Raw genomic sequence first — 57,671 nt, forward strand, 5'->3', positions numbered from 1 at the left:
ATCTGCGAAGGCAGCAGCTATAGCATTGATGCAACAGTAACCGATGCAGCCACCATCACCTGGACATCAAGCGGAACAGGTTCATTCAGCAATGCCACCATTGAAGATCCGACCTACACACCAAGTGCAGCCGATATCCTGAACGGAACAGTAACACTCACACTCACCGTGACCAGTGCTACTGGATGTGTTGATGCCACTGACTTTATGGTATTGACGATCAACCCGCAGGCCATTGTCAGCGCCGGCGATGATGCCACCATCTGTGAAGGTTCCACCTACACCCTGAGCACCGCCACCGCTACCGATTACACCAGCCTGCTCTGGACTTCAAGCGGCACGGGCACATTTGACGATGCTACCATCCTTGCTGCCACCTACACCCCGAGTGCTGCGGATATTGCTGCCGGAAGCGTCACCCTGACGCTGACTGCCCAGTCTGCTGCCCCATGTGTATCTGCAACCGATGCCATGGTACTGACGATCAGCCTGCAGGCCACGGCCGATGCAGGAACCGATGCAACCATCTGCGAAGGATCATCTTACACACTGACAACTGCCTCCGCCACCAATGCTACACTGGTCAACTGGAGCAGCAATGGTACCGGTTCATTCGACAATGTGAACCTGGTTAATGCTACCTATACCCCAAGTGCAGCCGATATCCTGAACGGATCAGTGATCCTGACCATGACGGTCACTTCAGCATCACCGTGTGTTGGCGATACAGACCAGATGACCCTGACGATCAACCCGCAGGCCTTAGTAAGCGCCGGAACCGATGCGACCATTTGTGAAGGATCAACTTATACCCTAAGCACCGCCACCGCTACCGATTACACCAGCCTGCTCTGGACCAGCAGCGGCACAGGTACCTTTGACGATGCTAGCATCCTTGCTGCGACCTACACCCCAAGTGCTGCGGATATTGCCGCCGGAAGCGTCATCCTGACGCTGACTGCCCAGTCTGCCGCCCCGTGTGTATCTGCAACGGATGATATAGTACTGACGATCAGCCTGCAGGCCACGGCCGATGCAGGAATCGATGCAACCATCTGTGAATCAGATGGCAGCTACTTTATTTCAGATGCAACGACAACAAATGCAGCATCAATCCTTTGGATCACAAGTGGTACCGGTTCATTCAGCAATCCAACAGCTCAGAACCCGATTTATACACCAAGTCAAAATGATATTGATGACGGATTTGTATACCTGACCATGACTGCCAATAGTGTTGCCCCTTGTGCAAATGCTATTGACCAGATGACCCTGTTTATCAGCAGAAATGTAGTAGTTAATGCTGGAAGTAATGCAAATATTTGTGAAGGGAATTCTTACATTCTGGAGAACGCAACTGCTCAATATGCTTCAAGCATAATGTGGACCACGAGCGGAACAGGATATTACACAGATCCCACAATCCTGAATGCTGAATACAATCCTTCAGCGGATGATATTGCTTCAGGCACAGTAATTCTCACTTTAACAGGAACTCCATCAGCTCCTTGTTTGCCAGGCTCTGACTTTATGGTACTTACCATTGACCGTCAGGCTGTTGCAAATGCAGGTCCCGATGCCACCATCTGTGGTGCAACGCCTTACCATTTATCAGGAGCAACTGCAATTAACCATACCTCGGTGATTTGGTCAACTTCTGGTACCGGAAGCTTCAATAGTCCTTTCAGCACTAATCCGGTGTACACACCAAGTCAAAACGATATTGATGATGGTTCTGTAGTACTTACAATGACTGCAATATCAACGGGTGTTTGTGCAACAGATACGGATGATATGACCCTGACAATTCTGGCACCGGTAACTGTAAATGCAGGAGAGGATGCATTGATTTGCGAAGGTTCTGTTTATCAGGTTACTACAGCCTCAGCAGTTAATACTACCGGAATCCTCTGGACAACAGATGGTACTGGTACATTTGATGATGCTACCATTATAAATCCTGTTTATACTCCAAGTATGGATGACATTGCGTCTGGAATAGTTACTCTAACCCTCACCGGAATTGCAAATGCCCCTTGTACTGATGTAACGGATCAAATGGTTATCAACATCAGCAGGCAGACTATTGTTACAGCCGGTGACGATGCAACTATCTGCGAAGGCTCGTCTTATGAACTTAACGGAGCCACCGCAATTTATCAACAATCTGTCCTGTGGACAAGTAGTGGGTCTGGTTTCTTCAGCAACGCCGGAGCAGTAAATCCGAGTTATACACCAAGTATTTCTGATATCATTAATGGTTCAGTTATCTTAACCATAACAGGAACATCAAATTCACCATGTGCTATAGATCAGGATCAGATGCTGCTTACCATCAGCCGACAGGCTTACGTAAACGCAGGACCTGATGCTGCAACATGCGGGACTGAGCCTTATGCCATTGCCGGGGCAACGGCAGGAAACTTTATCAGTTTGCTGTGGACCACTTCAGGTACCGGTTCTTTTAATGATGCTACTCTGCTTAACCCGGTTTACACACCAGGAGCCGGTGATCTTGCATTAGGCACAGTAACTCTTACTTTAACTGCACAGTCTGATTCACCATGCGTAACATCAACCGATAGTATGGTGCTTAATGTAATTCTCGCCGCAACTGCTTCTGCCGGAGATGATGCAACAATTTGTGAGGGTAATCCTTACACATTAAATACTGCTGTTGTATCAAATGCTACAACTGTTCTCTGGACTACCAGTGGTACAGGTTTCTTTGCAGATCCCACTGTGGTGAATGCTACCTATACACCAAGTGCATCGGATATTCTGAACGGCATAGTGGTTCTTACTGTTAATGCCTATTCTGCAGCGCCTTGTACAGGAGATTCTGATTCCATGACGCTCTTTATCAATGACCAGGCAACTGTTAGCGCAGGGCCTGATGCCTCAAGTTGCGGAGCAACTCCATATCTGCTGTCAGGTGCTACGGCTTCAGATTATACGAGTCTGAGCTGGACTACCAGTGGAACCGGTACATTCAGTGATGCAACAGCACTCAATCCTGTTTACACACCGAGTGCAGCCGATGTAGCTTCGGGCTCAGTAGTTCTTACACTTACAGCTACTTCAACAGCACCTTGCGCAACAGTAAGCGATGCTATGACACTGACTCTGCCGCAGCAGGCTTCTGCCAATGCCGGCGAAGATGCAACGATTTGCGAAGGTTCAACCTACACCCTGAGCACAGCAGTGGCCAGCAATGCCACCGGTGTACTCTGGACAACCAGCGGAACTGGAAGTTATAATAATGCTACCCTTCAGAATCCGACCTACACGCCAAGTGCCAGCGATATCCTGAACGGTTCGGTAACTCTTACCATGACAGTAACATCTGCAGCCCCATGCGGCAACTCCAGCGACCAGATGGTACTTTCCATCAGTCAGCAGGCAGTTGTAAACGCAGGACCAGATGCTTCTATCTGTGAAGGAGAAACTCATACCTTAAGCGGGGCAACTGCAACTAATGTAATTGGTGTTCTCTGGACAACCAGCGGTACCGGTACTTTCAGCGACCCGACTGCTATTAATCCGGTTTACACACCAAGTCTTACCGATCTTAATAATGGATCTGTTGTACTTACAATTACCGGAACTTCAGCGGCACCTTGCGGCAATGTTTCTGACTTTATGGTTCTGACGCTGAGCCGCCAGGCCATCGCCAACGCCGGCCCTGATGCAACCATTTGTGCAGGAGGCAGCTATACCCTGTCAGGAGCATCGGCATTGTTCGAAACATCAGTATTCTGGACTACATCAGGTACTGGAACTTTCAGCAGCCAGTATATGGAAAATCCGACCTATTATCCAAGTCAGAACGATATTGATGATGGTCAGGTTATTCTTTCGATGACTGCTTACTCTGATGGTACATGTCCGTCCTCTACTGATCAGATGATTCTTACAATCAGCAATACGGTTACAGTTAATGCAGGATCAGATGTTACCATTTGCGAAGGTTCAGTCCACTTGTTGCTTGATGCATCAGCTACCAATACAACCTCGTTGTTATGGACAACATCAGGAACTGGAACCTTTGATGATCCCACAATACTGAATGCTGTTTATACTCCAAGTCTGACAGATATAGTAAACGGAATAGTTGTTCTTACTCTCACAGGTCAGGCTCCGGAACCATGTCAGCCGGTATCTGATGAAATGGTACTTACCATCTACAGGCAAACTAATGTAAATGCCGGTGATGATGCAGCCATCTGCGAAGGATCAGTCCACACGCTTAGCGGTGCTTCCGCAGCATTCGCTCAATCGGTACTGTGGACTACCAACGGTTCAGGAACATTCAGCAATGCAGGGTTGGTAAATACTGTTTATACTCCAAGTGCTGCTGATATACTGAATGGATCCGTTGTACTTACAATTACAGGCTATGCTCAGGCTCCTTGCCAGAATTCGCAGGATGCCATGGTTCTTACCATCACGAAACAAGCAATTGTTGATGCCGGAGAGAATGCAAGAATTTGTGAAAACGAAACTCTTACATTGTCAGATGCAACTGCAGGCAATGCTGTTTCACTCCTGTGGACAAGCAATGGAGACGGCAGTTTCGACGATGCAACACTCCTGAATGCCATTTACACACCTGGCACCAACGACATCATCACCGGATCAGTAATGCTTACGCTTACGGCTCAGTCAGCTGGTAATTGTGTGCCGGTATCTGATCAGATGATTCTTTGGATCAGTCGTCAGGCAATTGTTACAGCAGGTGATGATGCAAACATCTGCGAAGGAGGTTCATTCACACTCACAGGGGGTTCTGCTCAGTACCATTCTTCAGTATACTGGACAACTTCCGGAACCGGAATATTCAATAATCCGAATATTCAGAATCCGGTTTACACTCCAAGTGTGAGCGATATTGCCAATGGACAGGTGGTTCTTACCATCACTGCTGAATCTGCACAAGGTTGTGCCCCGGCTGTTGATCAGATGGTACTTACCTTCAGCAGGTTGCCTTATGCAACTGCAGGCCCGGATATGGCAATATGTCAGAATGAACAGTTCACAATCCTGATGGCCACAGCTACTAATTACTCAGAAGTGTTGTGGACAACTACAGGTAGCGGAACATTGCTCAATGCAAACACACTCAATCCTACATACATACCTGGTATTAATGAAACGGGATTGGTTGAGTTTACCCTGACAGCAATTGGCGAAGGAGGGTGCAGTAGTTTGAATTCAACTGACAAGATGCTGCTTACCATTTACGAAAGTGTAGTTGTTGATGCAGGTGAAGATCAGACCATTGCTTTCAATACAAACACCATGCTTGAAGTGGTGGCAACGGGTGGTTCGGGAGCATACGCCTTTAACTGGCAGCCTTCATCACTGCTCTATTATGCCAACACCAGCAATCCTGTTACACGTAACCTTACCGACCACACCCGGTTCTATATTTTGGTTACCGATCTTGTAACCGGATGTCAGTCAACAGACTCGGTAATGGTATTCCTTGAGGGCATCAATTATCCACCTGTTGCAATTGATGATTACGACACTACTGCATTTGAAAAACCAATCACGATCAACATTCTGGCAAATGATTCTGATCCTGAAAACGGAGCTTTAAGTGTCGGTATCTGTGCAAATCCGGTTAACGGTCTGGTAGTTGTAAATTCAAACGGCACCATTACCTATACACCTTATGCAGGATACAGCGGTGCCGATTCAATATGCTACCGTATCTGCGATAAGGGTGAGCCGATGCAGTGTGCCGAAGCTATGGTTTACATTCAGGTAATGCCCGAACCTCAGATTGAAGATCTGGTTATTTACAACGGAGTTTCGCCCAATGGCGACGGAATGAACGATACCTGGAAGATTAAGGGTATAGAAGGGTTCCCCGACAATGAGGTGAAGATATTCAACCGCTGGGGTACCAAAATCTGGGAAAGCAGAAATTACGACAACGACGGAGTTGCCTGGGATGCCACCAACAAACGTGGCGACAGGGTACCCGATGGCACTTACTATTACATTCTCGAAATCAAGGATGTGAAAACATTCACAGGATGGATTTATGTAAGGAGCGAAGACTGATTCTGAAAAATGAAAAAACAAAGTACTATGAAAAAGTTAACCGGTCTAATTTTCCTGTTCTTCAGTATCACGGCATTCGCCCAACAGGATCCGCTTTTCAGCCAGTATATGTTTAACAAGCTGGCACTGAACCCGGCTTATGCAGGTAGTCATGAAATGCTCACCATTGATATGCTTAACCGCTATCAATGGGTGGGCATTGATGGTGCGCCGCGCACATTTACAGTAGGAGCACATATGCCCACCCGAAACTTTAAAGTCGGACTGGGTATATACGCTTATCAGGATGTGCTGGGGCCAACCAAAAACCAGGGGTTGATGGCCACTTATGCTTATCGCCTGCTCATGGGTAAAAGTATTTTGTCTTTCGGGCTGCAGGCCGGATTCAAATATTTTGATTTTGACTGGCGGCAGATCAATGTTGAAGACCCTGATTTTACTTTTACTCCTGAGGAATTTCAGCGGTTTACCCCTGATGCCAATTTCGGAATTTATTATCAGAATAACCGGTTTTTTGCCGGAGTATCTTCAAAACAATTGTTTCAGAATGAATACGGTATGGTGCAGGTGGATGGAAAAACCACCTACACCAAACTGCTTCGCCACTTTTATGGCCTGGCAGGCGGGGCTATACCAATAGACGAAAAAATTGTTTTCAGGCCCTCTGTATTGGCTAAATTTGTAAAAAATGCCCCTCTGCAGGTTGATGTTAATGCCAGTGTGCTTTTTGATAATATCTTCTGGATCGGAATGTCATACAGAACTGAAAAGGCACTGGTTTTCATGACAGAGTTCAGAATTTCGGAAAAGTTCAGGGTAGGATATTCCTATGATTATTATCTGAATGAGATTCTTCCACATAACAAAGGTTCGCATGAATTCAGACTCGGCTTCGACCTCGACATTTACAAAGAGAGAATGCTTACGCCACGTTTCTTTTTTTGATTCTGTAACAATATTTCAGAGTGAACCAGACCGGATATCAGCGCTTAATTAAAGGTAAGATGAAGAAAATAACAATTCTGCTTTCGGTAATTCTGCTGGCAACAGCCTCAGAAAGCTTTGCCCAGATAAAAAAGGCCAACCGTAACTTTAACCTTTATAAATACTCCAAGGCAATTCCTTTGTATCAAAAGGCAACAAGGAGTAAAAAAGATGAAGTGAGGAAAGAGGCAACCCTCAGGCTGGCCGATTGTTACCGGTTTGTCAATAATGCCGAAGAGGCCAGATCCTGGTATCTGAGAGCTACCGAATTCAGCAACATCGACCCGGTCAATTACTTCTATCTTGGACAAGCATACCGGACCTTACAGGAGTACGCACTTGCGCAGGAGGCTTTTCTTAAATATGCTTCCCTTCAACCCGATGATCCCCGTGGTGAGGCATATGCCAGGTTTTGCGGATTGATGGAAGAATGGCAGCAATTCCCGCCAACTTCCGAGATCAGAAATGTTAAAAACCTTAACTCCAGGTACTCAGATTTTGGACCTGCCTTCTTCGAAAACGGATTGGTTTATACCTCGGATAGAAACCCTAGCTTACTCGAAAATAAAAGATACGGCTGGACCAACTTCAATTATTTGAATCTTTACCAGGCAGAACCTAAATTCTTCAAAGATTATTGGCGCGACATGAACGAGCCGGTTTCCATGTCGTCAAAGTTTAATCAAACGTTTCACGATGGACCAGCTTTCTTTACACCCGACAACAAATCAATCTACCTTACCCGAACCAAAGTAGAAAAAGTAAGAAAGGAAGGTAATAGTGTACTCACGTACATGCTCAAGATTTATTATTCATCTCTTGAAGACAAGATTGATTATAAAGCTTTTCCGCACAACAGCGATGGTTACTCAACCGGACATCCAACCGCGAGCAAAGACGGTAAAACAATGATTTTTGCCTCTGATATGCCCGGAGGGAAAGGCGGATCAGACTTATACTTGTCTGAACTAACAGGCGGATCATGGTCAACCCCGGTAAGTCTGGGTAAACAAATCAACACTTTTGGCAATGAAGTTTTTCCGACTCTGGTAAATGACACGTTACTTTATTTTGCTTCTGACGGCTTGCCCGGATATGGTGGCCTTGACCTCTATGTTTGCCGGTTTGCTGATGGTCAGTGGTCGGAACCCGAAAACCTTCACACCCCAATAAATTCATCTTACGACGACTTTTCCATTGCAGTTGCACCTGATATGAAATCGGGGTTCTTCAGTTCGAACCGCCCCGGGGGAGAAGGAAACGATGATATTTACGCTTTCAGGAATACACGGCCTCCTGTTAAAACAACTCCTGTTAAACCAGTTGTAAAGCCGGTTATGCTGGCCATGAAAGGAATGGTAAAAGACAAAACAACAGGAAAGCCATCTGAAAAAGCCAAAGTTTTTGTACTCAACACCAAAACCAACAAAGTCAAAGTTCTTGAAACCGATCCCGAAGGGCAGTTTACCATGCCTGCCGAAAAGAATATACTTTATATAGCCAAGGCTGTTAAGCCCGGATATATTGACGATTGCCTGAATTTCAGGATTGAAAACAGCGATACAGCCGGCCTTTATGAGGTACCCAGAGCTCTTATGCTCGACAAGCTTGAGGTGAATAAATCATTCAGGGTTGAAAATATTTATTATGATCTCGACAAATGGTTCATTCGCGAAGATGCCAGACCTGCACTGGATAACCTGGTTGAAATCATGAAAAAATACCCGATTACTGCTGAACTTTCATCGCATACCGACAGCCGGGCCAGCCAGGCCTATAATGATGAGCTATCACAAAAACGTGCTGAAGCTGCAGTCCGTTACATTGTGCTTCAGGGTGTGGATCCTTCAAGGATTATTGCCAAAGGATACGGAGAAAACAGACTGGTAAACGGATGCTCTGACGGGGTAAGCTGCACCGAGGAAGAACATCAGGCAAACCGCCGCACAGAATTTAAAATCTTAAGTATTCAGCCTCAGATTTCAGACGATGGCTTTAACCCCGATACATTTACATCCGGCGATGAGGTTGATGTTTATCTTTTCGATCCTGAATTCTTCCGTAAGTGTTTTAGCACCCAGCCTTCGCTTCGGACAAGTGTTTCGAATACAGTAAAAGAGGTAGAAACTGCCGTTCAGGTGGCTTCTTTAACAGCACTTACACAAGAAGATATTGAGGCTTGTTATGGTATACAACTGGCTGAAGTAGGCAATATCTTGCCGGTAAATGACCCCTGGTTTAAAGGGATAAGTGACATTAAAATTTACAAATCGGGCAGACTGAATAAATATGTTGCCGGATGTTATCCTGATCGTGCAACTGCTTTAAAAACAATGAGCGAAATAGTATCAATGGGATTTAAGGATGCTTATATTGTCAGGATCGAAAAAGGTAAAGTAATCATAGATTAGTATTTAATAAAAGTGAAAGTTATAAACACAAACAGGTTTTCCATTTATGCACTGTATTGATATAGGCATGATCTGCAGATTCAATGGAAGGTAGAACTTTTTTCTGAATTGTCGCATTGAAATAGACAATTCAGTACAGGTTGGATTCCGGAGATGGCAGTTTTTTGTAAATTTATCTGTTCCCGGATGCTATAAAGATTACGGCTGAATCTCAGCGTTCTCAGCACTTTCTTCCACCGCTGCCGTTTCGGATTTTTCAGCGGTATGGAAGAATTTGTTCTGAAAAATGATCAAAAGCAACACGCCTATGGTAATGGAAGAATCGGCAATATTAAACACAGGTCTGAAGAAGACAAACTCGTTGCCACCCAGCAAGGGCACCCACGAAGGATAATATCCCTGAATAATGGGGAAATAAAGCATATCCACCACCTTACCATGCAGGAATGTGGCATATCCGCCTTCGGTGGGCAGGAAGCGCGCCACCTCAAAATAGTTGCTGCTGCTGAAGAGCATGCCGTAGAAAGCACTGTCGATCATATTGCCCATGGCGCCGGCCAATACCAGCGATAGACTGACCAGCAATCCGGTGTGGACCTCCTTGCGGGTGATTTTCCAGAGGTAATAAAAGATGCCTATAATGGCGATGATCCGGAAGATGCTCAGGGCCAGTTTGCCGTATTCGCCGGCAAATTCAAGCCCGAACGCCATGCCTGGGTTTTCGGTAAAATGGATAATAAACCAATCTCCCAGGACTTTATACTCCTGGCCAAGGCTCATGTTGGTTTTTATCCAGAATTTTACAGACTGGTCAATAAGCAGGATGATTCCTACGATGGTCAGCGGTTTTTTCAAGGCTTAACGGATTTTCATGCTGACAGGTTGGTGGCTTCCGGCGTTTACCGGCAAACCCAATCCCGGGCAGGTTATTTTGCTGAAGTAAATGCCGGAAAACATGAAATGCGCAGCTTACTTGGGCTGGTTCAGTTTGGCTTCGATGCTCAGGGTGGCATGCGGAACAATGCGCAGGCGTTCTTTGGAAATCAGCTTCCCGGTGACCCTGCAGATGCCGTAGGTTTTGTTTTCGATACGGATCAGCGCGTTTTCCAGCGCTTTGATAAACTTATCCTGACGGGCAGCCAGCTTGCTGTTTTCTTCCTTTGAATTCACCTGGTAACCTTCTTCCAGCACCTTGAAGGTAGGGGAGGTATCGCTGATGTCGTGCTCATTGCTGTTGGCAAAGGCTTCAGTCAGCATTTTGAGGTCTTTACGGGCTTTTTCCAGTTTAGCCAGGATGATCTGGCGGAATTCCTCCAGTTCTTCGTCTGAATACCGGTTTTTTACATTTTCATCCTGTGTTTCTTGTTTTTTCATGGCCTTGGTGGTTTTTGGTTCAAAGTCCTGTTGTCTGCCTCTCAGCTGATGCGTTCCACGCTGATTGCTGCCTGCAGGTCGTCGGCGAGTTCAACAACAATGCGTTTCTCTTTATCTATCGAAACAACATGTACAAGTGAGTCCGCCAGGGTCTCTGAACAAATATACGAATAATTATTACTCAGGGCTGTGGTAAGCCCGTTGTTTTTCTCGATTTCGAGCCTGATTTTATCGGTTACCTCGAAGTCTTTTTCCTTGCGGATATTCTGGATGCGGTTGACCAGTTCACGGGCCAATCCTTCGTCCCTGAGCTGATCAGTGATGGTAACGTCGAGGGCAACGGTTAAATTGCCTTCGGTGGCCACCACCCATCCGGGAATATCCTCGGTGATGACCTCAGCATCTCCGGCAATCAGGCTGACCTGTTCACCCTCAATGCTCAGGGTCAGGGCCTGATGCGTTTCATAGGCATTGATTTCATCCTGTCCGGCAGCGGAGAGCGCCGCGGCAATTTGTTTCATCAGTTTGCCGTAACGGGGTCCCAGCGCCTTGAAGTTGGGTTTGATTTTCTTTACCAGGATGCCGCTTCCGGAGATGTATTCTATATCCTTGATGTTAACTTCGGAAAGAATCAGGTTTTTCACGGCATCGATCTGTTCTTTCTGGTGTGCACCGCTCACGGGGATCATAATCCGGCTCAGCGGCTGACGGACCCTGATGCGGTGCTGCTTCCGGAGCGAGAGCACCATGCTCGAGATGCGCTGGGCCAGCTGCATGCGCTCTTCCAGTCCCTTGTCGATCTGGCTCTGATCGGCAGTGCTGAAGTCGGCCAGATGAACCGAGGTGGCCCGGTTGCGCCCGGTGATGCCGTTAAGGTCGGTAAACAGCCGCTCGCTGAAGAAAGGTGCAATGGGTGCCGATAGTATTGCCACGGTTTCAAGGCATTTATACAACGTCTGGTATGCCGAAATCTTGTCGGTTGAATACTCGCCCTTCCAGAAACGGCGGCGCGAAAGCCTTACATACCAGTTGCTGAGGTGCTCATCCACAAAATCGGCAATTGCACGCCCGGCCTTGGTCGGCTCGTAGTCGTCGTAATATCCGTCAACGGCGCTGATCAGGCTGTTCAGTTCCGACAGTATCCAGCGGTCAATTTCGGGGCGTTCATGCAGCTCAACTTCCGGCTCGGCATAGGTAAAGCCGTCGATGTTGGCGTAAAGCGCAAAGAAGCTGTAGGTGTTGTAAAGCGTTCCGAAGAATTTCCGCTGTACTTCGGCCACCCCTTCCAGGTCGAACTTAAGGTTGTCCCAAGGCTGGGCGTTGGTGATCATGTACCATCGGGTGGCATCGGGGCCGTATTTCTCGATGGTGTCGAAGGGATCAACAGCATTGCCCAGCCGTTTCGACATCTTGTTCCCGCTTTTGTCGAGCACAAGCCCGTTTGAAACCACCGTTTTGAACGATACCGAATCGAAGACCATGGTTGCAATGGCGTGGAGGGTAAAGAACCATCCGCGGGTCTGGTCAACGCCTTCCGCGATAAAATCGGCCGGGAAATAGCGGTCGAGGGTTTCCTTGTTTTCGAAAGGATAGTGAAACTGTGCAAAAGGCATGGCGCCGGAATCGAACCATACATCAATCAGGTCGGTTTCGCGGTGCATGGGTTTGCCTGACGGCGATACCAGCACGATGTCGTCGGCGTAAGGCCGGTGAAGGTCGAAGGTGTTGTAGTTTTCTTCCGAGTTGTCGCCGGGGATATAGGCCGCCAGCGGGTTTTCCTTCATAAATCCGGCAGCCACCGATTTCTCAATCTCCGCCTTGAGCTGAGCCACCGATGAGATGCAGCGTTCTTCCGATTTGTCTTCACTCACCCAGATGGGCAGAGGGGTTCCCCAGTAGCGCGAACGGCTGAGGTTCCAGTCAACCAGGTTTTCGAGCCAGTTGCCAAAGCGGCCGGTGCCGGTAGCCTCAGGCTTCCAGTTGATGGTTCTGTTCAGCGAAAGCATCTCGTCGCGGTAAGCGGTGGTGCGGATAAACCAGCTGTCGAGCGGGTAATAGAGGATGGGCTTGTCCGTCCTCCAGCAATGCGGATAGGAGTGCTCGTATTTCTCCGTTTTGAAGGCCCGGTTTTCTTTTTTCAGCTTGACGATGATGTCGATATCAACGTTGTCTTCCTTGCCGGGATCATAGTCTGGCGCATATTCAGCCTTGACGTAACGGCCCGCGAATTCGCCCATCTCTTCCGTAAAGCGGCCCTGACGGTCGACCAGCGTAAGCGATCCTATGCCGTTTTGTTTCCCCGCCTTAAAGTCATCGGCGCCAAAGCTGGGCGCAATGTGCACGATACCGGTACCGTCCTCGGTAGTAACGAAATCGCCGGTAACCACGCGGAAGGCATCGCCTTCGGCGGGCTGGGCATACGGAAGCAGTTGCTCATAGCGGATTCCCTCAAGTTCACTGCCTTTGTGGCTGCCGCAGACTTCAAACGGGATGGCTTTCTGACCGGCTTCATAATCTGCCAGTTTCAGCTCCGCATTCTTTTCGGGGAAATATTTCCCGAAAAGGTCTTTTGCAAGGATTACCGTGATGGGCAGGCTGGTATAGGGATTGAAGGTTTTCACCTTCAGGTACTCAATGTCTTTCCCGACGGCAAGGGCGGTATTGCTGGGCAATGTCCAGGGGGTGGTGGTCCATGCCAGGAAGAAGAGCTCTCCGTGAATATCGCTGAACAGCTTTTCAGATAGGGCGTTGCTGATTACTTTAAACTGTGCCACAACCGTATTGTCCTTCACGTTGCGGTAGCAGCCGGGCTGGTTCAACTCATGGGTGCTGAGGCCCGTGCCGGCTGCAGGGGAGAATGGCTGTATGGTATAGCCCTTGTAAAGCAGCCCTTTTTCATAAAGCTTTGAAAGCAGGTACCATACCGATTCAATATACTTGTTGTCGAAGGTGATGTACGGATGATCCAGGTCCACCCAATAGCCGATGCGGCGGGTAAGGTCGTCCCACATATCCTTGTACTTCATCACCTCCTTGCGGCAGGCTTTGTTGTATTCGTCCACCGAAATCTTTTTCCCGATATCTTCCTTGGTGATGCCCAGGGTTTTTTCAACGGCTATCTCGATGGGCAGCCCGTGGGTGTCCCAGCCGGCTTTGCGGTTCACCAGGAAACCCTTCATGGTTTTGTAACGGCAGAAAATATCCTTGATGGCGCGGGCCATCACATGGTGAATGCCGGGAGTTCCGTTGGCAGAGGGCGGTCCTTCGTAAAAAATGTAGGGACGGCTCTCTTTGCGGATTTCCAGACTTTGCTTAAACACATTTTCTTCTTCCCACCTGTTCAGCACTTCCTTGCTGATGGAGGTGAGGTTAAGTTGCTTGTATTCAGGATATTTCTTCATTAATTTAAAAGTAGTTACAGGCTATTCCCAAAAGAGGGGCAAAATTAGGAAAAATCCTGATATTAAAGCGGATGAATGGTTTTATTTTGAAAGACAATGGCAATCAACGGGTATTTCGTTATTTGATATGCAGTAGCTAAGATGTACTTTGTAATCCGAAGTGTAATTTATAGAATAGTTACACAGAGATTCACAGAGGGTTATGTTCTTCTCTGCCTTACTCCGTGATGCCCCGGGGAATTCCGTGTAAATGCTTATTGCGTTAATATCCAACAAGATACTATTTGGTGGATTGGTTTTTAACCCATGCTGATAGTTTCTTTCATTACAATTATTGGATTTTGTACGGCCAAACGAAAATCGGGATGGCGAAAAACCGGCACCTCATTTAGCGAATAATCCCAATCAACCGGACAAGGCTGAGATTGTCATTACCAGCAAGTACATGGCAAAACAATAGTAATGATCCTGAATTCTGAAGATCAGCCCGGAAATTTCCTGATTTATTTTCAGGAGGTTGCATTCTTCAGCACAGATCAGCATGTGCTGTTTCACAGGATATATCCTGAAGAGAAGCACCCCGGCTTTTTTAAGGATGTCAGAGCTACGGCAGATTGATAATTTCGATGCCCGTATTGACAGCGTTTTCGTTCGATTTACTCAGGGATATGATCTTATTTCCGTCCCTGATAATAAAAACCGGGAACCCGCGGGTCAGTATTTCATTTTCTCGTATCAATGAAGGATAGTACCCGATCTGGATTGATTTACGGTTACTGGTGGCGGCATAAATCACGGATCCGTCATCATTGAAAGCAAAATCCGAAAACTTCAGCGTTCCGTGCTGAAGTTGTCCTTTATATTCCATCGAACTGTTTGCATAATAAACAGCACCCGAGTTTGATGTGATGGAATATTCCCCGCTTGGCGAAATCCTGAAAATATTCGCATTCAGGGGGTAATCTCCATGGTAGGGATCGTCCTGATGCATTTCAAACATGCCATTGTCTGTCAGTTTAAAATATTCCATATCCGTCGGGCTGACGCTGGTGGATATCGATATTATTTCATTTTTACCCGGGATCATTCTCAACCTGTCCCCGTCAAAATCGCCATTCCCGTCAATATTGATTCCGGTGCTTCTCATGTAGGTTCTGACGGGTTGTTCCCACCAGGGAGAGGGAAAAACAGAGGCAATTACATGGCCCAGTCCGTTGATCACAACGCTTTTTGTAGAAAGTCCGGTACTGATGGATGTGGTCTGTCTCAAATCATCGGCACTGTAGACATAAATCCAGCCATCATTGCTGGGGGCATAAATTTCCACACCGAAACCGTTATCTCCGATATCACAATATCCGATGTTGCCCTGAAGGGTGGTCTCCGTAACCACCTGCATATTGATATAATCGAACTTTATAAGTTTCTGCCCGCCCTGGTTGACAAGGTATATGTATGGTTGTGTCGGGTGCTTCAGCATATCGGAAGCCTGAAAGTTGAAAATGTATCCACTGGGTGAATCCACCACCTCAATATTGCTGTTTCTTGAGTTTTCATCCGAATTGGTTACCCTGATGTAGTAGCTTACCTGAAATTCAAGGGGAGGGGTCAGGTCAGTGTAGGTTGTCTGGTTTTTGTCCGTCAGGGTACTGATAAGTTCGAAATTTTCGCCCGAATAATTGGTTTGTGACCGGTATACTTCATATTTCAGAAAATCTGATTGCTGATATTCTGTCCATGTAAGTATAACCGTTCCTTCATTTTTTACGGGTTGCAGCAGCGTGACAGCTCCCGGAGCCAGGGTGCTTACGTTTAAGGTGGCGGTTGAAGTATAATCTTCCGAATCCGTTGCGGTCAGGGTAATCTTATGCAGTCCCCTCGAAAGCGAAGCTGTTGAGAATGAGACATTCCCACTCTCATCCGGAGAATCGGAATTAAGAATGCCATCCAGATCACTTTCCCATTTTACATCTATTTCTGCATGGGGTGTTTTATCATCCTCAATCACGGCACTAAAGGTGATTGCTTCGCCATGTGTAAATTCTGCGGGCACACCTGGCAGGATAATATCTATGGTCGGGGCCAGACCGACATATATTCCCGCGATTATATTGATTCGTACTTCAGAAAGTTCATCGGCTTTAACTTTCACTACAGATTTTCCGGAACCGACATTCTCCAGGTTTGCATAAATCTCGTAACTTCCTGCATCGAGTCCGGTAAGGAGCACCGAGCCAAATTCATCGGTTACTCCCTGTTTCGATGCAGGATTTGTATATATTTCTGCCCCTGCTGATAACTGATAGCCGTTAATGGTTACGATAACATTCAGGTCTCCTTTTTCGACAGGGTCCTGATCATCTTTTTTGCATGAGATCATTGAAAACGCCAATACCAGAAAGGATAAAAGGATTCTTTTCATAAATAGATATGTATTAAGTAATTATAAATAGTTTATCCGTTGACGATACTTTAAAATTTTATCGATTACAGCTTCCGGCAAATATATAAAGTTTTCAGGTGAATATTATGCATGTAAAATATATTTAATTTTTAAATCATTTTTATAGTTTATTCATTCAAATTATTCATTCAGCGTATTTACCGAATTCCGTTGCCGGTTACTGAAAGTTTCACATGTTTTAAAGAATTATGAGTTTATTTTCATTTCGGATATCGGAATTGTGATAAAATGTTTTGAGTAGAATTCATTTTTAAATGAGTTGTCCTAATGCGCCTGAGACAATGTTCATGATTCGCAAACTGTTTCTGTTAACTGAATCATAATTTCACAATCCGAAATCCTTAAATTTGCGGATCAAACTTTCAGCAAACCTGTAAACTAATGGATATGGACGAGCACAAACCAGAAATCAAAGGCTTACCTGAAAATGCCTACAGCGAATTGAAGCCGGGCGAAGAGTACAAACCGGTGATGTCTCCTCAGAAGGTCTACCCTGAAGTAAACCTGCGTTCGGTATTGCTTGGCCTGCTGATGGCCGTGATCTTTTCAGCCGCAGCCGCTTACCTGGGGCTGAAAATCGGGCAGGTGTTCGAAGCTGCCATCCCCATTGCCATTATTGCGGTGGGTTTATCCGCCGCATCCAAAAGAAAGAATGCGCTGGGCGAGAATGTGATTATCCAGTCGATAGGCGCCAGCTCGGGCGTGATTGTTGCCGGCGCCATCTTTACGCTGCCGGCGCTTTATATCCTTAACCTGGAAGCCCACTTTTACCAGGTATTTCTCTCTTCGCTGCTTGGCGGATTTCTGGGAATTCTGTTCCTGATCCCTTTCCGTAAATATTTTGTGTCGGATATGCATGGCAAGTATCCCTTTCCGGAAGCCACCGCCACCACCGAGGTACTTGTTTCGGGCGAAAAGGGGGGAAGCCAGGCCCGGCTGCTGCTTGTTGCGGGGCTGATCGGCGGAATCTACGATTTTATCATTGCCACTTTCGGATGGTGGAGCGAAGTGTTTACCACCCGCGTGATTCCGGCCGGCGAGATGATCGCCGATAAGTTCAAGATTGTATTTAAAATGAATGTGGGTGCCGCCGTTATGGGCCTTGGCTACATCATAGGACTGAAGTATGCCGCCATCATCACCGCCGGGTCTTTTGTGGGATGGTATGTGATTATCCCGGTGATTTCGCATTTTGCCGAGGGTCAAACCCTGGCCGTAGGCGCCAATGTTACCGCACTGATCAGCCAGATGTCGCCCGAAGAGATATTCCGCAATTACGTCAGGCATATTGGCATCGGCGGGATTGCCATGGCCGGCATCATCGGCATTATCCGCTCAAGCGGAATCATTAAAAGTGCTTTCGGGCTCGCGGTGAAGGAACTGTCGGGTAAGCAGGCGGTAAGCGCCAACAATAAACGCACCCAGCGCGACCTGCCGATGAAAATCATTCTTGGCGGTATTCTGCTCACCACCGTGGTAATATTTGTCTTCTTTATGTTCGGAGTGGTCAATAACCTTTCACAGGCGCTGATCGCCCTTGCCATCGTGATGGTGATTGCCTTTCTGTTTACCACCGTTGCCGCCAACGCCATTGCCATTGTGGGAACCAACCCGGTTTCGGGCATGACGCTGATGACGCTGATCATCACCTCGCTGGTGCTTGTCTGGGCCGGCTTGTCGGGAACCGCCGGTATGGTGGCCGCGCTGATCATCGGAGGAGTGGTATGTACGGCGCTTTCCATGGCCGGGGGCTTTATCACCGACCTTAAAATCGGTTACTGGCTGGGCTCATCGCCCTACAAACAACAGACCTGGAAGTTTATGGGAACCCTGGTGTCGGCTGCGACCGTTGGTGGTGTAATCATGATTCTGAATGAGACTTACGGCTTTACCGGTGAAAATGCGCTGGTTGCCCCCCAGGCCAATGCCATGGCCGCCGTCATCGAGCCGATGATGTCGGGTAAGGCTGCACCCTGGATGCTCTATGCAGCCGGCGCTTTCCTTTCGCTGATCCTTACCATGATCGGCGTACCGGCCCTGGCTTTTGCGCTTGGAATGTTTATCCCGCTCGAACTCAATACGCCCCTGCTGGTGGGCGGCATCATCGCCTGGGTTGTGACTACCCGTTCGAAGGACGCAAAACTCAATCAGGCGCGCAAGGAACGCGGTACCCTCATCGCTTCCGGATTTATCGCCGGCGGTGCACTGATGGGCGTGGTAAGCGCCATGCTCAAATTCGGAGGCATCAATTATGTGAACGCTGAATGGTTTGAATCAAACGCCGCGGAAGCCCTTGCCCTGCTTATGTTTGTCGTGATCTGCGGTTATGTGGTCTGGGAGTCGCTCCGGGCTAAACCGGAGACAGAAGCATAATCCGGATGTTCAATGGCGGGGGAAGGCCGGACTAAATACATTTTATTCTGCACTTCCTGGTCAGTTTGTTTGTTTTCAATGAAATTAAAAAAACTACTATGAAAGAGATCATAAAAGAACGGTTCCTGCGGTATGTAGGTGTCGATACCCAAAGTGATGACAACTCCTCAACTTGTCCGAGTACGGCCAAACAACTGGTTTTACTCAGAATGCTGCATGATGAGCTGAAAGGATTCGGGCTTGCCGATGTTACCATGGATGAAAACGGCTATGTGATGGCCACCCTGCCTGCCAATAACGGCAAAACAGGCCCTGCCATCGGCTTTGTCGCCCATGTGGATACCAGTCCCGATATGCCCGGTGATAACATCAAACCCGGCATTATTGATGACTGGGACGGGAAGGATATCGTGCTCAACAGCGGGCTGGGCATTGTGCTTTCTCCCGCTGATTTTCCCGAGATGAAGCAGTATGCCGGGCAAACCCTGATTGTGACCGACGGGACCACCCTGCTTGGCGCGGATGATAAGGCTGGCATCACGGAAATCATGACCGCGGTGGAGTACCTGGTGAATCATCCCGAAATAAAGCACGGACCTGTTAAGATAGGCTTTACGCCCGATGAGGAGATCGGACGCGGCGTGGATCACTTTGATGTAAAGAAGTTTGCAGCCCAGTGGGCCTATACGCTTGACGGAGGCGAAATCGGGGAACTGGAGTTTGAGAACTTCAACGCCGCTTATGCTAAAATTTCTATCCAGGGTCGTAATATCCATCCGGGATATGCCAAAGGCAAAATGCAGAATGCCCTGCTGATGGCAACGGAGTTCAATGCATTGCTTCCCGTTTTCGACCGGCCTGAGTTTACGCAGGATTACGAGGGCTTTTTCCACCTGATGAAAATGGAAGGATCGGTGGAAAAATCCATGATCCAGTACATTATCCGCGATCATGACAGGGCCTTGTTTGAGCAGCGCAAGGTAACCATGAAACAATGCGCTGACTTTATGAACCAGCGTTACGGGGAAGGGTGTTTCACCCTTGAAATGAAGGATCAGTACTACAATATGCGCGAAAAGGTGGAACCTGAGTATCATATTGTGGAGACCGCCCGTCTGGCGATGGAGGCAGTGGGGGTAAAACCCAAAATCAAGCCCATCCGCGGGGGCACCGACGGATCCCGCCTCAGCTATATGGGCCTGCTTTGTCCCAATATCTTTGCGGGTGGGCATAACTTCCACGGCAAGTTTGAATTTGTCCCGCTCGAATCAATGGAAAAAGCAACCGAGGTGATTCTGAAGATTGTGGAGCTTAATGCCTGAATGGAGGGACGGTTTGATTTCGGATTTTTGATTTCGGAATTCGGAATTCGGATTTTGGGCATTTGTGTGATGACTGGTATGGGCTTTTCAAATTAGATGAGATGAGGGACGCCCCTTCGACTTCGCTCAGGGACCGGGGCGAGGGACGAGGGGTTGTACCGGATTCATTAGTTTTCGAAGCAACTGACAAGGAGACGGGGAGACAAGGGGAGTAGACATTACCTACGGTGAGCTCATTTCTGTGAGTTGGTCCGCGTCTTATTTTCTGACGCGGACTTCCACAGTTCTACTTGAACAGGAAAATCCACCGGATATATGGGGGTCCGCAATCCAAAATCCGAAATCTCTCGTTATCCGGCTATCGCCGTCTCACGAGACAAGCGCAATCTGCAATCCGCAATGAAGAAGAAGCATTTCACCATCCCCATCTTCGTACCTGAGCTGGCCTGCCCCAACCGCTGCGTGTTCTGCAATCAGCACAGTATTTCGGGTTGTGAGTAACAGCCGGAGTTAGTTCGCTTCTTAACATCTGTGGACAGGCTTTCAGTAATGTTTAAAGTTTATCATTAGATTAATGTGATTAATTCTCATTAACCCCATCAATTAAGTTTTCGATTTTTCTAATATTTAATAAGGGTATTTTAAAACTGAATTCTTTTCCATCCTTTTCAAGAATTGCCAATCTTTTCCTTCGATTGACCCTTACCAACCAGGTTACATTAATAATGATCGAACGACTAATGCGACAGAAAAGATGTTTGGGTAGCATTTCATCTAATTTTCCAATATTAATAGTAATTAATTCAGATTTTTTCTCTCCCAGAAATACTTCTGAATAATTCCAATCAGCCTGAATGTAAATGATATCTTCCGGAGAAAGCATATAAAAACCGGAATGAGTATTGAACTTTAGTTTATTAGCATGCATTATCGTTTTTTCAAGTAATGCATGAAAGGCAGAAATTGGTTCCGGTCGTTTTGCCTTGTCAAGAAATCGGATAAGTGCATTTTGCAGGTCGAAAGGACTCACAGGCTTCAATAAATAGTCGAGCGCAGAAAAACGGATAGCATCTATAGCAAACCGGTCATAAGCTGTTACAAATATGACTTCTGTCTGCAGGCCCTCTTTCAGAAGGTCTCGTAAAACTTCAAAACCATCTTTTTCAGGCATTTGAATATCAAGGAAAATTAAATCTGGTTTTAATAGCCTGACTTTATCTGTAGCATGATCCGGGTTATCGATAGAACCAACAACCTTAATGAAATTATAATCCTTCAACAACACTTTAAGATTGTCTATAGCGTCTTTATCATCATCTATTATCAGCGCTTTTTTCACAGAGCTATTCATATCGGATTTAGTTTAATTGGATTTCAAGTTTAACGCAAGTTCCGGCGGCCTGACCTGATTCTAAAAATAAATCCTCAACATTTCCATCAATTTTACGTTTGGTGAGTTTTGTGAATAAATCAAAATACTGCCGGGTTAAACGGTTGCCCATATGTGTAGATAGAGAGTATAAGTTACTGGATGCATTGCGGCCAACACCGTTATCTTGGACCTCAATGACAAGATGATTATTATTTGTTGTCACTGTTATAAGTATTTCACCAAACGTCTTCAATGGGGCAATGCCATGTTTGACCGCATTCTCAACAGCTGTCTGAATGCACATTTTTGGGATTTCAACCTCATTATTAACACTTTCAGAAATAGCGATTGAATAATTGAATTTATTCTTAAACCTCAGTTGTTCCATTCTCAGATAATTTTCTGTAAATGCCAGTTCGTCTTTTAACGGGCAGGTAAACTGATCTGCGGTCAGGAGTAAATGGCGGTATAGGCTGGAGAATTGCAACAGATGTTCGGCAGCACTTTCAGATTCGTTATTTCTGATTGAATGAATAATGGAATTAATTGCATTAAGTGTAAAGTGCGGGTCTAGCTGATTTTTTATAATCTTCATCTGAAGTTCAGAAATTCTCTTCTCCATAATTCTTTTGCTTTCAATTTGGTAACGCTGAATTCGGAGTAATAGCCATGTAAAAGCAAGAAATCCAAAGTAAATCCCAAAAGTGATTAACCATCTTGAGTAGAAAATCGGATTTATCCCATATGTAAGCAGAGAGGTGTTCAGATGATCCCAGATAACAAGTTCCGGTAGTTCTTCCCCGTTATTTTTAAGTGAGAAACGCAGACTGCCAGAATTCAGAGAAAGATCAATTAATGCCGGCTGTTTGAGATTGTTGCGCAATATTATAAGTTTTCCCGACTCAGAATCATACGAGATAATTTCATTCAATCCATCATTATCGAGGTCGAAAGATTCAACTTGTCCTATATTGACCTCCATTTCTTTTTCAGTTATATTAAATTCTTGATCAATAATTAATAACTCCTTTTTGTTCTTCTTTATAAAAGCAATGTAAGGTTTCCCTTTAGCTGAAAAGAAGAAAATGTTATTAAATCCATTAAATGGTATATCAGGAAGATATTTCTCCCTGGTTATTTTTCCGTTCTTTTCTAATATGCATATTTTGGAATCATTACTTGGAGGTGTGGACCTTATATAAAATCCTGCCTGGCTAAATGAGAGATTATTTTCAAAAATAAATGGGTAAATATGAGAATAGGCCCCTTTAAATTCTTTAGGTTCGAAGAGGAAATTAAGTTTTCTGTCAAGCACCATAAGCCAGGCACTCCGGTCATGGTATCTGAAAGAAGTATCAGCAATATTATCAGAGGCATGCCCTTGAATCAGAATTTCATTTTTCCCGTCACCGGTTATGTCTTTCTGAATAATTCTGGTCATACTCATACCGAGAAAAGGGGATGATAAAACCACCCTGTTATTAATGTCATAAGCAAAGATATTTCTTGGAGTTAAGGAAAAGCCTGAATTTACAGCAAAAATTAATTCATTATAGCCATCGTTGTTAAGGTCATCCATTGCGGCTTTAAGAATAGCTGCTTCATACCGTCCTTTTCGAAAGCCAACTCTTGATATAAAGACATTTTTGAAACCGGGCTTGTTATTGTCTATATCGTATATGCAATGAAGCATAATGCTATCATGGTTCAGGGAGAAGATGTAAAGTTCCTTTTTACTATTCTTGTTATAATCGCCGATAATCAGGTAGTCGTTTGTTTTCGTCAATGGTTTTCCTTCAAAATTCCATTGATTCATTTTACCGGTTATTGCTTCATAAACTACTATAGAAAAAATGTCCGCTGTATCATCTTTAATGGAAATTCTGTCACTGTAGCCATCTCCTGAAATATCGGCATAAACTTCGAGATCGAGAGTATTTCTGATTATTTTGGCAACACTGATTTTATATTTAGGAACAGTTGGGAAAACCAGAATCAGAATTAAAATTGTGATAATTAGGGAAATTACATAAGGGTTAAAGAGTATAACCCATCGCTTACGCCAATCATGAATCAAAATTTTCGTGAAGGCCATCTATGGAATGTTTTATACTAAATTAAGAAGATTATTAGACACATGATAAAAAATTGAAGCCTATTTTTGACACATTGGCGTATAAAATATTTCATTAAAGAAAATAGTGAGGAAGTAGTAAAAGACGAAGTTTCAGTTTTATAAACAAAAACTATACGTTGCTCAAATGATATGCTAAGTTACATCAATGAATCACTTATCTTGTAAATCATATCATGAGGCGTTATAATATTGTAAGTATTCTGGCAGGAGATATGCTGGAAAATTTGAATATAAACAGTTTGTTGAAGATAAAGCAATCGGATTTATTTATTAAACCTAATTAATTAGAATTATGAAAACAACCTGTGTGTTAATTTTATTCGCTCTCATGAATTTTTGTGAGATTGCATTTTGTCAGATTCCAGCCAATGGACTCGTTTGTTATTATCCATTTAATGGTGATGCTAGCGATAATAGTGGAAATAGCAATAATGGCACTGTCCATGGAGCTACTTTGACCACCGACAGGTTCGGGAACCAGAATAGTGCATATGGCTTCAATGGCATATCTGACTATATTGTAATTGGGAATTCAGAAACCTTCCCACAAGATGCAATTACAATTTGCTTCTGGTTGAATAGAGAAAGTATAATTCCTGTAGGTCTGGAAAATTACATCTCAAAAGAGCACGCCTTTCAATCTTATGAATACCCAAACAGCAAACTAGCCAGTGGCCTTTATAAAGGAACGCCGGGGTCCTGGTCTAGCTATGAAAGCACTGTTTCTCTTCAAAATAATTCAGAATGGGTGTTTTATGCCTTTTCGTTCGACAATTTTACCCATATGGGTAATATTTATATCAATGGTTTGTTGGATTCAACATTTACAGAGTACAGTCAGGAAGCTATTGTCCGGGAATCTACATACCCTATGTATATTGGAAGAAATGGGAGTTCTGAAGTATATTTTATTAATGGAAAAATGGATGATATTCGCATATATAATCGTGCGTTAACCCACACGGAAATCTTAAGTTTAAAGAATGAAGGCCTAGGTTGCCTTACTGCATTCTATCCATTTAATGGCAATGCAGATGATAACAGTGGAAATAACAATAACGGCACAGTTCATGGAGCTACTTTAACCACCGACCGTTTCGGAATCCCAAATAGTGCATATAGATTCAATGGGATGTCTGATTATATAATAGTTGAAAATTCAGTAACCTTTCCACAAGATGCAATTACGATTTGTTTTTGGTTGAATAGAGAAAGCATAATTCCAGTAGGTCTGGAAAATTACATCTCAAAAGAGTACGCCTTCCAATCTTATGAATACCCAAACAGCAAACTAGCCAGTGGTCTTTTTACAGGTACTCCAGGCTTTTGGTCAAGCTATGAAAGTACTTCCACACTACAAAACAATTCAGACTGGGTATTTTATTCTTTTACATTTGACAATCAGACACATGCGGGAAATATATATATTAATGGTTTGCTGGATTCAACATTTATTGAGCAAAGTCCGGATGCTATTGTGAGAACTTCTTCTTCCCCATTATACATTGGAAGAAACGGGAGTTCTGAAGTATATTTTATTAACGGCAAACTGGATGATATCAGAATATATAGTTGTGCTCTGAATGCTGATGATGTTTATTCATTGTATGAGGATTCAAGCACTGGAGTTGTTGCTTTACCTGAGAAATCAAATTTAAAGATATTTCCAAATCCGGCAAATGAAATGATAACAGTCTGTGCAGATCCTCCATTCTATTCAGGGGGATATCGCATTTGTAATATGCTTGGAGGTGTTGTTTCGTCAGGTAACCTTCCCCAAAATGAATACCTGCATATTGATATATCAAATTTAAATCCAGGTGTTTACGTAATATATCTTTACCACAATAACTATGTGACTGTTAGTAAGTTTACCAAAAACTGATTCTGAGAAAATTTTAAGCAGAAGAGCATCTATAAACAGACAACCATGAAGATCAAATCTTTTACTTACCTGATGCTGTTATTGATTTCCGCTCAATTTTTCGTTTGAAATCTCAAACCCCTTATCAACGACTCTATACTTTCAAAATGAATGTTTATGCAAAATTAAATAATATGAAAATGAAATATATTATTATTACAGTGATACTTGCACTTGCCTGTCAAATTTATGCTCAGGTGCCAACAAACGGCTTGGTAGCCTACTACCCTCTTAATGGTAATGCGATTGATGCCAGTGGGAATGGAAACAATGGTACAATAAACGGAGGAGTAACATCTACAACTGACCGGTTTGGGATTACAAACATGGCAATGCAATTTAATGGATATAATGGATACATCTTAGTTAATAGTTCAACGTCTTTTCCTTCAACTGCAATTACAACTGCTTTCTGGTTGAATCGAAAAGGTCTAGTAGCAAATGGATTGGAGAATTACATTTGTAAAGAACATGCATTTTCCACATATATTTATCCAAATGCCGAAATTGTGTCACAGGTATGGAAAGGATCGGCTGGCCAATGGACTGAATGGACAGCAGGATCATACACAGTACCAATGGATAACGAGTGGATTTTTTACGCATCCACTTTTGATAACTTCACTAAAATCGTGCGTATTTATATTAATGGAGGGCTGGTTAATACTATTAATGAAACAAATCCTAATGCAATAGTTCGTACCTCAAGTTCACCATTATATATTGGCAGGAATGGGTCCAGCAGTGTATACTTTATTAAAGGTGTTCTAGATGATTTAAGATTATATAACAGGGCTCTTAGTAGCATTGAAATTCAGCAACTTTACAATGAACAATCATATAATAGCCTGAATTCTGGATTAGTCGCTCACTACCCCTTTGATAATAATTTCCTTGATTATTCTGAGAATGGTTATGATGGGACCCAAAGCGGCGGCGTTTCTTTTACAAGTGATCATTTGCTGCAACAAAATGGTGCAGCATCATTTGATGGACAAAATGATCAGGTAAATATTACACCATCAGGTGATTTGCTAAATTATTGCGCTGGGAATCACTCTTATTCGGCATGGATAAAGTTGAATTCTGTTCCGGCTGTACCTAAGTTTGTCGTAGATGCAAGCGGTGTTGGTACAGGTGGAGATCAAAGAGGAATTAATTTTTCAGGCAACAACTATCCGGGATTCAAATGGGTAACTACAACAAGCTCATATACTGTATACTCGACTCAGCCACTTACGCCTGGAGTCTGGTATCACATTGCCGGAAAGCTTGAAGGAAATACCGGAAAAATATATGTGAATGGGGTTTTAAAAGGTACATTATCTTCAACAGGAACTCCCACATCAATCTTCAATTTTAAAATTGGAAATATCTCCGGTGGTGGAACGGGGAATGGGTTTTTTAATGGGAATATAGACGATTTGCGTGTCTATAAAAGAGCGCTCAGCGAGGCTGAAATACGTAATTTGGCACAAGCAAATATTCCGCTTTCAGTAGGGTTTATAATTTCAGATATGGAACCTTCTGTAAATGAGGCAATACAACTGACGGTTCAGTCTGAAGGAAACCCACCCCCAAACAAATGGACCTGGAATTTTGGAGATAATACACCCATTCAAATAATCAATACACCTGCTTCTCCCGATATTTCTCATACATATTCACAGACTGGCCTCAAAGAAATTAAACTCACTGTTGAAAATGGAACCGGGATAAGTTTGTCTATGTCTCAAACGGTTCAGGTTTCTTCTAATAATAAAGGAATTGATCTTGAGATTATTGAAACCGGAGGGACAAATGATGTTGCTTTTTTAGGTTATTTTTACGAATGGAGGTCCTGTTCTTGGTGTTTACAACCTCATTTTGTAAGAAAAATATTTCCTGTTGAAATAGTTGGCGGAAAAAGGATGGCTTATATCAATGAATTTGAGGATGCCTCAACCTACATTTATAATAAACTAATTTCTGATTTCAATGACACAATATATCTGTATGATGCAACTTATAAACAATTAGGACACATTGCTTTTCAGTATGATCACTCATTGCAGGGGGAATCGCCTCGAAATGCTATTATCTTTTTTCATAATGACAATGAAATGAAAGTTAATCCAGAAAATACAAACAAACCGTTTTTCCCCTATTCGACTGCAAGCCCAGAGTATAAGTCAGGATGGAATTATTACAAAATTGATGAGTACCCGGTTTCAATGTTGATTCCACCAAATAATTCTTTTCCGTCAAGCTATAATAAGCCTCCTGTTATACTTGTTCAAGGCGTTAGCGGAACGTATAGTTACTCTACAAATCCAAATGCAGACTTTACTCAAAATGATGTATCTTACTGGTATACAACACCCCGACTTTTGAATGAAAAAGCACATTATGACGCGTGGCAATACTATTATCCATATGATACCGATATTGAACATTTGGGGATTGGTTTAAAACCAGCTATCGATTCATTGAAAGCTAAATATAATCAAAAGATTCGGATTGTGACACATAGTATGGGTGGCCTGGTTACAATAAAATATCTGACTAAATATTCAAATAATCCGAATTATGATAGCAGAGAAATGATTGAAAAAGTTCTTTTTACAGCACCTCCAATGCACGGATCCTATTCTGCTAACCGTCTATATAGGACTGCAATGGGAACACTTGTTGAATATTTTGCGAATAAAGATAAACAAGCACCGGCATACAGGGATTTGAGTCTTGGCAGTAAGTTTGTGGAAGAACTAAATTCAGGAGATTGGACAAGTTTGATTGATCTTAATGGCAACGATACCCTTTCAGACGACTATTTTGCATTATTGGGAACAACAGAAAAATATCATTCTTCTTCATCTGTTCACGAAGAGTCTTATAAACACAGTGATGGAGTTGTTTCGATAAGCAGTGCTTCGCTTTTAGATCACGGCATTGGTTTTGCAACAATTCATGGCAACCATGATGACTGTAATCATGGTCAGAGTAAAAACAAAAAGAAATATAATATTGGCCTCCCCGATCTTATTCCTGAAATTATCGATTCATATTTCTTTGATCCGGCAGAAACATTTTATTCAAAGTTACAGGCAGAAACAAATGTTAGAGCAGTTGTGAAAGCCGACATGTCTGTATTTAAACCTTCCGGAGCAACACTTGCCACTTTAAATAATTCTTCCTATCCAACAGGGGAGCAAGACGTTAATTATCAAAAAGGCCTTCTGTTATTAAACATTGGTTCAAGTTCAAATCCTATTACAATTGCCAACATATATACAACAAGATATAATGAAACAGATGGAATTCTGAAATTGTATCCATCTGGGAGTTATTTATTATCCGAATATGGATATACAGATATAGGTTTTTTTGTCAACAATAGTTTCAATGATAAAGAAAATGTCTATTATTTTCGAGGTGTTTTCAACAATACCACGGAACGTGGTTGTGCAATATATCTTTCTAAAGTTAAAAATACTATCAAATTGATGGACTTTTCTGGTAATCCTATTCCTGGAATGTCAAATACAATAGATGATTTTAAATATTGTTACTCAAATACTTTAACATTGGGAACAAGTGGTTCAAGGCAGAACAATCTTATTACAAACAATCGAACAGATACTAAATTCTCTACGTTATTTGAAACTGGAGCTATTCCGTCTGATAACATTAGCACATCCTATTTTATTGATGACCAGACTTCGTTGGTAAAATTTGAATTGTCAAGTAAAGAATTGGATAATTCCACATTTCCATTGAATATTAAATTACAAATACCGGACGGCACTATCATTGACAGTAGTTATGCTGGTGGAAATTTATTATATGATTCACTTTCGGGATCTTATGAAATGAGTATTGCAGATCCGATGTTTGGCAAATGGAAGATATGGGCTGAGTCAAATCAACCAGGTATCGACACTATAAGCTACGCTGCATTTGCTTATTTAAAGTCAGATATATATGCTTATCTGATCAATGATACAAGTATTGTTAATGTTGGTGATTATTTTAATATTGAAGCAGGTTTACAGTTGGAGAACCTTAATCTTTCAGATAGTCTCAATGTTTGGGCAACCATCACTCAGCCAGAAGGCGATACCTCAATTTACAACCTCAGTTCAAGTATTACAGCCATCGATACAGCATTTAAGTTTATATATCCTTTTCAAACTGATACTTCGGGATACTATACTATCAAATTAAATTTTGAAGGAGTCTATAATGGTTACCGTTTTGAGCGTGTTCTCTTTCATCAGTTTGGAGCTGCAGATACAACAATCGTATTAAAATTGCCTGATATAACGCTTCGTCAAAATCACTCTTCATCAGAAATCAGATTAAGGGAATATGCTTATAATTATACCTGTCCTTATGATTCATTGCTTTTCGAAACTTCAGCAATTTCTTCGAACATTGGCCCGAATGCATTCCTGTCATATTTAAATGATACGACATGGACACATTATTTCAATTCAAGTCTATCTGATACGGGGTCAGTTGTGATTCAATACACTATGCTTCTTCCTGACAATAATATCATTTATGATACAATTCTGATACATGTTGTTTTACCTGATTTGGCAATAATAAATGATTCAGTAAACCAATTGGCTGTCTGCTCTGATTCCGCATTAGTGGCTTCATTTCAGTTAAAAAACCAGGGTAATACCTATTCAAATGCACTTTCAGTCAAATACTTTTTATCATCAGATCTGACCATCAATTCTTCAGACTTATGCTTGAAAGACAGAGTAATATATTTTCTGGAAAGAGATTCATTAGTAAATATATCTGATTCTATATTAATACCTTCTTTTATCAACGAGGGTTTGTGGAATTTGATTATTGCAGTGGATCCGGATGGGTTCATAAAAGAAGTCAATGACAGTACGAACAATGTTGCCATTCTGCCGCTAACTATTCAAAAATTATCAACACTGAATGTAAAACTATATCTTGAAGGACTATACAATGCGCCAAACGGGAGTATGAATCAGGCTCATGATGAGGATGGTCCGGAATTTCAGGGTTTAGTTGCTGACCTGGTAACAATTAGATTGGCAAACGCGCTTCCTCCTTACGCAATAGTTAAAACATTTGAAGATGTTGAAATAGGAACCAATGGGATAGCCTCTGTAGTCATTCCGCAGGACTTAACAGGAATTTATTACATTGTAATAAATCACAGAAACAGCATTGAGACGTGGAGTGCAATCCCTGTTACATTGAATTCTCCATCAATTAATTACGACTTTACAACAGATTCATTTAAAGCTTATGGAAATAATATGAGATTAATCGGGATAAACAATGTTCTCTTCACCGGAGATGTTACCCAGGATGGTGTCGTGGATATTGCAGATATGACCCAGGTTGATAACGATTCAGCCGTTTTTATGTCAGGTTATTTAGTAACTGATATTAACGGTGATGGAATTGTAGATACTGCTGATATGAGCTATATTGATAATAATTCTTTCGGATTTGTTGGTCGAATAATCCCATAGTGCTTTTAATCACTATTGTCTGGATATGTTGGAATTTCCGGCTTTTATTATGTAAATTAATAATATTCAGTATATTATAAGGTATTTTTTTTAATTTCATAAGTATACCCGCTTTTTAAAATAAGGCTAACAGTACATTTTTATAAATGTTAATTCAAAAAATTAAAAAGTATGATATCATTTTTGGTGCAGTCTGCCTCCCGGCTGTATATGAGGTTGGCGGCACCTACAAGTAAAACAAAAATTGTATTAATTGTGTTTTTCAGCAAGCTCATAAGCAGACAAGTCTCACCAAAATCTGTTTCTTTCATAATTGACGTCATAAGCGTATTTGCGTGAGATTGTGACTGCTGTGTGTATTACCTTTGCCCCATGAAGCATTTCACCATCCCCATCTTCGTACCTGAGCTGGCTTGCCCCAACCGCTGCGTATTCTGCAACCAGCACAGTATTTCGGGCTGCCATAAACAGCCGGAACCGGATGAGGTGCGTGAAATCATTCTGCAGCACCTGAAAACAATCCCTGAAAAGGATTCGCACATCGAAATCGGATTCTTTGGTGGTAGCTTCACCGGGATTGAGCCGGAGTTGCAGGCATTGTATCTGGATGTTGCCCGAAGTTTCATGTCTTCAGGCCGCATCCACGGTATCCGCCTCAGTACCCGGCCCGACTATATTGACGCAGATGCATTGAAGCTGCTGAAGTCATACGGAGTCACCACCATTGAGCTCGGGGCACAGTCGCTCGACGATGAGGTGCTGATGCTTTCGGGGCGCGGGCATACGGTCCGGGATGTGGAGAAAGCATCGGCCTTGATCCGCGAAGCCGGATTTAAGCTGGGCCTCCAGATGATGACCAGCCTTCCCGGCGATACTCCTGAAAAGGCCATGGAGACCGCCCGGCGTATTGTTGAGCTTGGAGCCGTCTGCACGCGCATATATCCAACCCTGGTCATCAGGGGGACAGAACTGGAAAAGCGCTGGCGGAATGGTGACTACCAGCCACAAACCCTGGATGAAGCAGTGGAACTTACCGCCCGTTTACTGGAGATCTTCCGCGAAGCCGGCGTGGAGGTAATCCGTGTGGGATTGCACCCTTCGGAGGATCTGCTGGGAGGAAACGACCTGCTGGCCGGTCCTTTTCATCCTAATTTCCGGGAACTGGCCGAAACCTTAATCTGGAAACGGAAACTTCAGCCTCTGCCTGAGCTGCACCCTGCCGGCGGCAGCATCCGTATTCCCGTCCCCGCCGGTGAAATGCGCTATGCAACCGGATTTGCCTCATCAAACCGTGAAATGCTCGAAACACATTTCAGCCGGGTGGAATTTTACGAGGAGGAAGTAACTTTTCATAAAAAACCGCTGATTCTTACTGATAAAAGGACGCCCCTGCCGGTTAAAAATGCACTGAGGAACCGTGGCAGGCTGGTATTGTTAAGCACGGAGAACATGGTGTATAAGTCCATCAGCGGGCATCCGGATATTTTTCTTTGCGCCGGACAGGAAGCCGTTGTTATGGCTCCTGGCATACCTGAAGAAATTAAAAATGCCCTTTCAATACATGGCATACCGGTAATCCGTGGCAGTGCAGATCCGGGGAAAACCTATCCCGCATCCGCCCGCTACAACGCGGTAATCACACCGGAATACATTATCCACAACCTGAAAATCACAGATCCGGTAATTGCGGAAACCTTTAAAAAGCGCAAGCAACTTCATGTAAACCAGGGGTATACCCGGTGTAATTTACTTGCACTGGATAACGACCGCTTTATAACCTCCGACCGGGGCATAGAAAAAGTGTTGGTAAAGGAAGGGAAACCGGTGTTATATGCTGATCCTGCTCCGGTCAGGCTGCATGGGCAAAAACACGGATTTTTCCCGGGTTGCTGCGGAATACTGGATCGTGAAGTCTTAATAACCGGAAGCCTGAAATATCATCCTCAGGGAGAGGAGATCAGATCATTTATCGGATCGGCCGGATACTCCGTTCAGGAATTGTATGATGGTCCGCTGACGGATGTCGGAGGGATTTTTATGTTAAAATCCACTCATTTCAGGCAGTAATTGTAAAAACAGAAACCATTGATTGTAATTGTGGGAATTTGTAAATGGTGGAATGTGCCAATATGGAAATGAAGTAAATCTGATGTGCTCTTTTCCCGGCAAAGTAGCCTGGGGAAATTGTACCCTATTGTGCCCTATTGTGCCTATTGTGGTGAAAAGCAACTTACCACATTCTCTTAATCTACTAAAAAATAACCACAGTAGGCACATTAGAACACAATAGATTCATGCATTAACATAAAGTTGATTAGATTTCATAGTCTTGAATCATTAAATTCTGAATTTTCTAAACCCATTCTATTCCCGGTAAAGTAGCCGGGGGAAATTGTACCCTATTGTGCCCTATTGTGCCTATTGTGGTGAAAAGCAACTTACCACATTCTCTTAATCTACTAAAAAATAACCACAGTAGGCACATTAGAACACAATAGATTCATGCATTAACATAAAGTTGATTAGATTTCATAGTCTTGAATCATTAATTTCTGAATTTTCTAACCCATTCTATTCCCGGTAAAGTAGCCGGGGGAAATTGTACCCTATTGTGCCCTATTGTGCCTATTGTGGTGAAAAGCAACTTACCACATTCTCTTAATCTACTAAAAATAACCACAGTAGGCACATTAGAACACATTAGGTCATGCATTAACTTAAAGTTGATTAGATTTCATAGTCTTGAATCATTAATTTCTGAATTTTCTAACCCATTCTATTCCCGGTAAAGTAGCCGGGGGAAATTGTACCCTATTGTGCCCTATTGTGCCTATTGTGGTGAAAAGCAACTTACCACATTCTCTTAATCTACTAAAAATAACCACAGTAGGCACATTAGAACACATTAGGCTCATCCATTAACTTAAAGTTGATTAGATTTCATAGTCTTGAATCATTGAATGCTGAATTTCCTGAACATGGGGTATTGCGGACGTCTCGTCCGGGCTTTAAAAGATCAGGGTATTTTTTAAAGCGGGCGGGTATTTTGTCCTGGAATTATATGATAGTCCGCTGGTGGATATCGGAGGGCTTTTGCTCCTTAAACCGGGTCCCGGACTTAAGTGTCAGGATTTATAAATCAGCATGCGGGCAATGGCTGCCAGCAGGTCCACCTGATCGAGATCCTTGATTAACTCGCTGATTTTGCTTACTTTGTCATCATCCGGCTGATCGGAAGTAATAATCTGTGCAATCTCCCGTGCCTGCTTACCGGTAATAAAATCTTCCAGCCCCAGCAGATTGTGGCTGCCGGAAGGGTCGCGTTTTACCGGCGGGCCGAATGCTTCAAGTTCGGCAATGACGGCTTCCAGCACCTCGCGTCCCATTTTACGGCATGCATCTATCTGAGAGATTTTTCCTGTGGCATCGCGCAGCGACCAGGAGCTGAAATCGGGTTGTATCGAACGTATCATCTCCACTTTTTGGGAATTTTCCCCGAAAATCCTCCCCAGTATCATCATGGCATTGGTTTTCCAGGATTGAAGGTCAAAAGGTTTCTGATCGAGACGGGCGATCAGATCGCGAAGCAGGATAATTTCATTGGTTGACATGATACGGGACGTTTGGAAAAGATGATGTAAAAATCCATAGCGCTAAGATAGCGATTAAATCTTAAAGATTGCGGGTTTGGCACATAGCGTTTTTCCGTACTAAAGAAAATATGCCTGCCTGCACATCCCACTGTTTTCTCTTCGCATATTCCCTCCTTTTTGTACATTTGATGTTTCTCATTCTTTAATTCAATTCATTGATTCCCAGGGATACCATACAAAGCATTCTGGATGCCGCCCGCATCGAAGAGGTGGTGGGAGACTTCGTGCAACTGAAACGGCGCGGGGTTAACCTGTTGGGACTTTGTCCGTTTCATAACGAGAAAACCCCTTCATTCACGGTCTCCCCGGCCAAAGGGATTTTTAAATGTTTTGGTTGCGGTAAGGCCGGCAATGCCGTGAACTTCGTGATGGAACACGAAAAATATTCCTATCCCGAAGCGCTGCGTTACCTTGCCAGCAAATATGGCATTGAGGTTGAAGAACAGGAGCCTACACCGGAAGAGAAACAGCAGGATACCGACCGCGACAGCCTGTTCAGCCTCAACGACTTTGCCAGAAAGTTTTATGTAAATACCTTGTTCGAAACGGAAGAGGGTAAGGCCATCGGGCTGAGCTATTTCCTGGAAAGGGGATTCCGCGAAGATATCATCAGGAAGTTTCAGCTTGGTTTTTCGCCCACCGCCTGGGATACATTTACAAAAACCGCCCTGCAGAACGGGTATTCCGAAAAATACCTTGTCGATTCGGGCCTGACCATCAGCAAGGACGGCAAGCACTACGACCGCTTCCGCGAAAGGGTGATGTTTCCCATCCACAACCTCACCGGGAAGGTGATCGGCTTTGGCGGGCGCATCCTCACTTCCGACAAAACCAAACCCAAGTATGTAAATTCACCGGAATCGGAAGTTTACAACAAGTCGAAGAGCCTTTATGGCATCTGGCTGGCCCGCAATTCCATCGTGGCCCGCGACAATTGCTTCCTGGTTGAGGGATATACCGACGTGATTTCGCTGCATCAGTCGGGTATCGAAAATGTGGTCGCCTCCTCAGGAACCTCGCTCACAACCGATCAGATACGCCTGATCAGTAAGTTTACCCGAAACATTACCATCCTTTATGATGGAGATCCTGCCGGGATCAAAGCCTCGTTCAGGGGGATTGATATGATCCTGGAACAGGGGATGAATGTGAAGGTGGTGCTTTTCCCGGATGGAGAAGACCCGGATTCTTACGCGCGCAAGCACAGCTCTTCCGATCTGGAAGGGTTTATTTCCAACAATTCGGATGATTTCATCGCGTTCAAGACCAGACTGTTGTTGGATGAAACGCAAAACGATCCCGTTAAAAAAGCCAGACTGATCCACGAAATCATCCATACCATCAGCCTGATTCCGGATCCGATCATCCGGCCGCTGTTCATCAGGGAATGCGCCGAAATCATGCAGATTGCCGAGCAAACGCTGATGAATGAGCTGAATAAACTGCTCAGGAAAAAAAAGCTTAAAGGTTATGAGGGTGAGTCGCAGGAGCAGATTCCGGAGCCGGTAATTATTGCGCCCCCTCAGGAACTGGCACCCGATATCACTGATTGCAGCGCCCAGGAGCTGGATGTGATCAGGATGTTGCTTTTATACGGATCAAAAGAAATCAAAATCAGGTTGCAATCCGATGATCCTGAATTGAATGAATATTTCAGGACATCGGTTGCCGCTTTTATCTGTAATGATATCCGGGCCAGCCAGATCACCTTTGATTTGGCTTTATATCAGGCAGTATTTGACGCCTTTGCCCGGGGAGTGGATACAGATGCCTTACCTGACGAACGGTTTTTTACCATGCATGCCGATCCGGATATTGTAAAGCTGGCCATTGACCTGCTGAGCCAGAAATATGAACTGAGCCCCGGCTGGGAAGAGATCAAGATTTATGTGCCTGCCGAAACGGATGGCCTGGATGAAACCGTTCCCCGGGCCGTGCTTTCATTGATGCACAGGAAACTCTCCGCCCTGATCCAGATCAACCAGAAAGAGATGAAAGAACTGGACACCATGAGCGAGGCCTGGGCCGATCATCTGTCAAGGGATATCTATCTGAAAAAAGCCCGGAATGATATCAGCCGGAGACTTGGCCGCATCCTGAATGGTTAGGATTTCTGAAACTTTAATGATTTTGATTTGTTTATGCTGGTGACTTAAACATTAAACAAATGAAAAAGAATATTGGAAATACCGATAAACTGATCCGGCTGGTGCTGGCCCTTGTGGTGGCCGTTCTTTACTTTCTTAATGTAATCAGCGGCACACTTGCCATAGTGCTTGGCGTTTTTGCTTTGGTTATGGTGCTTACAAGCCTGATGAACTTCTGCGGATTGTATGCCATCTTCGGCTGTTCAACCTGCAAAAACGAGGGGAAAAAGTAGTTTTTATCCCTTATACCTCCATCAGCGGATAAAAAAAAAGGCCTGCCTGCAGCATTACTGCAGGCAGGCTTTTGGTTTTTTATTTTTCAGGGAAAAGTCACGCAGTACCCTGCAAACCGGCGAAATTATTTCGCAAGTTTTTCAAGCGTCACATCTACGTCAATCTGTATGCTTTTGGCAATGTTGTTGGCAACAGCGGCAGGAACTTTAATGCCGTAATCGGCCAGCAGCACATTGAATGTGGACTTTCCGGTGACTTTTCCGTCCCTGATCTCCAGGGTCCCTTTTTCAGAAATCTTTTTGGTAATCCCCTTGATGGTGAGGTCGCCTTCAACGTTGACCGGATAAACTCCGTTTTTGTCGAACGGGACGTCTTTGATATTTGACACTTTTCCGGTAAAGGTTGCATTGGGAAACTTATCTGATTCCACATAATTCTCATTGAAGTGCTCCTGCATCAGGGCTTTTTCAAATTGAAATGATTTCATCAGCACCCGGAAAACAAAATCGCCCGTTTGCTGATCAAGGGCGCTGTTTACCTGCCGGTTGTGCGCTTCAATATCCTCCATGGGCGTGGAGGAGAAAAAGCGGATATGGCCGTTTTTGGTGATGTACTTCTGGGCATTGACGCTGGTCAGGGAAAGGATGGTCAATAGGAATAGGGCTGTTAACTGTTTCATGATGGTTGTTGTTTTTGTGAAAGCTTGTTGATCAGGCCGTGCCGGTAAGGTTTTATTCAACGAGGCTGCAATGTTCAAGGATTACGTCGGTTTCGTTGTAACCGGTGCAAAAACCTTTGATGGTAAGGGTTGTTCCCGGCGCCTGGCTGATGATTTTGTCCTTTGATGCAGGCAGCATGGTGAAGCGGATTCCTTCGCTGCCAAACATACCCTCGTCAATTTCGAATACTGCCACCGTGAGTGAATCGTTCTGCTCCACCGACGTAAGCGTGCCGGTGACTGCAATTACCTTACCGTTATAAATTCCGGAGGCAGCAGCCTGATCCGTCCTGAATTCCTCAAACAGGGTCAGTGCGTCAACCGTGAACTCAGATTCAGCTTTTGCATAATCCTTATGGGGTTTGTTGTAAACAAAGAAATAAACCAGTATTCCTGCGATGATGCCTGCAAGTGCGAGGGCACCCGCCGCGATAAGTAATTTTCTTTTCATTTTGAGGATTTTAGGTGAATAAATCCGGTAATACCCTAAAAACTGATCAAAAAAACAACTGGTACGATTGTTTTAGTCAAGCCTGATAATTTAGTTTTCAGACAAGTTGCTTTTTGCCTCAGATCATTAATTTCATTAGGAAAACCGGGATGTGCAATCTTGTAAGGATTCTTATCTTTCAAAGGATAAGTACCCGTTTATTTCAGCCTGTCTGAGTCAGTTGAGAAAGTATACCAAGCCCGGAATGTTAATGTTTATCAACAAACTTACAGGGAAGATGTTTATCCCACGGAAAAATCATTGATGATCGTCTTATTTACATCAGGGATAAATACGGCCAACAGCCTTTTCAGAGGAAAATTTAAAAACTTTCCCTGATAGGAATAATTTTCAGAATGCTTATAGGATGCGGGTAGTTTATTATATGATGTGCTGATAATATTTTTACCATCCCGATGGTTATCGGGACACGAAGACTCAGAAGAACACAAAATTATTGCAGGAAAAGAGATCCCGGATACTTATAAAAAGTTTGATCACTAATCAGCTATTCCATTTTTCAGGAGTCAAAAACTGAGATAATTCTTTTGTGTGTTTTTGTGCTTCCGCGCTTTGGTGGCTTCTTTTAAATGCCAAAGTCGCCATAGTATATCCAGCATATTAATTAAGGATTTGCCCTCGGATGCCGCAATCAGAGCTTACCCCCAAGAACTGCGGTCTTTCGGAATTGTTTAACCTTCCCTCCCAGGTTGAATACTTCCACATGAATGATATAAATCCCGATGGGGGCCTTCTCCCTTTCATCGGTAATGCCATCCCACATAAACTGATTGCCGGTACCGGCAGGCTCATTCCTGACCAACAGCCTCACCGTCCTGCCATTGCTGTCGAAAATGCGGATGGTTACTGAATAACCCGGTTCTGTGAAATTGCAGACTATGCTCAACTGGTCATTATAGCCATCATTATCGGGAGAAAATATTTCCGGACTGATCAGCACTTCATCCCCTGACTCAGGAGCCTTCATAAATTGCGAATTCTGGTAAGCCGGGGTGGCAAATCCCACATTCTGGGCAGCAGAATGCCAGTTGCCCGGTTCAGCGGCTGGCCGGTCGAAATTCACCCGTTCAAGCGAAACTCCGTCGGTGGTGTTCAGCAGGGCAAAATGCATGCTGCTGTTATAGGTAAATTCATCCAGAATAATTTCCCACGGGGTGAGCAGCACAACGGTACCCAGGTCGTTGGCGTAAGACGGGAATGAAGACATACTTACAAATCCGCCCGGATTCGGGGTGAAGTATTCCGCTCTTACAAGGTCAGGGTCTTTGGTGAGTACAAGGTACTCCCCCGGAAACATCAGCCTGCCGTCGGGCGCGGTTTCATTCACCGAAGTAAGTTCCCCGGTGGTTTTGTCCCTGGTGGCCAGCCAGATGCTTTTCAGGTCGATAACTTTCTGCGAGCGGTTGTAAATCTCTACAAATTCAGTTCCCGTTGACCGCGGATCAGACAATACTTCATTGATGATCACATCCGCGCTGTCGGGCAGTGACGGAAATGCAAACCGGGCGTTAAGGGTGGTCGTTGTTTCGTTTCCGGCGCAATCCGCAATGCCTGCCGTAACCTCAAGGGAATAAATAATCCCTTCTTCAAAAACATGGTCAAAACTAAGCCCGACCGAACGGTAAGCCGGAGGATACAGGTTGACGGCGAGGGGTGTGCCAACGCCCTGGTCAACCAGATAAATTGCCGGTGAAACCAGGCTCAGGCTGTCCATGGATTCGGTAAAGAATACCCTCACGGAGGAGGGCCCCGTAATGCTGATCTTTTCTATAGATGGTACCGAATTGTCGGGGTTGGATGCGTTGACGGAATTGACCGTTCCGGGTGTTCCACCCGCCGGATTGATGCTTGCCCTCCAGTTTTCGCTTGCCCCGCAAGGATTGCCGGGATCAATCATTTCGAGCGACCAGCCGCCGTTTTTTTTCACCGCATCGCGGTACCAGCCGTCGGTATAACTTACCTGATGAACAACAGCTCCGGTTTTTTCCCTAAGCACCAATGTTGCGCCCGTGTTGGAGAGGCTGATACTGGAAAAGCCAAATACATCTCCAAATGGCTGGAGTTGCGGCACGGCATCTTCAGAGGTCAGGATAAGAAATGATTTTGGTTCTATCACTTTCCTCGGGAGGGTGCGTTTGGTTGATCCGATGGACAAGACCCAGTTTTCGAGCTGAACCGGCATTTCGCTGCGGTTGTAAATCTCCAGGTATTCAAAATTGGGTAAACCAACGGGAGGGTCAGGATCGGCCATGATTTCGCTGATTACCACATCGTAAGGCTGAACCGTGTAATAGGCAAACGGACGGGTGACCGTTTCAATCGTGTTTCCCGCCAGGTCTTTCACATTGTTAACCGTCAGATTATAAAGCGTGCCCTCGCTGAACGCGGTTGCGAACATCAGGTGAACCAGCGATTTCTGAGTAATGTCGCGGCCGGCAGCCATAGGCGCTCCGATTCCCTGATCTGCAAAATAGTTCAATGTATTGGTCGCCGAGGGTTCATCCACACTTTCGCTGAAGTACAGATCAATGCGGTTTTGGTCAAGCACTTCCACCGATAGCAACTGAGGCGGTGTCTGGTCGACAATGGGTGATCCGGCATATATATCATCAAAGTAGAACCGGGTCGCGTTACTGGAGGTGTATTTGCAAAAGAAACCGAAATGGGTGTAATTCTGCCAGACCTGATCTTCTCCGGATCCCTCGGGCTGATAGTCCTCACCGCCTGCCGGATCGGCAAAAACGCTCCATTCGCCATCTTCGGTTCTTACCACGCGGATGCTGATCGCGAAAGCGGTTGCAATAAGCCCGTTTGTGCCTCTGGTGATCAGAAATTCAGCGGTACCGCCTTGTCTGTAAAGTTCAATGGCGTCGGCCGAACCTCCTTCGCCCAGTTTCAGGAAATAACCGTTGAGTGGTTCTTTAAGATTCTGCTGGTCAGCAACCAGGTAAATCCGCGCATTGTTGTTGTCGCTCGGGCTAAAATTCAGCCTTACCCACATGCGCCATTCAATCAGCCCCTCAAGGCTCACGGGTGTGGAAAGATGTGAAATGCCTTCACCGGAAGCATTCAACTGTAATTGCTGGCTTGAATTTATGATAAACCGTTCTGTATCGCCACTCCATGCCGGGTTTTCGGAAAAATCGCCGTCTGAAAAATTTTCGGAAAGTTGGGCAAAAGCGAAAGCCGGAAACAATATCAGGATAAATATTACGCTTTTCATTATAAATGATCAGTTTTAATGGATAAAGGTATGTAAATATTATTACCATTTAAAGACTGAATAAAAAATTGCGCCCAATGTGTTTTACGATTCCATCATCCTGAGGTTGAACAGGGGGCTTTGATCAATATGAACTTATTAATCGTATTTTTGCACTCCTTGATTTTTGTAAAGATAATTCTGGTTTAAGATGAAAATTGCATTGGTTGGCGCCACCGGACTGGTTGGAAGTGTGATGATTAAAGTACTCGAAGAAGGGAAATATATCCCCCTGACTTCCATAACGGACTTTATTCCTGTTGCTTCCGAAAAATCAATCGGGAAAGAACTGAAGTTTAACAACAGGAAATATAAGGTTGTAACTGCGGCTGAAGCCATTGCCCGTAAGCCGGAAATCGCGTTATTTTCAGCCGGGGCCGCCACCTCACGTGAACTTGCACCGCTTTTCACCGGAGCCGGGTGTTTTGTCATAGACAATTCATCGGCATGGAGAATGGAAAAGGATATCCCGCTGGTTGTCCCGGAGGTGAACGGCCATGTGATTACCGGCAGCCAGAAGATTATCGCCAACCCCAACTGCTCCACCATTCAGCTGGTCGCCGTGCTGGCGCCGCTCCACCGCAAATATGGCATCCGCCGTGTGGTGGTTTCAACCTATCAGAGTGTGACAGGCACCGGCGCAAAGGCGGTGCAGCAGCTTCAGAACGAGCGCCAGGGGATCAACGGCAGCCGGGTATATCCGCACCCCATCGACCTGAACATCTTCCCTCACGGCGGTACTTTTCTGCCCAACGGCTATACCACCGAAGAAGTCAAACTGCTTGAAGAAACCCGCAAGATTATGCAGGCCCCTGAAGTCAGGATTACGGCTACCGTGGTCAGGGTGCCGGTTTTCGGAGGCCATTCGGAGTCCGTGAATATTGAATTTGAAAAGCCCTTCGAGCTGGATGAAATCAATAAAGTGATCTCTTCATCGAAAGGCGTAATCCTTCAGGACGACACTGACCGGGCCGTTTATCCCATGCCCAAATATGCCGAGGGCCGGGATGAAATATTTGTGGGCAGGGTGCGCCGCGACGAGACCATTCAGAACGGCCTGAATATGTGGATCGTTGCGGATAACCTGCGCAAAGGCGCGGCCACCAACGCGGTTCAGATTGCCGGACTGCTGATAGACAAAGAAATCCTAACCTTCTGATCCGATAGTGGAAATTATCACCGATATTTCTCAGCCTTTGGCACTTCCCCGACCGGTGGTTACCATCGGTACTTTCGACGGGGTGCACCGGGGCCATCAGGCAATTCTCCATAAAATGAAGGAGATCGCTGCCGGATGTAACGGGAGTCCGGTGGTGGTTACGTTTCATCCGCATCCCCGTCTGGTGTTAGGGCAGCACGTTTATCTGCTCAGTACCCGTGAGGAAAAACGCGTCGCCTTTGCAGAATCGGGCGTAGCGCACCTGATCGAAATTCCTTTTACCAGGGAATTTGCGAAACTTTCGGCGGAAGAGTTCATTCAACTGATTGCGCAAAAAATCAGACCCGAAGTACTGGTTATTGGTTACGATCATGGCTTCGGCCGCGACCGCAGCGGAAGTATAGAACATCTTTTTCACTTTGGGAATACGCTGGGGTTTAAGGTGGTACAGGTGGAAGAACTTATTGTTGACCGGCACCATGTAAGCTCATCCGTTATACGCTGGCTTTTGCAGGAAGGCGATGCCGGCGAGGCCGCCCGCCTGCTGGGAAGGGAGTATTCCATTTCCGGACAGGTGATCAGGGGCAACCAGATCGGGAAACTGATCGGATATCCCACAGCAAATCTTTACGTGGACGACCCGGACAAGCTGATCCCCTCAATGGGCGTGTACGCCTCCAGGGTAATCTGCCGGGGGAAATTGTATAACGGCATGACCAATATCGGTATGCGGCCGACCATCAACGCGCATAAACTCACGATCGAAACAAATATTTTCGGCTTCGATGATGACATCTATTACGAAACCATCACCGTGAAACTGGTAAAACGGATCAGGAACGAGAAAAAATTCGGAAACCTGGATATCCTGAAAAACCAGCTCAGGAACGACCAGCAAACCGCGCTTGAAATTCTGGGCGGCTCTGTCTGATGGTGCAGACTACATTGTGTTAAGTTATTTCTTCTCCCGCTTCTTCACATACAGGCCGATATCCACCAGCCCCGGGATACCCATTTTGGGAATAAGATTTTCAAACTCAACGGTGTAAGTGCCGGTTTCATGAAAGTAAAAACCCGGCCACAGGGTCACTTCCACATCCCAGAGATCGCCGGCCACGCTTCCGGTAAACCGGTCACTTTCATCTTTTAACCTGATGTCTTTTTCCAGAATACGCTCTTCTCCCGAAGGTGTGGTGAGTATGATATTTACCGGGAGGTTCGGGTAGGGATACTGAGTTATATGCCTGATGGTAAATACAATATCGCCTTCGGTACCGGCATCTTCCACCGGTATTTCAAACTTCACCTTGTCGAACCTTTCCCAGGTATATTTGTCAAATTTATGGTATTCCTCATAAATTCTGCCGGGCCGGCATCCGGTGAGCAGGGTGATTGCCAGAAGAAAAGCTGAAAGTGTTCTGAACATGGGGTTTATCGCTGATTTTTACAAAAATACGAAATTAGCGGCTGATGTTCGTACTTTTGCAGTTCAGGCACAAAAAGGATAAGCGGATGGCCGGAAAACAAAAGTTTTATGTGGTTTGGAGCGGAAGGGAAAAGGGGATTTTCCGGACCTGGGCGGAGTGTGAGCTTCAGGTAAAGGGATTTGAAACCGCCAGGTATAAATCCTATGAAACGGAAAAGGAGGCGGTTGAAGCATTCCGCAGCGGGCCGCCGGCCTTCAGCAGAAAACCATTCGTAAAAGCTTCATTGCCGGATAGCGGCAAGGGACCCATCATGGCCAGTATTTCCGTTGACGCCGCCTGCTCCGGCAATCCGGGGGTGATGGAATACCAGGGGGTGGAAACATCCACCGGCAGGTTGCTGTTTCACCAGGGGCCCTTCCCCGAAGGGACCGTCAATATCGGCGAGTTTCTGGCCATCGTGCACGGGCTGGGCTACCTGAAACAGCGGAACCTGAAAATCCCGGTTTACAGTGATTCGAAAACCGCGCTGAAGTGGGTGAAGGATAAAAAATCCAATACAAAGCTGGAGCTGAACAAAAAAAACGCCGACCTGATGTTTTTGCTGAGGCGCGCCGAAACCTGGCTTCAGCAAAACTCATGGGAAAACCCCGTGCTCAAATGGGATACGGCCCACTGGGGAGAGATACCGGCAGATTTCGGGAGAAAATAGACGATCTGATAATACTGAAGATTTCGGGATTGACCTGATCGATTATTGTATAGTGGCCTGGTTTAGTCCGGAATATTCAGTTTACGCTGGCGGAGTCGTCTACTCGATCAGGCAATCGTATTTATTTACTAATTATCACTTCATTCCATTTCTTCAATGGTTTTACACCTTGAAAAAATCAGCAGATTGTTTGTCCAGCTAATTTCTCTCACCAGTGGTGAGAGTTTTGGAAAGTCTTTGTAAGTCTCGTAAAACTGCTTCATTCTCCAAATATTTTTGTCGGAGAATCCTTTTATTTCTGGTTCTTGTTTCTGTATGAAATTGGCTAATTCTGTTACTACAGAGTCGCCCCATTCTGATTGTTCAATTTTTTTGCTGATATATTCTCCTGTGTTCCAATAGAGGTTTATAAGTTCAGCGTTTACGGCTTTTATGGCATTAGTGCGAGATTGTTTTATTAGCTGAATTATGTCTGTAAAACGATTGTCCATGTATATATTTTTATGCTTCAAATTTATGCTTTTTCAATCGTGATTCTCTTTTGGAACCGGTTTTCTGCCATTAATGCTAACGGTTGGCGGTATGGTTAGTTGCCGATTACGAAGCACTTACCTATCAAGTTACAACTACTTTTGATACGAGTTGTGCCGCACGAATACGCACTGCACCGGCAATTAACTATACCGCATGTTGGCAACTGGTGTTCATTCATATCCGTCTGTATTTCATTTATATAGCTTTTATTTTCTTGTCATTGTCAATCTGCACCTACCTATCTGCGAAGAACAAATTTATTTTGTTTTTTTGAGCGTGGGCAATCCTTAAACCGTCCTGAAAGGCGGTTACGTGGGCAGGAAAGTCGGAAGCTCTTTTGCAAGCCTTTGGTTTGAGCGTTCGCTCGTGTGGGCTTGCAAATGTGCTTACGACTGTGCGTTGGCTCTTCATTAGTTCAATTCTGTTTTCAGTGTATTAATTACTGTTAAGGCACTTTGAATTTCGGCTGTAATTTCATGCTTATTTACATCGTGATGACTTAAAGGATTTAGAACCAAAGTAATCAAATGGTCAATCGCTGTTGTCGTTGCAGGAGTTAATCCACATGCTGGAGTGACTGTTTTGTATTTCTTAACTGCATTCCAGAATGTATCTGTTTTCATTTTTGAAGTATCCGCATTGAACAATACTGGAACTTTTCCAAAACAGTATCTTTTTAAAATAAACTCAAATGCTGAACGCAAATAAACACCTGCTGCTTTATTGTCGCCATTGTCAAAATATGATTGTGCTTTATCTATGTAATGTTGAATATGAGAGCTATCCTTTATTTCGTGAATTATTGGTATTTCAAACCCTTGTGCAGACCGTCTCGCATAAAACTCATAGCTTTTCCAAGTCGAATTATTGTGCAAATAACTTGATTTTATAAACTCATACCAAGGTTTATCATAAGTAGTTATAAAAACTTGATAAGCTGCAAAATCCGAATCTAAGATTTTAAGCAAGGGTAAACGGTTGCTTATGTCTAAACCAATAAATATATCGTCAAGAAAAAGTATTTTACATGGAATACCTTGGATATGCCGTTTTACCATTCCCAAATAAATTGAAATGGCAATGGCTGAAAGTCTTGCTTCGTTTAGGAAAACATGAGGTTTGGGAATTGTTTTGCCCAAATATTTTATGCTAATCCTTACATGGTTGCGTTCATAAGTGCTATAATCCGCATTAACTTTTGTACTTGTGTAACGCAATTCTATTTCAATATTATGACCGAACTTATCAAGTATCGGTTGGGCAAATCTTAAAATATTTTCGGGACTTCCAGCCTGAAATAGTTTCGAAAACGCTGTATTGAATGCCAACAAAGCAGCATCTACATCGGATTTTTTCTTTGTGATGTTGTATGCAGTACCTTCAAGTGGTTTTGCAACAGCTTTTTCAAAATCAGTCCATAACTCGCCAAGTTCTTTGTTACCAGTAATGGCAACGCTTTTAAAATGCTTTAAAACGCCTTTAACCAATAAATCAAACAAATCAATTTCATCGTTTTTCTTTATGTGATGAATGTCTAAAAGATGTTTGTAGGTTAAAAAGCTTTTGAGCTTTATTGCATCACGAATACTGGTATCACCTGTGGCATATGTGTTTTTTGTTGTTTTCGTAACCGAATATTCTTTGCCTGTTGGTGTTGTATTGCCATCCTTATCTGGATTGAAAAACACTTTTATATATCCATTGCCTTTGTTTGCCTCTTCAATAAAAATGTTTTCGGTTTCATCGTAATTGAAATCCTCAATTGATGATTGAAAAAAGTCTTTTAAGGCATAGTAAAGAGAACTTTTGCCACTACCATTTTCTCCATAAACAAAAAGGTTTTTACCATCAACGGCTATTTCTTTAGTACCATAAAAAGCTTTATAATCACGGATTTCTATTTTCTTGATTTTCATTTTAGTTGGTTCCAGTTATTTTTATAATCTATGGCTGAATTGCGAAGCATAGAAAGGTTTATACCTTTTCGGTTTCCTTTTGGGTTTTGATATAGAAAATCTTTCACTTTATTGTGTGGGATTACAAACATTTCAGGAACTACCGAAATTTCATCCATTTTATTTAAGAACGATAGAAATACAATGAAATGATTCGGCTTGTCGGCTTTCTCATTTACATTATCTAAAGGAAATAAGGTTGTGCCTTGTAAGCCTTTTACATCAATAGTTAGTTGCTTCTCATCATTTAGGTTGAGAATAATATCAATACCTTTTTTGTTGCCAAGGGTAATGTAAGCATCAAAGCCCAAGCGGTAAAGAGTAGCAAGTACATAATACTCTGAAGCTAAATTGGTATTATAACCTTTCATTTCAACGCCTCCTTAATTATCCTAACCTCCTCAATGCTATCCAATGTTTCCAAGTTATTGCGTACAGGGTGGTTTGGGTCGTACAAACGTTCAAACTCGCTTTGTATCACTGCCAGTTTTTCTTCTTCGCTCATGCTGTCGGTTATGGGCTTTAAATCGCAAAGGTGTTTGAGGATTTCTTTGTTAGCGGATTTGAGTTCGGTGGGGAAGTAAAGTTCATAAATAATTCCATTCAAAACAGTAGAAAAAAATGTAAACAGTACTGTTTCATTAATTGCGTGAATATAATCTACAACTAAATCAATTTTAGAATTAATACTTTTGTCAATTATAGCAATAGGCAATTCTCTAAGTTCATTTAATTTGATATGTAAACCGCTTGAATAAACATTAGAGTACCAAACATTTAATAGTTCAGAATTTAAAATTGAAAGTATATATTCAAATGAATATTGTTCTAATTTGTAAATTGAATTTAACGTATCGTTAGTTAAGTATCTACTATTATCAATTGCAGCTTCTATACCTTTAGCGACATCCTTAATAACTATTTTTTTTTCTGTTATAAAATATTCTAATCTCCTTGGTCCAGCACCTTTTTTCTCACTCATTAATTCTGGTTTATACCAGAGCCACTTATTTGCATATTTAATTTTCCAGCGAGAAACATCCTTACCTCGAATTAAACGATAAGAATCATTATCTCTTTTTGAATCAGATATAAATCTTAAATCATCACTGGTTTTAATACCTAATGTAAAATGGGCAATAGAGCCAAGTTTAATTACAGGTATTGAAAATGTAAACTGCTGGTCAAATGAAAATGGAAAACTTGGCAATTTTCTTATATTGGAGTACTTCAATTTATTGGGAAGAACAACAAATCTAGTATCTATAAGTAAATGCATTGGTATTTCGTTTTCTTTTACCGACTCTTTTTTAAAACCAAAAATTACTGGAGTTACTGTTGCATCAAATACATTTCCATTGCATTTAACTAAGTCAATAATTTTTGTGTTTTCAACTAAAAATTTTCTAAAATTCAAAAAACTATCTATTCCAAGCCAACTATTTGAAACAATAAAATATAGAGTGCCATTTGCCCTACAAATGCCATATCCTTTTTCAGTAAAAAAAGAATATAAGTCTGATTTGTTTCTTGCTACCTGATATTTTGTTTTTAAAAATTTTCTAATTCCTTCATCTTTAATATTTGCAATATTTACATATGGCGGATTCCCAATTACCACATCAAAACCACCCTTTTCATGCCACACCTCTGAAAAAAACAATTTAAAATCGAAGTCTATTTTATAACCTGCAAATCGCTCAATAGAATCAAGCAATTCCCTTATCTTGGTATTTATCTGCTTTCTTAATTCCTTCTTTTTTGTTTCGTTTGTTTCATTATAAAAAAGTGGTTTTAAATCCTCTATTTCCTTTTGCTTCTCCAAATCGGGAAAAACATCAGCAGGCATTCCAATCAATGAGTTGCCACAAACAATTTTGTAATCGAGGTTTGGCAAGGTTTCAATGGGTTCAAAATCGTCTTCATCCACTACAAGAGACAGCCATAATCGTAAACGTGCAATATCAATAGCCGAGGCATCAATATCAACACCGTAAATACTTTCTTGTATAATGTGGCGTTTCAGTCGATATATGTAACGGCTTTCGCTTAGTTCATCTCCGTTGTTTTCGCCCTTTATCGCTTTCAGCTTTTCTGCTAAATACTTAGGGCTTAAATGTGGCTTTATTACTAAATGTGCATTAACCAGTTCGTGTAATAATCCCACTGGGAAAGCACCCGAACCAATGGCTGGGTCGCAAATTTTTATTTCGGTAAGCTTTTTATCAATCAGGTCGGCATGTTGGCGTATGCTTTCAGGCAATATAAATTTGTAATCGGGTGTTTCCTTTCCTTTGTTTACCACACGCTGGTCATGTTCTAATGCAAAATGCCCGTTTCGGATAAAGTGTTCAATATCAATTTTAGGAACTTTTATACCCTGATGCGAAAGGTTTATGGAGTGCTGTCCTTTCTTCCCTGCGTTACCGAACATATTGGTTTGGCTATCGCCAATTTCCTGAAATGTTTCGGTGTAATTGTTCAGCGAATTGTCGAGGTAGTGTATCAAGCTTTCCTGACACATGTAATGCACAATTTCCCTTGGGGTATAAAAAGCTCCTTTGCTTTTGCGTTCGGTTATTTCGAGCATGTTTTCGAAAACCTTACCCAACATTTCAGGGTCAACGGCAACCTCTTTATCAAGCGGTTCATCTTCTTTTATGGTAAAGTTGTAACGGTCGAACACGTCAAGAATACCTGTACCCGTATCACCAGATTTGTTTTTATCCGTGTTTCGGAAAATAGTTTCCGGAATGGAAATATTAGCGTTTCTCCAGTCGTATTCTGCCTCAAACAAACCTCCATTGAGGAACGGAATACGGCAATCGAATTTAGCGTAATACGAGTTTTCATTGTCTCGCTCTTTTGCCAAGGCTTCGTAAAACAAGTATTGCAAATAATCTTTAAAGAAGTTTTTTTTTTCGTTTTTCGATGTGTCAAACAATTGTTGCATAAAGCGTTTTTCGCCGTTGCCCCAGGTTTTATCCTTTGGCACACCCAGCCAGCCTTTTTTCTGCAAGAAATATAAGAAAACTATTTGCCCCAACAGCTTTTTGGTAAAGCGGGAAGTATCAATGTTTGATTTTACCAATTCGTTTTGAATAGCGGCATCGTTTTCGAAATGCTCATACAGTTTTACAAACAAATCTTTGTATTGGCTAAAGAACTCATCGGTAACTTTTTCAATACTAAAAGCACTCTCAATTTCTTCGATGGTGGCGTTGCTGCTTACATTTTGCAATAAGGGCAACAATTGGTTTTTGGCTGTATATGCCTTTTCGTATTTACCTACCAAAAACGAGTATCGTTTGGCAGGCGTAAACTCTTTTCGGGTTTTTACTTTTCCTTTTTCTTCATCAACAAAGGCTTGATGTTCGAGTTTAATGAACGAGAAACGCCAGTCGGCACCTTCGTCTTGTTTTGAATAAAAAGCAACAAGGGCATAATCCTTCTCGAATTTCACCAAGTGTTTAATTACAAAATTCCGCAAAGCGGTTCGTGCCCTTTCGAGTTTCAAAACACTTTTTACTTCTACAATCAGAATGTCGAGGGCTTCACCGTCGGGGTCAATGTATTTGCCAATTCGCTTGTAAGTGTTTACATGCTCTTTGTAATCGTCCCAAATATATTGACCGCTGTAACTGTTGCTTTTGGGTTCAACATCGTTCAAAAAGTTTTTGGCAAACAGTTCAAAACGGGTTTCATCAAAAGCTTGATTGAATGTTGACTCTATGAGGTTGGTAGCAGTATTTTTATCCATAACTATTTAATAAGATAACCAGACAATATTACTTCACGGCGTTGAAAAGATTTATTTGAACCAATGGTTTCGATGGCAACTGAGCGGATGTGTTTACGCAAAATATGCAGCACATCCATTGGGTCTATTGTTTTTTCAAGTTCTTTCTTAATATCTTGAGCTGTTCGTTTTGCAATGGTTCCGTTCAACAACATATTTTTTACACCTTCAATAAATTCTTCATCCGTATCGGTAAATGTTTTACAATTTTTAAACACCTTGTCTTTTAGCCTGTTTTCGATATATTTTGCATTCGATCGACCGCCCGATGCTTCCGAAGGTTCGATTCCAATAGTTGAATCCAGCTCAAAACGGGCTTTATTGGTTTGCAATAAATGAAAATAATCTTCCGGGATTTTGGCTCGTTTGGTTAGTGGTGTACATTCCAGATTATGCACTGCATCGAAAAAAGTAATCTCAGTAGAATTACCATTATTATTTTGATAAAACTTCTTTAGTTTGCCAATTCTAAAAAAGGTAAACAGTTGATTGGCTTCAAGTTCTGTTTTCACAAATCCAGAACGTGCCTTTTTAGGTAATTCTTTTATTTTTTTGAAAAAGTCCGGGTTTTTATCCCGAATGTCACGCATTAATTCCAAGTATTTTAATTCAGAATCGCCTTCTTCGCCTTCACCAGTGTAGGCTTGTTTGTTGTTCAGAGTATTGAATAATTCCTGACTTCCAATTTCTTCACCATCGGTAAGGTATTTAGCATCTTCGCCCAAAATATCGTGAAACATTTGGATTTTGTTGGTAATATTTATTTCCAATCCTAAATGTTCATCGGAATGGGTAGTTGGAAAGAAGTTAAAAATATGCACCGTCGGAAATTGAGAACCCAAACGATTTACACGACCCGCTCGTTGCAAAACTCTTGTTGGATTCCAAGGCAAGTCGTAATTAATAATTACATTCGAGCGGTGCAAGTTAATACCTTCCGCCAATACATCTGTGGCAATCAGAATCCTCAAATCGTCCGATTTTTCCTTTCGGTTCGGGTCGAAATTGTCTTTTATTAAATCGCGCGAAATGGCATGATTTGAAGTCAGTGTTTTATTTGTATGTCGTCCGCCAATGCTCGAATAGAACATAACCTGATTTGGAAATTCTTCGATAAGTGCATTGTATAAATAATCGCCCGTTTCTTTTGATTCAGTAAAAACAACAAGTTTATTTTTCTTTAGTGCTTTGTTCGTTTTCAATTCAGCAATGAACTGTTCTAATTTAGGGTCTTGGTCAACTTTAGCCCAAAGAGCTTTTATATCCTTTAGAACTTGCAAATCAAATTCCAGTTTTTCAACGAACTCTTTTCTAAAATCTTTTGAATCGTACTTGCTCGCTTTATCTTCGTCAACAAGACTTTCCAGTTTTTCAAAATCGTCATTATCGAGTAAGTCATAAACATTTACTTTTTTGCTAATGTATACCGTACCATTTTTGTACATCTCAATAAAACGGTCGTAAGAATCAATAAAACGGTCTACACTTTGGCGAAAAGCATAGAAACTACTTTCGAGCCGTTTCACCAGAATGCCTTTCATAAAACCACCAACGTTACGTTGTTGTTGCTTTTCGAATTCACTTAAAACTTTATTCCCAACATAATAAAGCAAAGGTGTATATCGGGCGTAAGTAAAAGAATGTAAATATTTTATGGTGTCATTAAAAATACCTTCAAGCTTTCCTTCGTATTTGTAAATTATTTGTTGTGGATTGTCCACTTCGGGAAATACCAAACCTTGTTTTTCCATGTCGCCTTTAAAGAACTTCACAACATCGGTACGTGTACGGCGAACCATTACATAACGTAGTATGCTGTTTTTAATCTCATTCGATACTTCTTTAATGAGGGTTTTATATTGTGGGTCAGTTTTCTCAACCTTTTTAAGGTTGGTCTTTAATCCGTTAAAGAATTTCTCCAGATTTGGTACGCCTGGAATTGTTGAGTTCTTGGGTGCCTGAAAAAGTTTAATTTGAGCAAATATATCATCAACAGTATTATTTAACGGAGTTGCAGTTACCAAAATAACTTTTTTACCCCTGCAAATATCCAATAGATTAGCATACGATTGTGTGTTCTCGTTTCTAAAACGGTGGGCTTCATCAACCACAATATAATCAAAACGTTCCAATCCTCGTTTAATAATATGTTCCAGTTTGCCTAATGATTCCACTTCAAAACTACGAACTCCGAAATCGAAAAGAGAATCTTTCCAGTAGTCTTTTAACACAGGTGGGCAAACAATTAAAGTGCGTCCTTGTAGTTGTTGAAGCAACAAAGCAGTTATAAAAGTTTTGCCTAAACCCACTACATCAGCTAAAAACACACCGTTATATGTTTCCAATATTTTTTTTGCCTGAATTGCAGCCTGACTTTGGTATTTAAGTTTCATAAAACCATCAGGTAAAAATGGGTCGAATTCATCTGCAAGGTTTATATCTTCTTCAAGGTATTCGTATATCAGTTTTAAATACAATTCATAAGGCGTAATTGCATCATTTAGCCAAGTCTTTTTGGTTATGGTATCAATGAAATCGTCCGAAATATCAACCGATTCTTTCCAAAGTGTATTGAATTGATTTTCGGCAAATTTAACGTCCATTTTCTTTCGCAATTCCACGTTAAATTCACGATTTGCAATAAATCCAGATTCAGAAAAATTACTTGAACCCGTAATTACGAAGCCATAATCTCTATCATCGGGGTAAAATCTGCCAATATAAACCTTAGCATGAATGTTTTTTGACGGATAAGCTCGGATTTCTAACTTCTTCCCATTTCCGCCATTTGATTTATCCTGTTCTTGATTTTCAAGTTCGGTCTTTAAAAACTCAATGAATTTTTTAATCCCAATTTCCAGATGATTGTCATTCTCGTTGCTTGTTTCAATTTCAGTTTTCAGGTTTTGTTGAAATTGTTTTTTAGTTCTTTGATGCGATTCAAAATCAAGCATTCCCAATTGCTCATGATACTGCATAATATCATAAGTTTCACGGTCAACATTAAGCCCAACTAATATTCGAATCTTCTCAACTGGTTCTAATGATTCATAGAGTTGATAGAATCCACTTGTACGGAAATAGCCAACAAGTACATCAAATAATTGTGTGTCTTTAAGAGTAGCTTTGAAGCGACTTAAAAGACTTTGACCTTCTTCGTTAGTGAAAAAGGTTAAATCGGAATGGTCTATATGTGTTGTATTTTCTGCCATGCAATAATTACTTAATCAATTTGAGGGTTTCGTTTAATCCATCTTCTAAATACTTCAAATCTCCCAAATCATTAAGAATCAAAAATTTTATGTAAGTAATTTGGATTTCTTTCTCAGTTTTATCAAGAGTTTCAGCAAGCACAGGAATCATTTCAGAAGTTGGTTTTCTTTCGTTTCGCTCAATCTTACTTAAAACTGAAGTGTCAATATCAAGAGCAGCAGCAACTTTTCTTAAAGGCAATTGCTTGTCTTCCCTCAATTTTCTGATATATTCTCCAAATATTTTCATTTTGACGTATTCAATTTGACAAATTTGTCCAAAGATACTAAACTTTCCAAATTAGCAGTGGCGCGTGGGGAAAAAACAGCTCTTTTGCAAATTTAGGTCGTGCGTTGGCTTGTGCGATTTGCAAATGTGCTGTTTTGTGGGCGGGGTTTCTTTCTTCTTTTTTATGCGGGGGGAAGAAAAAAACAAAATAAATTTCCATCAAATTTGCACTGTGCTATCAAAAAGCAAAATCCTTTCTATTTTCAATTTATCACTATCGTATCAGTCTGTCGTCTGTCTTTTTACACTTGTTGCCAACGAGTGCATACCCGCGACTAATCCAGGAAATTTAACCGGCGCTTAAGATTAGGCTTAACTTATTGTCATTCAAGACTAAATTCAAAAGATCACTGACGTTATCTCATTTTTAAACGTTTAAAAGCGCTTGGAATTACTAAATTATATACGCAACTCAGGCCCAAATGTATAACATTAAAGAAAAATATGCAACAGGCAAAAGGATTGAAGCGGTATATTCTGCTTCTCCGCTAAAGCTGAAATTAAAAGCCCCGGACTGTTTACTTTTTTGGGAAACAATCCGGTATCGGGGCGAAGATTAGCCCGTTTAATTATCCCGGGAAACCGGTAAAAGCCACTTGAACCACAGGAATTTTAATCTTTTCTGTAATGGTGATCGCGTGAAATTTTTTGCGGATAAAAAGCAGAAACTAAGTCAGGAACTGAAAAGTTTGAGTCAGGTAATAGTATAAATAAAGAAAACCTCTGTTATATGCTTGTTATAAAGCACTTACAGAGGTCTTTCGTACCCCGGGCCGGGATCGAACCGGCACGAGCTCACACTCATTGGTTTTTGAGACCAACGCGTCTACCAATTCCGCCACCGGGGCAAAAGGGCACGCAAAGGTAAGAAAAGTTATTGATTCCGGTGCGAATTTTTCATACCATCGGATCGGATACTTTTTGCCAGGGGCTCCACTTAAGTTTTGCGGGAAAAGGGTGCCCGGGGAGCGATTCTGCCGGTTTGGAGGATCGTTGGGGCTCTGGTTCTTGTCAGAAAATTCTAACCGGTAACAGGCGGGAATGCCGGAACATGCTGCAGGCGCCCTGCCGGTAATTCCTGTTGATCTCTTGCCGGAATTGCTTATCTTGCTGCCACGTTCCGGTGATGCCGGCAGGAATAAAGTCTGTTCCGGTTAATTGGAAAATTAAAACTGATATCATGAAAAGACTCAAGCTGATTGTTTTAATTTTTGCCCTTGTGCTGGCAGCCTGCAATTCCGGTCGCCTAAAGGAGCAGTCAACAGATTTTTCGTCCTTTTTCCGGGTAGCAACCGGTAAGCCGGTTACCCTGGTGCTGGCCTGTTACAAAACCACCCTGCGCGCCGGTCATGGCGAGGAAACCCGCGTCAGGGTGAGCGTGGCCGACAGCCTCGACCGGGAAATCTCGGATGCGGAACTTTCATTCCGGATTTCGGTCACCGGGGATGCGAACCTGCTGGATGCCGGCCGCAACGAGATGAACCCTTTCAGCCGGGCTGATACCCTTACCGTATGGGAGGCTTCGCTGAACAGGGGCGTATGCGAATTTGTGCTGATCGCGGGCAATACCCCCGGAAAGTTTACCGTTGAAGCCAGCACGGAAGGGCTGTGGCCGGCTTCACACGAAATCCACCTGCTGCCGGCAAGTTTTCAGCTGATGCAGCCTGCCATTCTTCCGCTTCCGCCCTCTCCCCACATACACCCCCCGATGATCGGTGCCGATATCTCGTTTCTCCCTCAGCTTGAAGATGAAGGGATGAAGTTTTATGACAAAGGCGTTGAAACGGATGCCATTGAATTGCTGAAGAACCATGGATTTAACTATATCCGCCTGCGTATTTTTGTGAATCCGGAGCATGAAAAGGGCTATTCTCCGGGCAAAGGTTACTGCGGAAATGATCAGACGCTTGCCATGGCCAGGCGGGTGAAAGCGGCCGGGTTAAACCTGCTGCTTGATTTTCATTACAGCGATTACTGGGCCGATCCCCAGCAGCAATACAAACCTTCGGCATGGGAAGGGCAGGACTTTGAAACCCTGCAAAGAAGTTTGCGTGACTACACCGCGATGGTGCTCTCGGGCCTGAAGGCCCAGGGCACGCTTCCGCAGATGGTGCAGGTGGGCAACGAGATCAACCATGGCATTGTATGGCCCGAGGGTCATATCGGTAACCCGGATCAGCTGGCCTCACTGCTGAAAGCAGGCGTGGCAGCCTGCCGCGAAGCCGATCCTTCCATGCCCGTGATGATGCATCTGGCGTTGGGAGGACAAACGGAAGAAGCCGTTTTCTGGTTTGACAATATGCTTGCCCGCGGGGTGGACTTTGACGTGATCGGACTTTCGTACTATCCCCGCTGGCACGGCACCCCCGAAGACCTCTCACGCACCATGCATACACTTGCGGAGCGCTATGGCAAGGATGTCAACGTCGCGGAATACAGCGCCTTCAAGAAGGAAATTCACGATCTTGTATTCAGCCTGCCCGGCGGCAGGGGACAGGGCGCCTGCATCTGGGAGCCACTCAACACCTGGAGGCGGCTGTTTGATGACAAAGGAAACGCGCTGGATGAAATCCGTATATATGACAACCTTGCTGCCCGCTACCTGAGGCGATGATCTCCGGTTCTTCCGGCCTGTCCGGCGACGCTGGCGGTTTTTTACCTAATTTTGCAAACCGC

32 protein-coding genes and 1 tRNA gene are annotated in these 57,671 nt (G+C 43.3%); 15 read left to right on the forward strand and 18 right to left on the reverse strand.

Annotated features, from left to right (window positions below; translation table 11 throughout):
• The 3 genes from TBC1_RS00005 to TBC1_RS00015 all read left to right on the forward strand — a co-directional run.
• Positions 1-6,075 (forward strand): T9SS type B sorting domain-containing protein (locus TBC1_RS00005; protein ID WP_137305311.1); only part of this gene is annotated, 6,075 nt, incomplete at its 5' end.
• A 27-nt stretch (positions 6,076-6,102) separates the two neighbouring features.
• On the forward strand, positions 6,103-7,020 hold the full coding sequence (locus TBC1_RS00010; RefSeq protein WP_062036698.1) for a PorP/SprF family type IX secretion system membrane protein: 918 nt from the start codon (positions 6,103-6,105) through the stop codon (positions 7,018-7,020).
• Positions 7,021-7,079: 59 nt separating this feature from the next.
• On the forward strand, positions 7,080-9,470 hold the full coding sequence (locus TBC1_RS00015; protein ID WP_062036701.1) for an OmpA family protein: 2,391 nt from the start codon (positions 7,080-7,082) through the stop codon (positions 9,468-9,470).
• 198 nt (positions 9,471-9,668) lie between these two features.
• Here the strand turns inward: TBC1_RS00015 and TBC1_RS00020 are convergent, their stop codons facing one another.
• The 3 genes from TBC1_RS00020 to ileS form a co-directional block, all read right to left on the reverse strand.
• Positions 9,669-10,325 carry a lipoprotein signal peptidase gene (locus tag TBC1_RS00020; RefSeq protein WP_062036704.1) on the reverse strand — a complete coding sequence of 219 codons (657 nt, stop codon included), beginning with the start codon at positions 10,323-10,325 and terminating at the stop codon, positions 9,669-9,671.
• A gap of 114 nt (positions 10,326-10,439) precedes the next feature.
• Positions 10,440-10,844: a TraR/DksA family transcriptional regulator gene (locus tag TBC1_RS00025; RefSeq protein WP_062036707.1), complete on the reverse strand. Its 405-nt coding sequence runs from the start codon at positions 10,842-10,844 to the stop codon at positions 10,440-10,442.
• A 41-nt stretch (positions 10,845-10,885) separates the two neighbouring features.
• Positions 10,886-14,245, reverse strand: a complete 3,360-nt coding sequence (gene ileS, locus TBC1_RS00030; RefSeq protein ID WP_062036710.1) for an isoleucine--tRNA ligase — start codon at positions 14,243-14,245, stop codon at positions 10,886-10,888.
• Between the two features lie 462 nt (positions 14,246-14,707).
• Here ileS and TBC1_RS17895 point away from each other — a divergent pair, with 462 nt between their 5' ends.
• Positions 14,708-14,863 carry a hypothetical protein gene (locus TBC1_RS17895; protein WP_154669503.1) on the forward strand — a complete coding sequence of 52 codons (156 nt, stop codon included), beginning with the start codon at positions 14,708-14,710 and terminating at the stop codon, positions 14,861-14,863.
• Here the strand turns inward: TBC1_RS17895 and TBC1_RS00035 are convergent.
• Positions 14,850-16,667 (reverse strand): Ig-like domain repeat protein, encoded by a 1,818-nt coding sequence (locus TBC1_RS00035; RefSeq protein WP_062036713.1) that lies wholly within the window; start codon positions 16,665-16,667, stop codon positions 14,850-14,852. The two genes, TBC1_RS17895 and TBC1_RS00035, sit on opposite strands and share 14 nt — an antisense overlap.
• A gap of 429 nt (positions 16,668-17,096) precedes the next feature.
• Here TBC1_RS00035 and TBC1_RS00040 point away from each other — a divergent pair, with 429 nt between their 5' ends.
• Together TBC1_RS00040 and pepT are read left to right on the forward strand one after the other, a co-directional pair.
• Positions 17,097-19,082, forward strand: a complete 1,986-nt coding sequence (locus TBC1_RS00040) for an OPT family oligopeptide transporter (RefSeq protein WP_062042586.1) — start codon at positions 17,097-17,099, stop codon at positions 19,080-19,082.
• 98 nt (positions 19,083-19,180) lie between these two features.
• Complete coding sequence (gene pepT / locus TBC1_RS00045) at positions 19,181-20,404, forward strand: peptidase T (RefSeq protein WP_062036715.1); 1,224 nt, start codon at positions 19,181-19,183, stop codon at positions 20,402-20,404.
• 580 nt (positions 20,405-20,984) lie between these two features.
• Here pepT and TBC1_RS00050 read toward each other — a convergent pair.
• Together TBC1_RS00050 and TBC1_RS00055 are read right to left on the reverse strand one after the other, a co-directional pair.
• Positions 20,985-21,755: a LytR/AlgR family response regulator transcription factor gene (locus tag TBC1_RS00050; protein WP_062036718.1), complete on the reverse strand. Its 771-nt coding sequence runs from the start codon at positions 21,753-21,755 to the stop codon at positions 20,985-20,987.
• Positions 21,756-21,762: 7 nt separating this feature from the next.
• Complete coding sequence (locus tag TBC1_RS00055) at positions 21,763-23,871, reverse strand: histidine kinase (RefSeq protein WP_062036721.1); 2,109 nt, start codon at positions 23,869-23,871, stop codon at positions 21,763-21,765.
• 334 nt (positions 23,872-24,205) lie between these two features.
• Between TBC1_RS00055 and TBC1_RS00060 the strand changes: the two genes are divergently transcribed.
• The 3 genes from TBC1_RS00060 (at position 24,206) to TBC1_RS00070 (ending at position 33,414) form a co-directional block, all read left to right on the forward strand.
• Complete coding sequence (locus TBC1_RS00060) at positions 24,206-25,798, forward strand: LamG-like jellyroll fold domain-containing protein (RefSeq protein ID WP_082189411.1); 1,593 nt, start codon at positions 24,206-24,208, stop codon at positions 25,796-25,798.
• A gap of 179 nt (positions 25,799-25,977) precedes the next feature.
• Entirely contained in the window at positions 25,978-31,347 is a 5,370-nt protein-coding gene (locus tag TBC1_RS00065; protein WP_172668781.1) for a LamG-like jellyroll fold domain-containing protein, read from the forward strand.
• A 372-nt stretch (positions 31,348-31,719) separates the two neighbouring features.
• Positions 31,720-33,414, forward strand: coding sequence for an elongator complex protein 3 (locus TBC1_RS00070; protein ID WP_062036730.1), 1,695 nt, complete (start codon positions 31,720-31,722; stop codon positions 33,412-33,414).
• 1,058 nt (positions 33,415-34,472) lie between these two features.
• Here TBC1_RS00070 and TBC1_RS00075 read toward each other — a convergent pair.
• On the reverse strand, positions 34,473-34,958 hold the full coding sequence (locus TBC1_RS00075; protein WP_062036733.1) for a hypothetical protein: 486 nt from the start codon (positions 34,956-34,958) through the stop codon (positions 34,473-34,475).
• A 197-nt stretch (positions 34,959-35,155) separates the two neighbouring features.
• Here TBC1_RS00075 and dnaG point away from each other — a divergent pair, with 197 nt between their 5' ends.
• Positions 35,156-37,108 (forward strand): DNA primase, encoded by a 1,953-nt coding sequence (gene dnaG, locus TBC1_RS00080; RefSeq protein ID WP_062036735.1) that lies wholly within the window; start codon positions 35,156-35,158, stop codon positions 37,106-37,108.
• Between the two features lie 59 nt (positions 37,109-37,167).
• On the forward strand, positions 37,168-37,380 hold the full coding sequence (locus TBC1_RS00085) for a YgaP family membrane protein (RefSeq protein ID WP_062036737.1): 213 nt from the start codon (positions 37,168-37,170) through the stop codon (positions 37,378-37,380).
• A 125-nt stretch (positions 37,381-37,505) separates the two neighbouring features.
• Here TBC1_RS00085 and TBC1_RS00090 read toward each other — a convergent pair whose 3' ends face one another.
• From TBC1_RS00090 to TBC1_RS00100, 3 genes are all read right to left on the reverse strand, one after another.
• The gene (locus TBC1_RS00090; protein WP_062042589.1) at positions 37,506-38,060 is read right to left on the reverse strand and encodes a YceI family protein; all 555 of its coding nucleotides are present in this window, start codon (positions 38,058-38,060) and stop codon (positions 37,506-37,508) included.
• Between the two features lie 52 nt (positions 38,061-38,112).
• A complete protein-coding gene (locus TBC1_RS00095) occupies positions 38,113-38,550 on the reverse strand; it encodes an OB-fold protein (protein WP_062036740.1) in 438 nt (145 codons plus the stop codon).
• A 691-nt stretch (positions 38,551-39,241) separates the two neighbouring features.
• A complete protein-coding gene (locus TBC1_RS00100; protein ID WP_062036745.1) occupies positions 39,242-41,833 on the reverse strand; it encodes a lamin tail domain-containing protein in 2,592 nt (863 codons plus the stop codon).
• Positions 41,834-42,023: 190 nt separating this feature from the next.
• Here TBC1_RS00100 and TBC1_RS00105 point away from each other — a divergent pair, with 190 nt between their 5' ends.
• Positions 42,024-43,031: an aspartate-semialdehyde dehydrogenase gene (locus tag TBC1_RS00105; protein WP_062036748.1), complete on the forward strand. Its 1,008-nt coding sequence runs from the start codon at positions 42,024-42,026 to the stop codon at positions 43,029-43,031.
• Between the two features lie 7 nt (positions 43,032-43,038).
• Positions 43,039-43,962 carry a bifunctional riboflavin kinase/FAD synthetase gene (locus tag TBC1_RS00110; protein ID WP_062036751.1) on the forward strand — a complete coding sequence of 308 codons (924 nt, stop codon included), beginning with the start codon at positions 43,039-43,041 and terminating at the stop codon, positions 43,960-43,962.
• Positions 43,963-43,986: 24 nt separating this feature from the next.
• Here TBC1_RS00110 and TBC1_RS00115 read toward each other — a convergent pair whose 3' ends face one another.
• On the reverse strand, positions 43,987-44,457 hold the full coding sequence (locus tag TBC1_RS00115) for a gliding motility lipoprotein GldH (RefSeq protein WP_062036753.1): 471 nt from the start codon (positions 44,455-44,457) through the stop codon (positions 43,987-43,989).
• Positions 44,458-44,501: 44 nt separating this feature from the next.
• Here TBC1_RS00115 and TBC1_RS00120 point away from each other — a divergent pair, with 44 nt between their 5' ends.
• Complete coding sequence (locus TBC1_RS00120) at positions 44,502-45,167, forward strand: ribonuclease H1 domain-containing protein (protein ID WP_236695619.1); 666 nt, start codon at positions 44,502-44,504, stop codon at positions 45,165-45,167.
• A 140-nt stretch (positions 45,168-45,307) separates the two neighbouring features.
• On the opposite strand, the gene TBC1_RS00125 is transcribed toward TBC1_RS00120, so the two are convergent.
• The 7 genes from TBC1_RS00125 to TBC1_RS00155 all read right to left on the reverse strand — a co-directional run bounded on the left by TBC1_RS00125 (position 45,308) and on the right by TBC1_RS00155 (position 55,843).
• The gene (locus TBC1_RS00125) at positions 45,308-45,658 is read right to left on the reverse strand and encodes a DUF1016 N-terminal domain-containing protein (RefSeq protein ID WP_201781613.1); all 351 of its coding nucleotides are present in this window, start codon (positions 45,656-45,658) and stop codon (positions 45,308-45,310) included.
• 453 nt (positions 45,659-46,111) lie between these two features.
• Positions 46,112-47,617 carry an AAA family ATPase gene (locus TBC1_RS00130; protein WP_062036755.1) on the reverse strand — a complete coding sequence of 502 codons (1,506 nt, stop codon included), beginning with the start codon at positions 47,615-47,617 and terminating at the stop codon, positions 46,112-46,114.
• Positions 47,614-48,027, reverse strand: a complete 414-nt coding sequence (locus TBC1_RS00135; protein WP_062036758.1) for a hypothetical protein — start codon at positions 48,025-48,027, stop codon at positions 47,614-47,616. The genes TBC1_RS00130 and TBC1_RS00135 overlap by 4 nt, the downstream gene beginning before the upstream one ends.
• Positions 48,024-51,416, reverse strand: coding sequence for an Eco57I restriction-modification methylase domain-containing protein (locus TBC1_RS00140; protein ID WP_062036761.1), 3,393 nt, complete (start codon positions 51,414-51,416; stop codon positions 48,024-48,026). Before TBC1_RS00140 ends, TBC1_RS00135 begins: the two co-directional genes overlap by 4 nt.
• Positions 51,417-51,418: 2 nt before the next feature.
• Complete coding sequence (locus TBC1_RS00145) at positions 51,419-54,667, reverse strand: helicase-related protein (RefSeq protein ID WP_062036771.1); 3,249 nt, start codon at positions 54,665-54,667, stop codon at positions 51,419-51,421.
• A gap of 7 nt (positions 54,668-54,674) precedes the next feature.
• Positions 54,675-54,956 (reverse strand): helix-turn-helix domain-containing protein, encoded by a 282-nt coding sequence (locus TBC1_RS00150; protein WP_062036774.1) that lies wholly within the window; start codon positions 54,954-54,956, stop codon positions 54,675-54,677.
• An 803-nt stretch (positions 54,957-55,759) separates the two neighbouring features.
• A tRNA-Leu gene (locus TBC1_RS00155) sits at positions 55,760-55,843 on the reverse strand.
• 332 nt (positions 55,844-56,175) lie between these two features.
• On the opposite strand from TBC1_RS00155, the gene TBC1_RS00160 reads away from it, so the two are divergent.
• Positions 56,176-57,609, forward strand: coding sequence for a glycosyl hydrolase 53 family protein (locus tag TBC1_RS00160; RefSeq protein WP_062036777.1), 1,434 nt, complete (start codon positions 56,176-56,178; stop codon positions 57,607-57,609).
• The last annotated feature ends 62 nt before the right edge of the window (positions 57,610-57,671 follow it).

This window comes from Lentimicrobium saccharophilum (assembly GCF_001192835.1).
Taxonomy (GTDB): domain Bacteria; phylum Bacteroidota; class Bacteroidia; order Bacteroidales; family Lentimicrobiaceae; genus Lentimicrobium; species Lentimicrobium saccharophilum.

What these genes read in the sequence shown, in the direction of transcription:
- TBC1_RS00055 (WP_062036721.1), bottom strand. Translation starts at nt 23,871, where the DNA reads ATGGCCTTCACGAAAATTTTGATTCATGATTGGCGTAAGCGATGGGTT.
- TBC1_RS00065 (WP_172668781.1), top strand. Translation starts at nt 25,978, where the DNA reads ATGAAATATATTATTATTACAGTGATACTTGCACTTGCCTGTCAAATT.
- TBC1_RS00160 (WP_062036777.1), top strand. Translation starts at nt 56,176, where the DNA reads ATGAAAAGACTCAAGCTGATTGTTTTAATTTTTGCCCTTGTGCTGGCA.
- TBC1_RS00125 (WP_201781613.1), bottom strand. Translation starts at nt 45,658, where the DNA reads ATGGACAATCGTTTTACAGACATAATTCAGCTAATAAAACAATCTCGC.
- TBC1_RS00120 (WP_236695619.1), top strand. Translation starts at nt 44,502, where the DNA reads ATGTTCGTACTTTTGCAGTTCAGGCACAAAAAGGATAAGCGGATGGCC.
- ileS (WP_062036710.1), bottom strand. Translation starts at nt 14,245, where the DNA reads ATGAAGAAATATCCTGAATACAAGCAACTTAACCTCACCTCCATCAGC.
- TBC1_RS00090 (WP_062042589.1), bottom strand. Translation starts at nt 38,060, where the DNA reads ATGAAACAGTTAACAGCCCTATTCCTATTGACCATCCTTTCCCTGACC.
- TBC1_RS00150 (WP_062036774.1), bottom strand. Translation starts at nt 54,956, where the DNA reads ATGAAAATATTTGGAGAATATATCAGAAAATTGAGGGAAGACAAGCAA.
- TBC1_RS00025 (WP_062036707.1), bottom strand. Translation starts at nt 10,844, where the DNA reads ATGAAAAAACAAGAAACACAGGATGAAAATGTAAAAAACCGGTATTCA.
- TBC1_RS00040 (WP_062042586.1), top strand. Translation starts at nt 17,097, where the DNA reads ATGGACGAGCACAAACCAGAAATCAAAGGCTTACCTGAAAATGCCTAC.
- TBC1_RS00105 (WP_062036748.1), top strand. Translation starts at nt 42,024, where the DNA reads ATGAAAATTGCATTGGTTGGCGCCACCGGACTGGTTGGAAGTGTGATG.
- TBC1_RS17895 (WP_154669503.1), top strand. Translation starts at nt 14,708, where the DNA reads ATGATCCTGAATTCTGAAGATCAGCCCGGAAATTTCCTGATTTATTTT.
- pepT (WP_062036715.1), top strand. Translation starts at nt 19,181, where the DNA reads ATGAAAGAGATCATAAAAGAACGGTTCCTGCGGTATGTAGGTGTCGAT.
- TBC1_RS00130 (WP_062036755.1), bottom strand. Translation starts at nt 47,617, where the DNA reads ATGAAAATCAAGAAAATAGAAATCCGTGATTATAAAGCTTTTTATGGT.
- TBC1_RS00060 (WP_082189411.1), top strand. Translation starts at nt 24,206, where the DNA reads ATGAAAACAACCTGTGTGTTAATTTTATTCGCTCTCATGAATTTTTGT.
- TBC1_RS00015 (WP_062036701.1), top strand. Translation starts at nt 7,080, where the DNA reads ATGAAGAAAATAACAATTCTGCTTTCGGTAATTCTGCTGGCAACAGCC.
- TBC1_RS00095 (WP_062036740.1), bottom strand. Translation starts at nt 38,550, where the DNA reads ATGAAAAGAAAATTACTTATCGCGGCGGGTGCCCTCGCACTTGCAGGC.
- TBC1_RS00135 (WP_062036758.1), bottom strand. Translation starts at nt 48,027, where the DNA reads ATGAAAGGTTATAATACCAATTTAGCTTCAGAGTATTATGTACTTGCT.
- TBC1_RS00035 (WP_062036713.1), bottom strand. Translation starts at nt 16,667, where the DNA reads ATGAAAAGAATCCTTTTATCCTTTCTGGTATTGGCGTTTTCAATGATC.
- TBC1_RS00075 (WP_062036733.1), bottom strand. Translation starts at nt 34,958, where the DNA reads ATGTCAACCAATGAAATTATCCTGCTTCGCGATCTGATCGCCCGTCTC.
- TBC1_RS00085 (WP_062036737.1), top strand. Translation starts at nt 37,168, where the DNA reads ATGAAAAAGAATATTGGAAATACCGATAAACTGATCCGGCTGGTGCTG.
- TBC1_RS00145 (WP_062036771.1), bottom strand. Translation starts at nt 54,667, where the DNA reads ATGGCAGAAAATACAACACATATAGACCATTCCGATTTAACCTTTTTC.
- TBC1_RS00010 (WP_062036698.1), top strand. Translation starts at nt 6,103, where the DNA reads ATGAAAAAGTTAACCGGTCTAATTTTCCTGTTCTTCAGTATCACGGCA.
- TBC1_RS00140 (WP_062036761.1), bottom strand. Translation starts at nt 51,416, where the DNA reads ATGGATAAAAATACTGCTACCAACCTCATAGAGTCAACATTCAATCAA.
- TBC1_RS00115 (WP_062036753.1), bottom strand. Translation starts at nt 44,457, where the DNA reads ATGTTCAGAACACTTTCAGCTTTTCTTCTGGCAATCACCCTGCTCACC.
- TBC1_RS00050 (WP_062036718.1), bottom strand. Translation starts at nt 21,755, where the DNA reads ATGAATAGCTCTGTGAAAAAAGCGCTGATAATAGATGATGATAAAGAC.
- TBC1_RS00070 (WP_062036730.1), top strand. Translation starts at nt 31,720, where the DNA reads ATGAAGCATTTCACCATCCCCATCTTCGTACCTGAGCTGGCTTGCCCC.
- TBC1_RS00100 (WP_062036745.1), bottom strand. Translation starts at nt 41,833, where the DNA reads ATGAAAAGCGTAATATTTATCCTGATATTGTTTCCGGCTTTCGCTTTT.